General features: G+C 68.8%; 55 protein-coding genes and 1 riboswitch (2 of these 56 cut by a window edge). Of the genes, 32 read left to right on the forward strand and 23 right to left on the reverse strand.

Translation table 11 applies throughout. The annotated features are described in order from the left end of the window. A protein-coding gene (locus tag ACT9AS_RS03820) for an SCO family protein (protein WP_445098779.1) crosses the window boundary here: on the forward strand, positions 1-439 show its 3' portion. It extends 128 nt beyond the left edge of the window; the window shows 439 of its 567 coding nt (coding positions 129-567); its start codon lies beyond the left edge, outside the window; its stop codon occupies positions 437-439. A 3-nt stretch (positions 440-442) separates the two neighbouring features. Here the strand turns inward: ACT9AS_RS03820 and ACT9AS_RS03825 are convergent, their stop codons facing one another. Beyond that, positions 443-1,870 (reverse strand): aminotransferase class I/II-fold pyridoxal phosphate-dependent enzyme, encoded by a 1,428-nt coding sequence (locus ACT9AS_RS03825; RefSeq protein ID WP_445098780.1) that lies wholly within the window; start codon positions 1,868-1,870, stop codon positions 443-445. Between the two features lie 118 nt (positions 1,871-1,988). Here ACT9AS_RS03825 and ACT9AS_RS03830 point away from each other — a divergent pair, with 118 nt between their 5' ends. The 14 genes from ACT9AS_RS03830 to ACT9AS_RS03895 all read left to right on the forward strand — a co-directional run bounded on the left by ACT9AS_RS03830 (position 1,989) and on the right by ACT9AS_RS03895 (position 13,004). Further along, on the forward strand, positions 1,989-2,348 hold the full coding sequence (locus ACT9AS_RS03830; protein ID WP_445098781.1) for a hypothetical protein: 360 nt from the start codon (positions 1,989-1,991) through the stop codon (positions 2,346-2,348). Beyond that, the gene (locus ACT9AS_RS03835) at positions 2,345-2,551 is read left to right on the forward strand and encodes a twin transmembrane helix small protein (RefSeq protein ID WP_445098782.1); all 207 of its coding nucleotides are present in this window, start codon (positions 2,345-2,347) and stop codon (positions 2,549-2,551) included. The genes ACT9AS_RS03830 and ACT9AS_RS03835 overlap by 4 nt, the downstream gene beginning before the upstream one ends. Positions 2,552-2,661: 110 nt before the next feature. Next, the gene (gene ccoN, locus ACT9AS_RS03840) at positions 2,662-4,167 is read left to right on the forward strand and encodes a cytochrome-c oxidase, cbb3-type subunit I (protein WP_445098783.1); all 1,506 of its coding nucleotides are present in this window, start codon (positions 2,662-2,664) and stop codon (positions 4,165-4,167) included. Positions 4,168-4,177: 10 nt separating this feature from the next. Then, a complete protein-coding gene (ccoO, locus tag ACT9AS_RS03845; protein WP_445098784.1) occupies positions 4,178-4,852 on the forward strand; it encodes a cytochrome-c oxidase, cbb3-type subunit II in 675 nt (224 codons plus the stop codon). A gap of 3 nt (positions 4,853-4,855) precedes the next feature. Continuing rightward, positions 4,856-5,014, forward strand: a complete 159-nt coding sequence (locus tag ACT9AS_RS03850) for a CcoQ/FixQ family Cbb3-type cytochrome c oxidase assembly chaperone (RefSeq protein ID WP_445098785.1) — start codon at positions 4,856-4,858, stop codon at positions 5,012-5,014. Next, on the forward strand, positions 5,011-5,961 hold the full coding sequence (gene ccoP, locus ACT9AS_RS03855; RefSeq protein ID WP_445098786.1) for a cytochrome-c oxidase, cbb3-type subunit III: 951 nt from the start codon (positions 5,011-5,013) through the stop codon (positions 5,959-5,961). The genes ACT9AS_RS03850 and ccoP overlap by 4 nt, the downstream gene beginning before the upstream one ends. Positions 5,962-6,002: 41 nt before the next feature. Further along, positions 6,003-6,254, forward strand: a complete 252-nt coding sequence (locus ACT9AS_RS03860; protein WP_445099028.1) for a hypothetical protein — start codon at positions 6,003-6,005, stop codon at positions 6,252-6,254. A 9-nt stretch (positions 6,255-6,263) separates the two neighbouring features. Next, positions 6,264-7,808, forward strand: a complete 1,545-nt coding sequence (locus tag ACT9AS_RS03865; protein WP_445098787.1) for a 4Fe-4S dicluster domain-containing protein — start codon at positions 6,264-6,266, stop codon at positions 7,806-7,808. After that, on the forward strand, positions 7,808-8,332 hold the full coding sequence (locus ACT9AS_RS03870) for a FixH family protein (RefSeq protein WP_445098788.1): 525 nt from the start codon (positions 7,808-7,810) through the stop codon (positions 8,330-8,332). The genes ACT9AS_RS03865 and ACT9AS_RS03870 overlap by 1 nt, the downstream gene beginning before the upstream one ends. 8 nt (positions 8,333-8,340) lie before the next feature. Further along, the gene (locus ACT9AS_RS03875) at positions 8,341-10,788 is read left to right on the forward strand and encodes a heavy metal translocating P-type ATPase metal-binding domain-containing protein (RefSeq protein ID WP_445098789.1); all 2,448 of its coding nucleotides are present in this window, start codon (positions 8,341-8,343) and stop codon (positions 10,786-10,788) included. Then, positions 10,785-11,129, forward strand: coding sequence for a cbb3-type cytochrome oxidase assembly protein CcoS (ccoS, locus tag ACT9AS_RS03880; protein ID WP_445098790.1), 345 nt, complete (start codon positions 10,785-10,787; stop codon positions 11,127-11,129). The genes ACT9AS_RS03875 and ccoS overlap by 4 nt, the downstream gene beginning before the upstream one ends. 1 nt (position 11,130) lies before the next feature. Next, on the forward strand, positions 11,131-11,859 hold the full coding sequence (locus ACT9AS_RS03885; RefSeq protein ID WP_445098791.1) for an urease accessory protein UreH domain-containing protein: 729 nt from the start codon (positions 11,131-11,133) through the stop codon (positions 11,857-11,859). A 33-nt stretch (positions 11,860-11,892) separates the two neighbouring features. Continuing rightward, the gene (queD, locus tag ACT9AS_RS03890) at positions 11,893-12,255 is read left to right on the forward strand and encodes a 6-carboxytetrahydropterin synthase QueD (protein ID WP_445098792.1); all 363 of its coding nucleotides are present in this window, start codon (positions 11,893-11,895) and stop codon (positions 12,253-12,255) included. A gap of 311 nt (positions 12,256-12,566) precedes the next feature. Continuing rightward, positions 12,567-13,004: a phasin family protein gene (locus tag ACT9AS_RS03895; RefSeq protein ID WP_445098793.1), complete on the forward strand. Its 438-nt coding sequence runs from the start codon at positions 12,567-12,569 to the stop codon at positions 13,002-13,004. 117 nt (positions 13,005-13,121) lie between these two features. Here ACT9AS_RS03895 and ACT9AS_RS03900 read toward each other — a convergent pair whose 3' ends face one another. The 3 genes from ACT9AS_RS03900 to bioD form a co-directional block, all read right to left on the reverse strand. Next, entirely contained in the window at positions 13,122-16,193 is a 3,072-nt protein-coding gene (locus tag ACT9AS_RS03900) for an efflux RND transporter permease subunit (RefSeq protein WP_445098794.1), read from the reverse strand. A gap of 45 nt (positions 16,194-16,238) precedes the next feature. After that, complete coding sequence (locus ACT9AS_RS03905; protein ID WP_445098795.1) at positions 16,239-17,438, reverse strand: efflux RND transporter periplasmic adaptor subunit; 1,200 nt, start codon at positions 17,436-17,438, stop codon at positions 16,239-16,241. 335 nt (positions 17,439-17,773) lie between these two features. Beyond that, complete coding sequence (gene bioD / locus ACT9AS_RS03910; RefSeq protein WP_445098796.1) at positions 17,774-18,448, reverse strand: dethiobiotin synthase; 675 nt, start codon at positions 18,446-18,448, stop codon at positions 17,774-17,776. Positions 18,449-18,509: 61 nt separating this feature from the next. Between bioD and ACT9AS_RS03915 the strand changes: the two genes are divergently transcribed. The 3 genes from ACT9AS_RS03915 (at position 18,510) to btuB (ending at position 21,690) form a co-directional block, all read left to right on the forward strand. Then, positions 18,510-18,992, forward strand: a complete 483-nt coding sequence (locus ACT9AS_RS03915; protein ID WP_445098797.1) for a GAF domain-containing protein — start codon at positions 18,510-18,512, stop codon at positions 18,990-18,992. Then, on the forward strand, positions 18,989-19,357 hold the full coding sequence (locus ACT9AS_RS03920; RefSeq protein WP_445098798.1) for a TfoX/Sxy family DNA transformation protein: 369 nt from the start codon (positions 18,989-18,991) through the stop codon (positions 19,355-19,357). Before ACT9AS_RS03915 ends, ACT9AS_RS03920 begins: the two co-directional genes overlap by 4 nt. A gap of 69 nt (positions 19,358-19,426) precedes the next feature. Further along, positions 19,427-19,646, forward strand: a riboswitch (cobalamin riboswitch). A gap of 166 nt (positions 19,647-19,812) precedes the next feature. Beyond that, positions 19,813-21,690 carry a TonB-dependent vitamin B12 receptor gene (btuB, locus tag ACT9AS_RS03925; protein ID WP_445098799.1) on the forward strand — a complete coding sequence of 626 codons (1,878 nt, stop codon included), beginning with the start codon at positions 19,813-19,815 and terminating at the stop codon, positions 21,688-21,690. A 1-nt stretch (position 21,691) separates the two neighbouring features. Here btuB and ACT9AS_RS03930 read toward each other — a convergent pair whose 3' ends face one another. After that, positions 21,692-22,414, reverse strand: coding sequence for an NAD(P)H-dependent oxidoreductase (locus ACT9AS_RS03930; protein WP_445098800.1), 723 nt, complete (start codon positions 22,412-22,414; stop codon positions 21,692-21,694). A gap of 98 nt (positions 22,415-22,512) precedes the next feature. On the opposite strand from ACT9AS_RS03930, the gene ACT9AS_RS03935 reads away from it, so the two are divergent. From ACT9AS_RS03935 to ACT9AS_RS03950, 4 genes are all read left to right on the forward strand, one after another. Beyond that, a complete protein-coding gene (locus ACT9AS_RS03935) occupies positions 22,513-23,436 on the forward strand; it encodes a LysR substrate-binding domain-containing protein (RefSeq protein WP_445098801.1) in 924 nt (307 codons plus the stop codon). A 68-nt stretch (positions 23,437-23,504) separates the two neighbouring features. Next, positions 23,505-25,601: a TonB-dependent siderophore receptor gene (locus tag ACT9AS_RS03940; RefSeq protein ID WP_445098802.1), complete on the forward strand. Its 2,097-nt coding sequence runs from the start codon at positions 23,505-23,507 to the stop codon at positions 25,599-25,601. A gap of 31 nt (positions 25,602-25,632) precedes the next feature. Then, positions 25,633-26,793 carry a PepSY domain-containing protein gene (locus ACT9AS_RS03945; protein WP_445098803.1) on the forward strand — a complete coding sequence of 387 codons (1,161 nt, stop codon included), beginning with the start codon at positions 25,633-25,635 and terminating at the stop codon, positions 26,791-26,793. Then, on the forward strand, positions 26,790-26,972 hold the full coding sequence (locus tag ACT9AS_RS03950; RefSeq protein WP_445098804.1) for a hypothetical protein: 183 nt from the start codon (positions 26,790-26,792) through the stop codon (positions 26,970-26,972). The genes ACT9AS_RS03945 and ACT9AS_RS03950 overlap by 4 nt, the downstream gene beginning before the upstream one ends. A gap of 50 nt (positions 26,973-27,022) precedes the next feature. Here ACT9AS_RS03950 and glmS read toward each other — a convergent pair whose 3' ends face one another. Continuing rightward, on the reverse strand, positions 27,023-28,852 hold the full coding sequence (gene glmS, locus ACT9AS_RS03955) for a glutamine--fructose-6-phosphate transaminase (isomerizing) (protein ID WP_445098805.1): 1,830 nt from the start codon (positions 28,850-28,852) through the stop codon (positions 27,023-27,025). Positions 28,853-29,035: 183 nt separating this feature from the next. Between glmS and ACT9AS_RS03960 the strand changes: the two genes are divergently transcribed. The 9 genes from ACT9AS_RS03960 to ACT9AS_RS04000 all read left to right on the forward strand — a co-directional run bounded on the left by ACT9AS_RS03960 (position 29,036) and on the right by ACT9AS_RS04000 (position 39,197). Then, positions 29,036-30,316, forward strand: coding sequence for an efflux RND transporter periplasmic adaptor subunit (locus ACT9AS_RS03960; protein WP_445098806.1), 1,281 nt, complete (start codon positions 29,036-29,038; stop codon positions 30,314-30,316). A gap of 2 nt (positions 30,317-30,318) precedes the next feature. Beyond that, entirely contained in the window at positions 30,319-30,540 is a 222-nt protein-coding gene (locus ACT9AS_RS03965; RefSeq protein WP_445098807.1) for a hypothetical protein, read from the forward strand. Between the two features lie 65 nt (positions 30,541-30,605). Next, on the forward strand, positions 30,606-31,331 hold the full coding sequence (locus ACT9AS_RS03970) for an ATP-binding cassette domain-containing protein (RefSeq protein WP_445098808.1): 726 nt from the start codon (positions 30,606-30,608) through the stop codon (positions 31,329-31,331). Positions 31,332-31,338: 7 nt separating this feature from the next. Beyond that, entirely contained in the window at positions 31,339-32,664 is a 1,326-nt protein-coding gene (locus tag ACT9AS_RS03975; protein ID WP_445098809.1) for an ABC transporter permease, read from the forward strand. A gap of 10 nt (positions 32,665-32,674) precedes the next feature. Then, positions 32,675-33,889 (forward strand): FtsX-like permease family protein, encoded by a 1,215-nt coding sequence (locus tag ACT9AS_RS03980; protein ID WP_445098810.1) that lies wholly within the window; start codon positions 32,675-32,677, stop codon positions 33,887-33,889. A 54-nt stretch (positions 33,890-33,943) separates the two neighbouring features. Continuing rightward, positions 33,944-35,260 carry an ABC transporter permease gene (locus ACT9AS_RS03985; RefSeq protein WP_445099029.1) on the forward strand — a complete coding sequence of 439 codons (1,317 nt, stop codon included), beginning with the start codon at positions 33,944-33,946 and terminating at the stop codon, positions 35,258-35,260. 8 nt (positions 35,261-35,268) lie between these two features. Continuing rightward, positions 35,269-36,498, forward strand: a complete 1,230-nt coding sequence (locus ACT9AS_RS03990) for an FtsX-like permease family protein (protein WP_445098811.1) — start codon at positions 35,269-35,271, stop codon at positions 36,496-36,498. Positions 36,499-36,523: 25 nt separating this feature from the next. Further along, positions 36,524-37,867: a sigma 54-interacting transcriptional regulator gene (locus ACT9AS_RS03995; RefSeq protein ID WP_445098812.1), complete on the forward strand. Its 1,344-nt coding sequence runs from the start codon at positions 36,524-36,526 to the stop codon at positions 37,865-37,867. A 10-nt stretch (positions 37,868-37,877) separates the two neighbouring features. Then, positions 37,878-39,197, forward strand: a complete 1,320-nt coding sequence (locus ACT9AS_RS04000) for an ATP-binding protein (RefSeq protein ID WP_445098813.1) — start codon at positions 37,878-37,880, stop codon at positions 39,195-39,197. 201 nt (positions 39,198-39,398) lie between these two features. Here ACT9AS_RS04000 and glmU read toward each other — a convergent pair whose 3' ends face one another. After that, positions 39,399-40,763, reverse strand: a complete 1,365-nt coding sequence (gene glmU / locus ACT9AS_RS04005; protein WP_445098814.1) for a bifunctional UDP-N-acetylglucosamine diphosphorylase/glucosamine-1-phosphate N-acetyltransferase GlmU — start codon at positions 40,761-40,763, stop codon at positions 39,399-39,401. A gap of 114 nt (positions 40,764-40,877) precedes the next feature. Between glmU and ACT9AS_RS04010 the strand changes: the two genes are divergently transcribed. After that, positions 40,878-41,261, forward strand: coding sequence for a GtrA family protein (locus tag ACT9AS_RS04010; protein ID WP_445098815.1), 384 nt, complete (start codon positions 40,878-40,880; stop codon positions 41,259-41,261). A 50-nt stretch (positions 41,262-41,311) separates the two neighbouring features. On the opposite strand, the gene ACT9AS_RS04015 is transcribed toward ACT9AS_RS04010, so the two are convergent. From ACT9AS_RS04015 to ACT9AS_RS04090, 16 genes are all read right to left on the reverse strand, one after another. Next, positions 41,312-41,737 (reverse strand): F0F1 ATP synthase subunit epsilon, encoded by a 426-nt coding sequence (locus tag ACT9AS_RS04015; protein WP_445098816.1) that lies wholly within the window; start codon positions 41,735-41,737, stop codon positions 41,312-41,314. Between the two features lie 70 nt (positions 41,738-41,807). Continuing rightward, positions 41,808-43,217 (reverse strand): F0F1 ATP synthase subunit beta, encoded by a 1,410-nt coding sequence (gene atpD, locus ACT9AS_RS04020; RefSeq protein ID WP_445098817.1) that lies wholly within the window; start codon positions 43,215-43,217, stop codon positions 41,808-41,810. A gap of 66 nt (positions 43,218-43,283) precedes the next feature. Continuing rightward, positions 43,284-44,147: a F0F1 ATP synthase subunit gamma gene (atpG, locus tag ACT9AS_RS04025; protein WP_445098818.1), complete on the reverse strand. Its 864-nt coding sequence runs from the start codon at positions 44,145-44,147 to the stop codon at positions 43,284-43,286. A gap of 13 nt (positions 44,148-44,160) precedes the next feature. Then, a complete protein-coding gene (gene atpA / locus ACT9AS_RS04030) occupies positions 44,161-45,711 on the reverse strand; it encodes a F0F1 ATP synthase subunit alpha (RefSeq protein WP_445098819.1) in 1,551 nt (516 codons plus the stop codon). Positions 45,712-45,785: 74 nt separating this feature from the next. Next, the gene (locus ACT9AS_RS04035; RefSeq protein WP_445098820.1) at positions 45,786-46,313 is read right to left on the reverse strand and encodes a F0F1 ATP synthase subunit delta; all 528 of its coding nucleotides are present in this window, start codon (positions 46,311-46,313) and stop codon (positions 45,786-45,788) included. A 41-nt stretch (positions 46,314-46,354) separates the two neighbouring features. Next, the gene (locus ACT9AS_RS04040; protein WP_445098821.1) at positions 46,355-46,825 is read right to left on the reverse strand and encodes a F0F1 ATP synthase subunit B; all 471 of its coding nucleotides are present in this window, start codon (positions 46,823-46,825) and stop codon (positions 46,355-46,357) included. A gap of 94 nt (positions 46,826-46,919) precedes the next feature. Continuing rightward, positions 46,920-47,207 carry a F0F1 ATP synthase subunit C gene (atpE, locus tag ACT9AS_RS04045; protein ID WP_445098822.1) on the reverse strand — a complete coding sequence of 96 codons (288 nt, stop codon included), beginning with the start codon at positions 47,205-47,207 and terminating at the stop codon, positions 46,920-46,922. A gap of 80 nt (positions 47,208-47,287) precedes the next feature. Next, a complete protein-coding gene (atpB, locus tag ACT9AS_RS04050) occupies positions 47,288-48,112 on the reverse strand; it encodes a F0F1 ATP synthase subunit A (protein ID WP_445098823.1) in 825 nt (274 codons plus the stop codon). Between the two features lie 10 nt (positions 48,113-48,122). Then, positions 48,123-48,491 carry a hypothetical protein gene (locus ACT9AS_RS04055; protein ID WP_445098824.1) on the reverse strand — a complete coding sequence of 123 codons (369 nt, stop codon included), beginning with the start codon at positions 48,489-48,491 and terminating at the stop codon, positions 48,123-48,125. 302 nt (positions 48,492-48,793) lie between these two features. Beyond that, positions 48,794-50,014 (reverse strand): ABC transporter permease, encoded by a 1,221-nt coding sequence (locus ACT9AS_RS04060; RefSeq protein WP_445098825.1) that lies wholly within the window; start codon positions 50,012-50,014, stop codon positions 48,794-48,796. Continuing rightward, on the reverse strand, positions 50,015-50,725 hold the full coding sequence (locus ACT9AS_RS04065) for an ATP-binding cassette domain-containing protein (protein WP_445098826.1): 711 nt from the start codon (positions 50,723-50,725) through the stop codon (positions 50,015-50,017). Continuing rightward, positions 50,722-51,951 carry an efflux RND transporter periplasmic adaptor subunit gene (locus ACT9AS_RS04070; protein ID WP_445098827.1) on the reverse strand — a complete coding sequence of 410 codons (1,230 nt, stop codon included), beginning with the start codon at positions 51,949-51,951 and terminating at the stop codon, positions 50,722-50,724. The genes ACT9AS_RS04065 and ACT9AS_RS04070 overlap by 4 nt, the downstream gene beginning before the upstream one ends. Before the next feature lie 11 nt (positions 51,952-51,962). Then, positions 51,963-52,643: a YIP1 family protein gene (locus tag ACT9AS_RS04075; protein WP_445098828.1), complete on the reverse strand. Its 681-nt coding sequence runs from the start codon at positions 52,641-52,643 to the stop codon at positions 51,963-51,965. Positions 52,644-52,887: 244 nt separating this feature from the next. Beyond that, a complete protein-coding gene (gene lpdA / locus ACT9AS_RS04080; RefSeq protein WP_445098829.1) occupies positions 52,888-54,786 on the reverse strand; it encodes a dihydrolipoyl dehydrogenase in 1,899 nt (632 codons plus the stop codon). An 18-nt stretch (positions 54,787-54,804) separates the two neighbouring features. Beyond that, positions 54,805-55,284, reverse strand: a complete 480-nt coding sequence (locus tag ACT9AS_RS04085) for a nuclear transport factor 2 family protein (RefSeq protein ID WP_445098830.1) — start codon at positions 55,282-55,284, stop codon at positions 54,805-54,807. Then, on the reverse strand, positions 55,281-55,299 hold the end of the coding sequence (locus ACT9AS_RS04090) for a mechanosensitive ion channel domain-containing protein (RefSeq protein ID WP_445098831.1). 1,145 nt of this gene lie beyond the right edge of the window; only the last 19 of its 1,164 coding nucleotides appear in the window; the start codon falls outside the window, past its right edge; it ends in the stop codon at positions 55,281-55,283. Before ACT9AS_RS04090 ends, ACT9AS_RS04085 begins: the two co-directional genes overlap by 4 nt.

Here is a 55,299-nt window from a genome sequence, read left to right on the forward strand (position 1 = left end):
GACCCGGCCGTGGAGCGCGCTGCGCGGCCAGCCGCGACTGGTCGGGATGTTCTACACCTCGTGCCAGTACATCTGCCCGCTGATCGTCGACAGCGGCAAGGCGATCGAGCGCCAGTTGTCGGCCGGCCAGGCCCGGCTCGGCATCGTCCTGATCAGCATGGACCCGGCCCGCGACGACCCGGCCGCGCTGAAGAAGGTGGTCGACCAGCGCAAGCTCGACACGGCGCGCTGGACCCTCGCCAGCCCGCCGGCCGACGAAGTACGAAGCGTCGCCGGCGTGCTCGGCATCCGCTACCGCGCACTCGCCGACGGCGAGTTCAACCACACCAGCGCGCTGGTCCTGCTCGATGCCGACGGTCGTATCCTGGCGCGCACCGAGCAGATGGGCAGCAAGCCGGACCCGGAGTTCGTCGCCGCGGTGAAGCAGGCGCTGCGCTAGCCGCTATGCGCCTCGTCCGGGCTGTTGCCGGGCCAGGCGACCCAACGTCACAAGTGCACCTTGCGCGCGTGCATCCAGCGGATGCCCGCAGTTGAGCCGGAGGCAGTTGCCGAAGCCGCGACTGGCGGAAAACATCGGCCCCGGCGCGATGCTGATGCCGTTCGCGATCGCCTTGCGCTGGATCGCCAGAGCATCGACACCTTCAGGCAACTCCAGCCACAGGAAGTAGCCGCCGCCCGGCCGGGTGACGCGGGTGCCGCGGGGGAAGTGCCGGCCGACCGCCGCCAGGCAGTCCGACTGCTGCGCGGCCAGGGCCTTGCGCAGCCGCCGCAGGTGGCGGTCGAAGCCGCCGCGCTGCAGGTAATGGGCGATCGCCAGTTGCGACGGCACGTTGGTGTTGAGCGTGGTGGTCAGCTTGTGCCGGGCGATCCGCCCGGCGAACCGCCCACCCGCGACCCAGCCGATCCGGTGCCCCGGCGCCAGGCACTTGGAGAACGACGAGCAGTGCATCACCAGCCCGTCGCGATCGAACGCCTTGGCCGGCACCGGCCGCTCGCTGCCGAAGTACAGCTCGGCGTAGACGTCGTCCTCGATCAGCGGAATGCCGTGCCGCGCCAGCAGCTCGACCAGTGCGCGCTTGCGCTCGACCGGCATGCTGGCGCCGAGCGGGTTCTGGAAGTTGCTCATCACCCAGCACGCCTTCGGTGCGTGGCGGGCGATCGCCGCCTCCACCGCATCCAGATCGATGCCCTCGCGCGGATGGGTCGGCACCTCGATCGCGCGCAACTTGCGGCGCTCCAGGATCTGCAGGGTGGCGTAGAAGCACGGCGATTCGACCAGCACCGCGTCGCCCGGCCCGGTCACCGCGCCGATGCACAGGTTCAGCGCTTCCAGCGCACCGTTCGTGACGACGATGCCGTCGGCGTCGACCGGCACGCCGCCGAGCAGGTAGCGCAGCGCGATCTGCCGGCGCAGTTCGGCATTGCCCGGGGTCAGGTCGTCGACCGTGCTCCACGGGTCGATATGCGGCGCGGTGGTGGCCAGCGCCCGGCCGAGGCGGTCCAGCGGGAACAGCAGCGGACTCGGGAACGCCGAGCCGAACGGCACCACGTCGCGGGCCATCGACGCCTGCATGACCTCGAACACCAGCTCGCTGACATCGACGCTGCGCGACTCGCCGTCCGGGCGCGATGCCAGTTCCGGCTCCGGCGGCTGGGCCGCGGCGGCGCGGGTCACGTAATAGCCCGAGCGTGGCCGCGATTCGGCCAGCCCGCGCGCCTCCAGCAGGTAGTAGGCCTGGAACACGGTCGACGGACTGACCCGGCGCGCGGCGCTGGCCTGACGCACCGAGGGCAGCCGGTCGCCCGGCTTGAGCACGCCGCGCCGGATGGAGTCGGCGACGTCTTCGGCGAGGGCTTCGTAGCGCTTCATGGGCGGCGGACCTGAACAGACCCAACTGATATGGTTTTTTTCGCGGTTTCCTGAGTCTACGCCGGCTGATCCGGTTCACCTATCCTGCCAGCCGTCCCAATGGATCGCGCGTGCGCCAATGAACCCGCTTGTCGAACTCAATCTCGCCCTGATCCTGTTCCTGCCCTGGTACGCGATCCTGGCCGTGCTGTTCTGGCTGTTCCCGCGCCAGCCGCGCACCTTCGCGCGCAAGGCGTTCGACAGCGCCAGCCTGGTGCTGGCGACCGCGCTGTCGGCCTGGAGCATGTACTGGAGCATCGGCAGCGCGGACCCGCAGTACGGCCACATGTGGGGACAGATACTGGCGACCTCGTTGTCCTACGGCGTGTTCCTGGCCGCCATGGCCGTGGCGATGCTGCTGCGCTGGCGCTGGCTGCGCGGGCGTGCGGCGGTGGACTTCGGTTCCGCGCCGGCTGCGACCGGAGGCTCCGTGCCATGAAGACGCTTTTCATCCTGGCCTTCCTCGGCCTGATCATCTACAACCTCGGCGCCGGCCTGTATTACATGCTGGTCGACACCGGCAAGAGCAAGCGCACGGTCAACGCGCTGACCCGGCGCATCGTGCTCTCGATCGCGCTGATCGGAATGGTCGCGATCGGGATCTACACCGGCGTGATCGACCCGCACGGCGTCGTCGCCTGAGCCTCGCCTCACACCCCGGGTGTAACCTGCCGGGGTGGAATTGATCTGGATCAAGCGGCTCGCCCACCGCGGCCGCGAAAATAACCGCGACAGCAAAACCAAGGCCTGCCATGACTGCGATCGACCCCGCCCCGGCGGCCGGTGCCCCTGCATCGGCCACTGCGCATGACCACGTGCCGGATTCCACGCGCGGCTTCTACAACGACAAGGTGGTGCACCAGTTCGTGGTCGCGACCATGTTCTGGGGCATCGTTGGCATGGCGGTCGGCGTGTTCATCGCCGCCCAGCTGTACTGGCCGGCGCTCGGCGAAGGCATCGCCTGGCTCGGCTACGGTCGCCTGCGGCCGCTGCACACCAACGGCGTGATCTTCGCGTTCGGTGGCTCGGTGCTGTTCGCCACCTCGCTGTACGTGGTCCAGCGCACCTGCCATGTGCGATTGATCTCCGACAAGCTCGCCAGCTTCGTGTTCTGGGGCTGGCAGGCGGCGATGGTCGGCGCGCTCATCACGCTGCCGCTGGGCATCACCCAGGGCAAGGAATACGCCGAGCTGGAATGGCCGCTCGACATCCTCATCGCGATCGTCTGGGTCGCCTACGGCTGGCTGTTCTTCGGCACGATCGCCAAGCGCCGGGTCAAGCACATCTACGTCGCCAACTGGTTCTACGGCGCCTACGTGATTGCGGTCGGCCTGCTGCACATCGTCAACAACCTGGCGATCCCGGCCGGGCTGTGGAAGTCGTACCCGGTCTACAGCGGCGCAGTCGATGCGATGGCGCAGTGGTGGTACGGCCACAACGCGGTCGCGTTCCTGCTGACCGTCGGCTACCTGGCAATGATGTATTACTTCGTGCCCAAGCAGGCGCAGCGGCCGATCTACTCGTACCGGCTGTCGATCGTGCACTTCTGGGCGCTGATCTCGATCTACATGTGGGCCGGCCCGCACCACCTGCACTACACCGCGCTGCCGGACTGGGCGCAGTCGGTCGGCATGGTGTTCTCGGTGATCCTGCTGGTGCCGTCGTGGGGCGGTGCGATGAACGGCATCCTCACGTTGTCGGGGGTCTGGCACAAGCTGCGCACCGACCCGATCCTGAAGTTCCTGATCGTGGCGATCAGCTTCTACATGATCGCGACCTTCGAAGGCCCGCTGCTGTCGATCAAGACGGTCAACTCGCTAAGCCACTACACCGACTGGACCATCGGCCACGTCCACGCCGGCACCCTGGGCTGGGTGGCGATGATCTCGGTCGGCTCGGTGTACTCGCTGTACCCGCGGCTGGTCGGGGTCGAGAAGATGTACTCGACCAAGTGGATCGACGCGCACTTCTGGATGCACACGCTCGGCGTGGTGTTCTACATCGTCTCGATGTGGATCGCCGGCATCACCCAGGGCCTGATGTGGCGCGCGACCAATGCCGACGGCACGCTGACCTACAGCTTCGTGGAGTCGCTGGTGGCGACCTACCCCTATTACCTGGGGCGCCTGCTGGGCGGGCTGCTGATCGTCGGCGGCATGTGCCTGATGGCGTGGAACCTGTGGCGCACGCGGCAGTTGGCGACCGTGCCGGCGGTGCATCCGGTGCTGCCGCCACACGCGGCAGAGGCGAAGGGCTGAGGGCGCGGACATGGGACTTGGACACGAGAAGATCGAGAAGAACGTCGGCCTGCTGGCAGTGCTGACGGCGGTGGCGGTATCGCTGGGCGGACTGGCGGAGATCGTGCCGCTGATGTACCAGGCCGAGGCGATCGAGCCGCTGCCGGGGGTCGAGCCCTACCCCGCGCTGGAGCTGGCCGGGCGCGACATCTACATCCGCGAGGGCTGCTACAACTGCCACTCGCAGATGGTCCGCACGCTGCGCTTCGAGACCGAGCGCTACGGCCACTATTCGCTGGCCGGCGAGTCGGTCTACGACCGGCCGTTCCAGTGGGGCTCCAAGCGCACCGGGCCGGACCTGGCACGCGTCGGCGGCCGCTATTCCGACGACTGGCACCGGGTGCACCTGGTCGACCCGCGCGCAGTGGTGCCCGAATCGAACATGCCGGCGTTCCCGTGGCTGCAGACGACGCCGGTCGACGGCGCCCAGGTCACGGTGAGCATGCAGGCGCTGCAGCATCTCGGTGATCCGTATACCGACGAGCAGATCGAGCAGGCCGCGAGCGACGTGCGCGGCAAGACCGAGCTCGACGCAGTCGTAGCCTACCTGCAGGGCCTGGGCCGGCACGCGCCGCGCGGCGCGGCGGCGGCCAGCGAGGCGGCGGCCGCGGCCGAACCGGCCGGCAACCCATCCGGGGAGGGCTGAGCGATGTTGTCGGGACTGATCACACTCGGCCTGTTGCTGGTGTTCGTGGCGATCTGGGCCTGGGCCTGGCAGCCGCGGCACAAGGCGTCGTTCGACGCCACCGCGCGGCTGGCGCTGGAGGATGACGAAAGCGAACCCGCGACCCGGGAGGACCGGCCATGAGTCCGTTCTGGTCGTGGTTCGTGATCGCGCTGACGGTGCTCAACATCGTCGGCGTGGCGTGGCTGCTGTGGTGGACCTCCAAGCGTCGCCCGGGCGATCCCAAGCCCGAGGAGACCAGCCACTACTGGGACGAGGACATCACCGAATACAACAAGCCGATGCCGCGCTGGTGGATCAACGGCTTCTACATCGCGATCGTGTTCGGCATCGGCTACCTGTTCTGGTTCGGCGGCTGGGGCAGCTTCGCCGGCATGAGCGACTGGAGCTCGGCGCGCGAGCACTCGCTGGACAAGGCCGCGTGGGACGCGACCCTGGCCGAGACCTTCCGGCCCTACGATGGCCAGCCGATCGACCGGCTGGCGACCGACCCGACCGCGGTCGAACTGGGCCGCTCGATCTTCGCCAACACCTGCGCCACCTGCCACGGCTCCTCGGCGCAGGGCGCGCTCGGCTACCCCGACCTGACCGACGACATCTGGCACTGGGGCGGCGAGCCCGAGCGCATCCTGCAGACCGTGATCGACGGCCGCGAGGGCGTCATGCCCGAGTGGGGCAAGGTGCTCACCGGCATGGGCGGCGACAACGCGGTCGACCACGTGATCGCCTACGTGCAGGTGCTCGGCACGCCGGACCAGTCGATGTACAACAACTACCGCGCGGTGCGCGGCAAGAAGCTCTACGACGGCGTCTGCGTGGCCTGCCACGGGGTCGAGGGCAAGGGCAACATCGAGCTGGGCGCACCGGACCTGACCGACGACTACTGGATGTACGGCAACAGCACCGCGTCGCTGCGCGAGACGATCGCCAACGGCCGCCACGGAAGCATGCCGGCGCATGGCGCGCTGCTCGGCGAGACCCGCTCGCGGCTGGTCGCAGCCTATGTCTGGTCGCTGTCGCATCGCGCCGAAGCCGATGCCGCCGCCGGCACCGCGGGCGGAGCGCAGTGAGCGTGCACGCGCCGCCGCCGTTCGACCACGCGCCGCGGCCGATGGCGCAGCGGGTCGGCGCGATCCTGTGGCCGAGCTTCTTCGCCGCCGGGGTCGCGACGATGGTGTTCTTCGCCTTCGTCGATCCGCTGGAGCTGCGCGACATGACCTTCCCGCACGTCGCGATCACCCGCGGCGTCGGCTACACGATCGGTTTCTTCACCTTCTGGCTTGCGACCGCGTCGTCGAGCCTGTTCACCTGGCTGTTGCTGCGCCCGGCGAGCCGTTTCAATAAGTCATTGCCACTGGAGTAATCCCCCGCGGTGAGCAAGAAGATCGACATCGACCTGCTGGACTCCGGCGGCGACTCGCTGTACGTCAGCGAGCGCAAGGTCTACCCGCGCGACGTGTCCGGCCGCTTCGACCGGCTGCGCAAGGTCGCGGTGGCCTGGCTGCTGGGCATGTACTACGTGTTCCCGTGGCTGCAGTGGGACGGGCGCCAGGCGGTGCTGTTCGACCTGCCGGCGCGCAAGTTCCACGTGTTCGGGCTGACCTTCTGGCCGCAGGACTTCACCTTCCTGGCGATGCTGCTGGTGATCCTGGCGCTGCTGCTGTTCTTCGTCACCGCGCTGGCCGGCCGGCTGTGGTGCGGCTATGCCTGTCCGCAGACCGTGTGGACCGAAGTGTTCCTGTGGATGGAACGCTGGACCGAGGGCGACCGGCCGGCGCGGATGAAGCTCGACGCCGGCCCGTGGACGCGCGAGAAGGTGCTGCGCAAGGGTGCCAAGCACTTCCTGTGGCTGGTGTTCGCGTTGTGGACCGGCTTCACCTTCGTCGGCTTCTTCACCCCGATCACCGGGCTGGGTGCGCGGGTCTGGCCATTCGACTGGAACGGCTGGGAAGTGTTCTGGGTGCTGTTCTACGCGCTGGCGACCTGGGGCAACGCCGGCTTCCTGCGCGAGCAGGTATGCAAGTACATGTGCCCGTACGCGCGCTTCCAGAGCGCGATGTTCGACCGCAACACCCTGCTGATCGCCTACGACCCGATGCGCGGCGAGCCACGTGGCCCGCGCAAGCGCGGCCTGCAGAGCGTGCTGGAGCGCGCGCGCGGGCTGCTCGATCCGGTCGCTGCCTACGACTACGTGTTCCGCGCCAGCGAGCACCCCAGCGCGGCCAGCAACCGCCTGCAGGCCGCGAGCACGGTCACCTTCGACGTCGGGCTGGAGGCCGCGCCGCTGCCGAAGTTCGCGCCCGATGAACTCGGCGACTGCATCGACTGCACCATGTGCGTGCAGGTCTGCCCGGTCGGCATCGACATCCGCAACGGCCTGCAGTACGAGTGCATCGCCTGCGGCGCCTGCATCGACGCCTGCGACGAGGTCATGGACAAGATGGGTTACCCGCACGGGCTGATCCGCTACTCGACCCAGAACGCGATCGACGGCAAGTCGACCCGGGTGCTGCGGCCGCGCATCGCGATCTATGGCGCCCTGCTGTTGGTGCTGGTAGCCGCGTGGAGCTGGGGCGTGGGCACGCGCAGCCCGCTGATCGCCGACGTGCTGCGCGACCGCAATGCGCTGTACCGCATGGCCGCCGACGGCGTCGAGAACGGCTACACGCTCAAGCTGGTCAACAAGACCGACGCTACGCAGAACTACCGCGTGACGCTGGAATCGGCGAACGCCGCGATCATGCTCGACGGCGGCCCGCAGACCGTCCAGGCCGCCGGCGCGCAGGTGCTGTCGCTGCCGCTGGTGGCGACCGCGCCGGCCACGCTGAAGGGCCGCCACGAGGTCGTCTTCGTGATCGAGTCAACCGACGGCACCACCCGCGAAACCGTCGACAGCAGCTTCTTCGGACCGATGTGATGGACAACCACGACACGCCTCCGCAACAACCTTCCTCGCCCTGGCGGCAACCGGTCATCTGGCTGGTGATCGCACTGGTCGCGGCCTCGGTCATCGGCGGCATCACGATGATCGTGATCGCCAGCAACGCCGGCAACGACGACGCCGTCGCCGACCCGGTGCAGCGCACCGCGCAGGTACAGACCGCCGACCTCGGTCCCGATGCCGCCGCCCGCGAGCGCAAGCTCAGCGCGATCGTGCGGGTCGATGCCGAGCTGCAGCTGGTCGAGGTGTTGCCGGTCGACGGCGACTTCGACCCGTCCGCGCCGCTGCAACTGCACCTGCGCCACCCGGTCGAGGCCGCCGCGGACGTGACGTTGCAGTTGCAGCCGACCGAACTGGGCTGGCGTACCGACACCGAAGTCGCAGGCGACCACGACTGGAACGTAGAGCTCGGCCCGGCCGATGGCAGCTGGCGCCTGCAGGGCCGGTTGCCCGCGGGCCAGCAGGCCGCGCACCTGCAACCCGCGCTGCCGGCGCAATAGGTGCTGCGATGTCGGCGACGCTGGCCCCGGGCGTGAGCCGCGACGACCTGCTGGCCGTCGCCGCCGACGGTTGCTACCACTGCGGCGAGCCGCTGCCGGCCCGGCCGGCGCAATTGAAGGTCGATGGCCAGGCGCAGGCGTTCTGCTGCGACGGCTGCGCCGCGGCCGCGCAATGGATCCGCGACGCCGACCTCGGCGACTACTACCGCCTGCGCAGCGAGCACGCCGCACGGGTCGGCAGCGACGCGATCGACCTCGCCGTCTGGGACCGTGAGGAGCTGCTGGCCGAGCACGTGCACGACGTCCCCGGCGGCCGCGAGATCACCCTGCTCACCGACGGCATGCGTTGCGCCGCCTGCGCCTGGCTGATCGACCGCGCGCTGGCGCGCGAGGACGGCGTGCTCGAAGCCGGCGCCAACGCCATCACCGGCCGCATCCGGCTGGCCTGGGACCCGCAGCGCACCCGCCTGTCGAAACCGCTGCGGCAACTGGTCGCGCTCGGCTACCGGCCGTACCTGGCCAGTGGCGAAGCCCGCGAGGCCGCGCGCCGGCGCGAGCGCAACCGCGACCTGGTGCGGATCGGCATCGCCGGGCTCGGCTCGATGCAGGCGATGATGCTGGCCGGCTCGCTGTACCTCGACACCACCCACAGCATGCCGCTGCCGACCCGCGACTTCTTCCGCTGGCTGACCCTGCTGGTCGCGACCCCGGTGGTGTTCTACGCCGGCTGGCCGTTCATCGCCGGCGCCTGGCGCGAGTGGCGCCATCGCCAGCTCGGCATGGACACGCTGATCGCCGGTTCGACCCTGCTGGCGTACTTCGCCAGCGCGGTCGAGACCGTGCGCGGCGGCGAGCACGTCTGGTTCGACGCGGCGGTGATGTTCGTGTTCCTGCTGCTCGTCGCGCGGCAACTGGAGCAGCGCGCGCGCAACATCGCCAGCGCCCAGGTCGACGCGCTGGCGAGGGCACGGCCGGCGTTCGCGACCCGCGAACGCAGCGACGGCAGCCGCGAGTCGGTGCCGCTGGCGGCGCTGGCGGTCGACGACATCGCCTGCATCGCGGCCGGCGAGGCGGTGCCGGCCGACGGCGTGCTGCTGGACGACTCGGCGCGGTTCGAGGAAGCGCTGCTGACCGGCGAAGCCAACCCGGTCGACAAGCATGCCGGCGACCGCGTGTTCGCCGGCACCGTCTGCCGCGAGCGGCCGGCGCGGATGCGGATCACCACCACCGGCAGCGCGACCCGGCTGTCGCAGCTGTCGCGGCTGGTCGAGCGCGCGCAGGCGCAGCGGCCGGCGCTGGCGCTGATGGCCGAGCGGATCGCGCACTGGTTCGTCGCCGGGCTGCTGCTGGCGACGGTGCTGGTCTACTTCGCGTGGCGTGCGCACGACCCGGCGCGCGCGTTCGAGGTCACCCTCGCGCTGTTGGTGATCAGCTGCCCCTGCGCACTGTCGCTGGCGGTGCCGGCGGCATTGGCCTCGACCCACGGCGCGCTGGCCCGGCTCGGCGTGCTGGCGGTGCGCGAGAACACGCTGGAGCGCCTCGCCGACGCCACTGACATCGTGTTCGACAAGACCGGCACCCTCGGCGACGGCCGCCCGGTGCTGGTCGAACGCAAGGCATTCGACGGCATCGAACTGGCCGACGCGTTGCGCATCGCCGCCGCATTGGAACGCGACAGCGGCCACCCGATCGCGCTGGCGTTCGCGTCGGTTGGCGGCGCCGACCTGCCGGCCGCGCGCGAGCTGCGCACGGTGCCGGGCCACGGCATCGAGGGCGTGGTCGAGGGTCGGCGCTGGCGGCTCGGCCGCGCCGGTTTTGCCGCGGCTGCGGTCGCCGCAACCAACGCCAACGACGACGCAGGCCTCTGGCTCGGCGACGGCGAACACGCGCTGGCCCGCTTCGAGCTGGCCGAGAACGAGCGTCCCGATGCCCGCGCCGCCATCGACCTGCTGCGCGCGCAGGGCCTGACCGTGCACCTGTCGAGTGGCGACGCGGCGGTGCCGGTGCGCCGCTTCGGCCGCCAGCTCGGCATCGACGTGGTGCATTTCCGCCAGACCCCGGAAGACAAGCTGGCGTTCGTGCGCGCGCTGCAGGACGACGGGCGGCGGGTGGCGATGGTCGGCGACGGCCTCAACGATGCGCCGGTGCTGGCCGGCGCCGACGTCTCGCTGGCGATCGGCAACGGCGCCGCGCTGGCCCAGCGCGCGGCCGACCTGGTTCTGACCGGTCGCTCGCTGAAGCGGATACCGCAGGCGATCGAGCTGGCCCGCCGCACCCGCCGGGTGATCCGCCAGAACATCGCCTGGGCGCTGGGCTACAACCTGCTGGCGCTGCCGCTGGCGGCCGCCGGGCTGGTCACGCCGTGGGTCGCCGCGCTCGGCATGGCGCTGTCGTCGCTGATCGTCACCGCCAACGCGCTGCGCCTGACCCGCGCCGTACCGGGACACGACCGATGAACATCCTGCTGTTCCTGATCCCGGTCAGCATCGTGCTGATGGGCCTGGCGATCTGGGCCTTCGTCTGGGCGGTGCGACGCGGCCAGTTCGACGACCTCGACACCCCGGCGATCGATATCCTGCGCGAGGATGTCCACGACCGTCGCGCGCCGACGGCGCCATCTTCGAACGACGGTGACTCCGACGTCGACAGCGACAGCGACAGCGACGCTGCGGGCGCGAGTGCTGGTGCTGGTGCTGGTGCTGGGACTGGTGCGGATACGGATGCGGGTGGCGGGGCCGGAGCCGATGCCGCCCCGCCGCGCAACGACGCGCCGCCCCCCGACCCGCGCCGCGACTGACATGCCGATCGACTGGCTCACCCTCGGCGCCGCCCTGCTCACCGGCCTCATGGGCGGCGTGCACTGCGCGGCGATGTGCGGCGGCATCGCCACCGGTTTCTCGGCGATGGGCCCGCATGCGCGCTGGAAGTACGCGATCGAACCCAACCTCGGCCGCGTCCTCGGCTACGTCGTGGCCGGCGCGATCGCCGGAGGCATCGGCCACGGCATCGTCGACCTCGCCCGGCTCGACTGGCTGGCCTGGACGCTGCGCGCCGCGGTCGGGCTGGTACTGGTGGTGGTCGCGTTGCGCCTGCTCGACCGCAATGGCCGCCTCGCGTTCCTCGCCATGCCCGGCGCCAGCGGCGTCTGGAGCCGGTTGCGCCCGTTGCAACGACGGCTGCTGCCGGCCAACAGCAGCGCCAAGCGGATCGGCCTCGGCCTGCTGTGGGGCTGGATGCCCTGCGGCCTCAGCACCACCATGCTGGCCGCGGCGTGGCTGCAGGCCGACGCCCGCAACGGCGCGCTGACGATGGCCGCGTTCGGCCTCGGCACGCTGCCGTTGATGGTGTCGCTGACCTGGTCCGGCGCGCGCCTGGGCCAGCGCCTGCAGCGCGGTGGCTGGCGCATCGCGATCGCGCTGCTGGTGTTGGCGGCGGGCCTGCTGACGATCGCCTCGCCGTGGCTGATGCAGGTCCCGGCGCTGCACGGCTTGCTCGCCGCCCTGGGCTGCCTGCCGCGCAGCGCCTGAACCGCGGCGGGCATGATGGCCGGCGGCGATACAATGCCGCCCATGGATATCTTCAAGAGCTTCACCCTCGAAGCCGCGCACCGGCTGCCGAACGTGCCCGAGGGCCACAAGTGCTCGCGCCTGCACGGCCACTCGTTCCGGGTCGAGCTGCACCTGTCGGGCGAACTCGGCGCCGACACCGGCTGGGTGATGGACTTCGCCGACGTCAAGAAGGCGTTCCAGCCGCTGTACGACCAGCTCGACCACCATTACCTCAACGACATCGAGGGGCTCGACAACCCGACCAGCGAACGGCTGGCGGTGTGGATCTGGGAGCGGTTGAAGCCGGAGTTGCCGCTGCTGAGCGAAGTGGTGGTGCATGAGACCTGCACGTCGGGCTGCCGCTACCGCGGGTGACCCCGCGCACCAGGCAGCTTTTGCCTTTGCATTTGTAGGAGCGACGTAAGTCGCGAATTCACTGATGTACCGATCGTCGTGCTGCGCGCGACACCCCGACGCACGTCCGGATTTCCGAGCCAGCCCAGCCAATCTGGGTAGCCGGGTACCGTGGCGTTCGCGACTTACGTCGCTCCTACAGGTCATGAGTTCCGGAAGTACCTGAACGTTGTTCAGCTCCCACGGACATCGATGTTGCATTGCAACAAACCCTGTCCTATGCTGCACCGCACAAACCCGGCAATCCTTGTCGGCGCAGCAGGAGCCAAGCCATGAACCAGCAGTTCAACGAGCAGTTCGTCGCCGCCACGCGCCAGTTCGCGGACACGGCAGCCCAAGTCAACCGTATCGCCCTCGAGAACGCCCAGGCCGTGTTCGGTCTGCAGCTGGCGACCCTCGAGGACCGCGCCAACGCCGCGTTCGCCTTCTGGGGCGAGGCCGCCGAGGTCCGTGACGCCGATGGCCTCAAGAACCTGCTGCCGAAGGGGGCGCAGGTTGCCCGCGAGACCGTCGAGCGCAACGTCGCCACCGGCCAGGAAGTGATCGGCCGCACCGTCAAGGCCAACGAGCAGATCGGCGAGATCGCCAAGTCGCAGTTCGAGGCCGCCGCCAAGAGCACCCAGGCCAACGTCGAGCAGGCCACCAGGGCCGCGACCGAGAAGGCCGAGTCGTTCGCCCGCGGCACGACCAAGGCGTCGAAGGCCAAGTAAGTCCACCGGCGCCCTCGGGCGTCGGAGCAACAAGCTCTCTCTCCAGCCTCCACTGGAACACGAAACCCGGCAGCGCAGGCTGCCGGGTTTTTTGTTGGCCGCGTGTTGCCGGGCTGGTCAGTGCGCCGGGTCGGCCTCCGCTTCCAATCGCGCCTGTTCGGCCGCGACCTTCTGGTGGTCGCGACCGATCAGCAGGTACATCACCGGCACCACGAACAGGGTGAAGAAGGTGCCGATCGACATGCCGCCGACGATCACCCAGCCGATCTGGTTACGCGCCTCGGCGCCCGCGCCGGCCGCAATCGCCAGCGGCAGCGAACCCAGCACCATCGCGCCGGTGGTCATCAGGATCGGGCGCAGGCGCAGCGCGGCCGATTCGATCACCGCGTCGAGCTTGGGCTTGCCCTGCTCCTGCAACTGGTTGGCGAACTCGACGATCAGGATGCCGTGCTTGGCGATCAACCCGACCAGCGTGACCATGCCGATCTGCGAATAGATGTTCCAGCTGCCGCCGCTGAGCTTGAGCGCGAGGAACGCGCCGAACGCCGCCAGCGGCACCGCCAGCAGGATCACCAGCGGGTCGACCCAGCTCTCGAACTGCGCCGCCAGCACCAGGAAGATGAAGATCACCGCGAGCAGGAAGATCTGCCCGAACTCACTGGCCGACTCGCGGAACTCGCGCGACTGCCCGGACAGGTCGTAGCTGGCGTCGGGGGCGACCTCCTCCAGCGTCGCCTCCAGCCAGTCCAGCGCCTCGCCCATCGGGTAACCCGGCGCCAGGCCGGCGCTGATGGTCACCGCGCGCAGCTTGTTGAAGTGGTTCAACGACTTGGCCGCGACCGTCTCCTGCACGTCGACCAGGTTCGACAGCTGCACCATCTGGTCGTTGTTGCCGCGCACGTAGATGTTGGACAGGTCGCCCGGGGTGCGGCGGTCGGCATCCTCGACCTGCACGATCACGTCGTACTGCTCGCTGCCGCGCTTGAAGCGGGTCACGTTGCGGCCGCCGAGCATGGTTTCCAGCGTGTGGCCGACGGTCGCCACCCCGCTACCGACCGCGGCGACCTTCTCGCGGTTGAGCGAGACCTTCAGCTGCGGCTTGTTGAGCTTGAGGTCGCTGTCGGGATTGGTGAAGTTGCCGCTCTCGGCCATTTTGCCGAGCACCTGCTGCGCGACCGCATCGAGGTCCTCCCAGCTGCCGCTGCTCTGGATCACGAAGTTGACCGGCTGGCCGAAGCCCTGCTGGCCCAGCGGCGGCGGCAACGTCGGATACGCCATCACCCCGGGGATGCCCATGAACTGCGGGAACAGCTGGCCCTGCACCTCGGCGGCGGAAATGTCGCGATCGTCCCAGTCGCTGAGCATCACGAAACCGATCACGTTGGTGACGGTCGGGAAGCCCGACAGCACGAAGTAGCGCTCGACGCTCGGCACCTGGCTGAGGATGCCCTCGATCATCCGCCCGTACTTGTCGGTGTATTCGATCGTGGCGCCCTCCGGGCCCTGCCCGAACGCGACGATCACGCCCTGGTCCTCCTGCGGCGCCAGCTCCTTGGGCATCAGCACGAACAGCCCGATCGCCAGCGCGGCGACCACCGCGGCCACGCCGACCACGATCCAGCGCAGCGCCAGCAGCCGGGTCAGCACGCGGCGATAGGTCCGGTCGATCCAGCCCAGCACGCGCTCGCCGGCCTCGTAGAAACGGCCGTGCTTCTTCTCGTGGCGCAGCAGCTTGGACGACATCATCGGCGACAGCGTCAGCGCGGTGAAACCCGACACCAGCACCGCGCCGGCCAGGGTCAGCGCGAACTCGACGAACAGCTTGCCGGTGCGCCCGGTCGAGAACGCCAGCGGCACGTACACCGCAGCCAGGGTCAGGGTCATCGCGACGATCGCGAAGCCAATCTCCTTGCTGCCCTGCAGCGCCGCCTGGAACGGCGGCATGCCTTCCTCGATGTGGCGGTAGATGTTCTCCAGCATCACGATCGCGTCGTCGACCACCAGCCCGATCGCCAGCACCATCGCCAGCAGGGTCAGGGTGTTGATGGTGAAGCCGAACGCGTACATCAGGCCGAACGCGCCGATCAGCGACACCGGGATCGTCACCAGCGGGATCAGCGTCGCGCGCCAGCTGCGCAGGAACAGGAAGATCACGATGACGACCAGCAGCACCGCCTCGAACACGGTCTTGAACACTTCGTCGATCGACTTCTCGATGAAGATCGTGCTATCGAACGCGATCTCCAGCTTCATGCCCTCCGGCAGGGTCTTCTCGATCTCCGGCAGCAGCGCGTGCAGGTCGGCGGAGATGTCCAGCGGGTTGGCGACGGCCTGCTTGACGATCGCCAGCGGCACCGCGGTGATGCCGTTGGCGCGCGCACGGAAACGTTCTTCCTGCGCGCCCAGTTCGACCCGGGCGACGTCCTTGAGACGAACCAGATAGCCGTTGACGTCGCCCAGGATGATGTCGCCGAACTGCTCGGCGGTGCGCAGGTCGGTCTCGGCCAGCACGGTGAACTCACGCGCGTTGCCCTCGACCCGGCCGGCCGGGATCTCGACGTTCTGCGCACGCAGCGCGGCCTCGACATCGGCCGGGGTCAGGCCGAAGCCGGCCAGCCGCTGCGGCTGCAGCCAGATCCGCATCGCGAAGGTGCTGGCGTAGACCTGCGCCTGGGCGACGCCGCCGATCTGCTGGATGCGGTCCTTGACCAGGCGCTCGGCGTAGTCGGCGATCTCGACCTGCGAATGGTTCTCCGAGGTCATCGCCAGGAAGATGATCGGCTGCGCGTCGGCCTCCTGCTTCTGCACGATCGGTTCCTCGACCTCGTCGGGCAGGAAGTTGCGCGCCTGCGCGACGCGGTCGCGCACGTCGGAGGCGGCCGAGTCGGGGTCGCGGTTGAGGTTGAAGTGGACGCTGACCTGGCTCGACTGCTCGCGGCTCACCGACTGCATGAACTCGATGCCTTCGATGCCCGACAGCGCCTCCTCGATCGGCTGGGTCACCTGCGACTCGATCACCTGCGCGCTGGCGCCGGGATAGCTGGTGTTGACCGTCACAACCGGGGTGTCGACGTTGGGGATCTGCCGGACCGCGAGGCGGTCGTAGGCGATGATGCCGACCAGCAGCACCACCAGGTTGATCACGGTGGCGAATACGGGGCGGCGGATGGAGATGTCGGACAGGACCATGGACGTCTCTCTGCGTGGGGGCGGGGGACGGGCGCGGCGCGCGGCTTACTGCGCGTCTTCGGCGGCCGTCTCGTGCGGGGCGTCGTCGGTGGCGGGGGCTTCGCTGGCAGCCGGTGCTTCGTCGGCGGGTCCGGTTGCACCCTCGGCGGCGGGCGCGCCAGCCGCCGCGTCCGGGTTGGCACCACCTTCCGGCAGCACCATCACGCCCATCCCTTCATGCATCATCGGCTTGGCTTGGCCGGCGGTGATCACCACGTCGCCTGCCTTCAGCCCCTCGACCACCTGCACCTTGCCCGGCACGCGGCGGCCGGTCGTCACCACCGCCTTGTGCGCCTTGCCGTCGACCACGGTGTAGACGAAGCGGGTCTCGCCTTCCTGCATCAGTGCCTGCTCGGGCACCAGCAGGCCGTTGTCGACCGCATCGCTGGTGTCGAGCACGAGCTTGGCGAACTGGCCCGGGCGCAGTTGCCCGTCGGGGTTGGGGATCTCGGCGCGCAACTGCACGCTGCGGCTGTCGGGGTCGATCACCGGGGCGATCGCGACCACCGTGCCGGCGAAGGTCTCGCCCGGGAACGCATCGACCCTGATGTCGATCGACTGGCCGGTGGCGACCTGCGACAGCGCGCCCTCGGGCACGCTGAAATCGACCTTGATCGGATCCATCCGCACCAGCGGCACCAGGTCCTGGCCGACGCTGACGAAGTCGCCGACGCTGACCTCGCGCAGGCCGATGCGGCCGGAGAACGGTGCCCGCAGGGTCATCTTCGACAACGCCGCGCGGGCCGAGGCGACGCGCGCCTGGTCGACCGCGAACGCGGCGCGGGTCTGGTCGTAGTCCGAACGGGCGATCAACTGCGTTGCCGCCAGTTCCTTCGCACGCGAATTCGCACGGCGGCTGTTCTCGAGGTTGGCTTCCGCCTCGTTGAGCGCAGCCCGCGCGACGCTGGCGTCGAGGGTGAACAATGGCTGCCCGGCCTCGACCCGGCCGCCTTCCTCGAAGTGGATGCGCTCGATCCGGCCACCGACCTCGGGCCGCACCACGATCGACTCGTCGGCCCGCAGGCTGCCGACCGTCTGCAGGCCGCCGCCGAGCGGCTGCGGTTCGAGCGTGACCGCCTCGACCGGCAGCTGCATTTCACCGCCGGGCGGACCGCCCGCGCCCTCGGCGGCGGGGTCGTCGCCACAGCCGGCCAGGGCCAGCGTTCCGGCAAGCACGAATCCAGTAAGCAACAGGGTGCGGCGCATGGGGGAGCCTCGTCCATTTCTTGTACTGGACAGTTTAGTCGTGCCCCCGGGGGCTGTCTCCGTGCCGGAAGTCAGCCCGTAAATCGGGGCAATCCGGGATGGCGTGGCCGGACAGGCAACGCTATCGCGCGTGGGTTATGTCCGTGCGAAGGCCGGCGGACGCGCGATGCACCGGACTGCGCCCCGGTCACCCATGTAGGAGCGACGTAAGTCGCGATTTCCACCATCCCGCGTGGGTGCGACTTGCGCGCGTGGTTGCCCGGAGAAAAACCCTGACGATTCGTGCTGGCGTTCACCGGAAACGGGTTGCGGTGAAATCGCGACTTACGTCGCTCCTACAACGGCGGTTCCAGGTGCTTGGCCAGGTTTGCCGGGTCGGGGTGCGGCGCATGCGGCAATCGGCCCCAGCACGGCACCGGAAGGCGCTGGCGCAGGATTTCGAAATTGTCATCGATCCGCGCCATCGCCGGGTCGACCTCGTTGGCGATCCATCCGATCAGTTCGACCCCGTCATCCCGGATCGCGCGCACGCTGAGCCGTGCGTGGTTGATGCAGCCCAGCCGCAGGCCGACCACCAGCACCACCGGCAACCGCAGCGCGCGGACCAGGTCGAGCTGGTCGAGGTCGGCCGACAACGGTGCGGCCCAGCCGCCGACGCCTTCGACCACCACCGTGTCGGCGTTCGAAGACAGCCGCGCATGGGCGGAGAGGAGCGGCTCCAGTCGCAGCTCGACGCCGTCGTCGCGCAACGCCAGTTCGGGTGCGACCGGCGCGCGCAACGCGAACGGGTTGATGTCGGCGTAGTCCGGACGCGGATCGCTGGCCGCCTGCAGCAACAGCGCGTCCTCGTTGCGCCAGGCGCCGTCGACCGGCTCGCAACCGCTGGCGACCGGTTTCATCCCGACCGCACGCCGCCCGCGGGCGCGCAGGGCATGTAACAGGGCCGCGCTGGCGACCGACTTGCCGACGCCGGTGTCGGTGCCGGTGACATAGAAGCTTGGGAAAGACATCCGCCTATCGTAGGCGTTCGCCCGCCGCTGGTCGCGCCGCGGCCGCTGCTACACTTCGCGGATGTTCACCGCCACCGTCCTGTCCGGCACCAAGCCGGAGCAATACACCGAGCTGCTGGCGCAGGTCCGCGCGCTGCTGCACGGCGAACGCGACCGCATCGCCAACGCCGCCAACCTGTCGGCGCTGGTCTACCACGCGCTGCCGTCGCTGAACTGGGTCGGCTTCTATTTCTTCGACGGTCGCGAGCTGGTGGTCGGGCCGTTCCAGGGCCAGCCGGCGTGCGTGCGGATCCCGCTCGACAAGGGCGTGTGCGGCGCCGCCGCGAGTACCCGCGAGACCCAGCGCGTCGCGGACGTGAATGCGTTCGACGGCCACATCGCCTGCGACTCGGCCTCGCGCTCGGAAGTGGTGGTTCCGCTGTATTCCGGCGACACGCTGGTCGGCGTGTTCGACATCGACAGCCCCGAACCCGACCGCTTCGATGCCGACGACCAGCGCGGCATGGAAGCGATCGCCCGGGCCTACCTGGAGTCGCTGGCATGAGCGAGACGCAGAAGCTGCGCAACATCGGCCCGAAGTCCGCCGCGTGGCTGCGCCAGGTCGGCCTGCACACGCGCGAGGAGATCGAGCAGGCCGGTGCGGTCGAGGCGTTCATGCGGGTCAAGCGCGCCGGCTTCAAGCCGACCCTCAACCTGCTCTACGCGATCGAAGGCGCACTGTGCGACTGCCACTGGCAGGAGGTGCCCGACGCACGCCGGCAGGAACTGGTCAGCGCCGCCGAGGCCGCGATCGAACAGTTGCCGCCGCCGCGGCACAAGCCGCCGGCCGGGCCGGTCACGACCACGGTGCTGGCCGCCGACACCGTGCCGACCAAGCCCGACCCCGACGCGCCCTGGCGCCGCGACTGAGCGCGACACCGGCGCCGTGCCGTCTTTGTACCGGCCGGTTCTTTTTGCGCCGGCCGATGCCGATCGCTTAGACTGCGCGCGCTTCGAGGTGACCCGGCGGCGTCCTGCCGACGGGTTGAAACGGGAAGCCGGTGACGCCGTCCAGGCCAGTCCGGCACTGCCCCCGCAACGGTAAGCGAGCCCAGCCGCGGCTCACCGCCACTGTGCATTGCATGGGAAGGCGCCGCGGCCGGTGTCGACAACGACGCCACTCGCGAGTCCGGAGACCGGCCTTGATGCGGGGTTTGGACCCAGGGGTTTTGAACCCGCGGGTTCCGACCCATGACGGTTGCGATGCGGCGGGCATTGCGGCGACGACGCCGGTGCTCGTCCGAACGTTTTCGCAGCAGGTCCCTCCTCCACGCAGCTTCCCGAATTCCGGCACGGCGATTTCCGTGTGCGTTGGAGAACCATCGATGCAATCCCGTTCGCTGTCCCTGGCCGTCGCGGCCGCCCTCGCCCTTCCCGTCCTGGCATCCGGCGGCATCGCGCATGCCGCGGCTGCGGCCCAGTCGGCCACCGACCTCGATGGCGTGGTGGTCACCGCCACCCGTACCGCGATCGATGTCGATGCCGCGCTGGCGCCGGTCGAAGTCATCGACCGCGCCGATATCGAGCGCAGCCAGGCGCGTTCGCTGCCGGACCTGCTGGGCGGACGCGCGGGCGTGTCGATGTCGAGCCAGGGCGGCGACGGCAAGCTGACCACGTTGTTCCTGCGCGGCAGCGAGTCCGATCACGTGGTGGTGCTGGTCGACGGCATCCGGATCGGTTCGGCGACCTCCGGGCTGGTCTCGCTGCAGAACCTGCCGCTGGCGCTGGTCGAACGCGTCGAGATCGTCCGCGGCCCGCGCTCGAGCCTGTACGGCAGCGAGGCGATCGGCGGGGTGATCCAGATCTTCACCCGTCGCGATGGCGACGCCGGTTACGGGCCACGCGCGCATGTCGGTGGCGGCAGCCACGGCGCGCACGAGTTCGGCGTCGGTTTCGGCGGGCGCGGTGAGCGCAGCTGGTTCGGTGCCGACTACGAGTTCCGGCGTACCGAGGGCTTCAATTCCTGCGACGTCGCCACCCCGGACCCGTTCGCCGGCGGCTGCTTCATCAGCGCGCCCGAGCCTGACCTCGACGGCTACATCCAGAACGCGCTGGCCCTGCGCGCGGGCATCGATCTCGACGACGCCTGGCAACTCAGCGCGGTGGCCCTGCGCAGCGAGGGCGAGAACGACTTCGACGGCGATTTCACCAACCGTTCCGAGACCGTGCAGCAGGTGGTCGGCGGCAGCGTGCGCTGGCGGCCGTCCGACGCGGTGCAGCTGAAGCTGACCGCGGGCCGCAACGTCGACGCCTCCGAGCAGTTCAAGGGCGGCGCCAACCTAGGCTATTTCGACACCGACCGCGACAGCGCCACGCTGCAGGGCGACTTCGGTTTCGGCGGGCAGCAGCTGCTCAGCGCCGGTATCGACTGGCTGCGCGACCGCGTCGCCGGCAGCACCACCTACGACGAGAGCAAGCGCGGCAACCGCGCGGCGTTCGCGCAGTACCAGGGACGTTTTGGCGCGCAGTCGCTGCAGGCCAGCGTGCGCCGCGACGACAACGAGCAGTTCGGCGGCCACACCACCGGCAGCGCGGCCTGGGGCGTGGAGTTCGCCGATCGCTGGCGGCTCGGCGCCGGCTACGGCACCGCCTTCAAGGCGCCGACCTTCAACGAGCTGTACTACCCGTTCTTCGGCAACCCGAACCTGCGGCCGGAGCAGTCCGAGAGCGCCGAACTCGGCCTGGCCTGGCGCGGCAGGCACCTCGATGTCCGCCTGGACGCGTTCCAGACCGAGGTCGAAGACCTGATCACCTTCGACGCGGCGATCAACCTGCCCAACAACATCGACCGCGCCCGCATGCGCGGCGCCGAGCTCGGCCTCGATACCGACGTCGCGCAGTGGCAGGTGGCCGCCAGCATCAGCTACCTCGATACCGAGAGCCTGACCGGCTTCAACGCCGGCAAGGAGCTGCCGCGCCGCGCCGGCCATAGCGCGCGACTGGAACTCGACCGTAGCTTCGGCGACTTCCGCTTCGGCATCACCGGCATCGCCGAAGGCAGCCGCTTCGACGACGTCGCCAACACCCGCCGCCTGCCGGGCTACGCCACCGTCGACCTGCGCGCCGAGTACGCACTGACCGACGCGTTTACCCTGCAGGGCCGGCTGGCCAACGTGCTGGACCGCGACTACGAAACCACCTCGTTCTACAACGAGCCCGGGCGCGAGTGGTTCGTGACGCTGCGCTGGGTGCCCGCGCAGTAGCTCATTGCGCGTCGGGGCACGGCGCCGGGTGGACATCTGGCGCCTTCGCGGGTGCCGTGGCCGCCAGGCGCTCCACCAGTGCATCCACCTGCGCCTCGGCGGCGGCGATCGACGCATGCAGACGTTCGTCGCCAAACTCGTCGTATTCGATCGCGATGCTTTCGAATGCGTCGATGCCGATGTAGCGCAACGGGTCGGCGACGCCCGCCTCCACGTGGTTGATCGACGCCAAGCGTTCGCCAGGGTCGTAGCCATGATCGCCGCGCGACCCCAGCAGCACCACCCGCTTGCCCTGGTCGGCCAGCAACGGCCAGTAGGGCTCGCCGGCGCGGCCACGGTCGAAGCCGAACGTGCGGCCGACCCGGACGATGTTGTCTATCCAGGCCTTCAGCGTGGACGGCATGCCGAAGTTGTACATCGGCGCCCCGATCACGATGAGGTCGGCGGCGAGCAGTTCGTCGACCAGCGCATCGCTCTCGGCCAGGACATCGCGCATCCAGGGTTCGCGCTGCGCCGGCCGGGTGAATGCCGCATGCACCCAGCGGCCGTCCACCGGCGCCGGCGGCTGCAGCGCGACATCGCGGTACACGACCGGATCCCGGGGCCGCCCGGACTGCCAGCGCTGGATGAAGCGCGCCGACAGCCGGCGGGTGTGCGAGCCATGCGCCTGCATGCCGGAGAGGCCGTGGCGGGCGCTGGAGTCGATATGGAGTAGCCTGAACATGATTCACCTGTGCGTGGAGGGTCCATGCGCAGGCTCCGCGTTTCGCGACGTAGCGTAAAACGATCATTTCACACCCGACAGATGCAACCGATTCACCCATGGACGCTCGCCGCCTGCCGCCCCTGACTTCATTGCGTGCCTTCGAGGCCGCGGCACGGCACCTGAGTTTCAAGCACGCCGCGGCCGAGCTGTCGCTGACCCCGACCGCCATCAGCCACCAGGTCCGCCAGCTGGAGGCGTACCTGGGCGTGCAGCTGTTCGTGCGCGGGACGCGGCGCGTGGACCTCACGCCGGCCGGCCAAGGCTTGTTCCCTGCGCTGCGCGAGGGGCTCGACGCGATGGCACGCGGTGTCCAGGCCGTGCGACCACGGCAGGGACCGCGCGGGTTGGTACTGAGCACGACGATGGCGCTCGCTTCGCGCTGGCTGTTGCCGCGCCTGGCCCGGTTCGCGGAAACCCACCCCGATGTCGCGTTGCACCTGCACACCTGCGACGAGACGGTCGACCTCGCCGGCGGCGAAGCGCACCTGGCGATCCGCTACGGCCCCGGGCGCTATCCCGGACTGGGCTCGACGCTGTTGCTGCCATCGCGGTTCGCGCCGGTATGCGCGCCCGCGCTGGCGGTCGACACCCTGGACGATCTGTCGCGCGTGCCGCTGATCGGATTCGATTGGCTGCGCCGCGATGCGGCGACGCCGGACTGGCCGCTCTGGTTCGAGCATGCGGAGTGCCGCCCGCTCCCGCGCCAGTTGCACTTTTCCGACGAGGTCCACGCCATCCAGGCGGCGATCGCCGGCCAGGGCGTCGCGCTGGTCAACCTGTCGCTGGTGGCCGACGAACTGCACGCGGGCCTGCTGTGCCAGCCACTCGGGCCGACGCTGGAGGGCCACGGCTTCCACCTGGTGTGGCCGGAGCAGCGCGCGACCGATCCCGATGTCACCACGGTCCGCGAATGGTTGCTGCAGCAGGCGACCGGAACTGCTGTCGCGCCACAGACCGTTGGACGCTTGGACAGTTATTGAGAATCGTTTGCATCCACGCGCCAGCATTCCCATAATGCGCCCCCTCACTTCCGCAGGGGCGATGTCCGATGTCCGGTTCCACCTACCGCCGCCATTCCGGCGCCATGCTCGTGCTGTTCGCACCCACGCTGCTGGCCTCGGCCATCGCCCACGCACAGAGCGAGCCGGACGCGCTCACGCTGGACCGCGTCAGCGTCGTGGCCGAGCGCGCCACCACCGCGACCAAGACCGACACGCCACTGACCGAGACCCCGCAGGCGGTCAGCGTGGTCACCTCGGAACTGTTCACCGACCGCGGCGCGCGCAACCTGCAGGAGACGCTGCGCTACAGCGCCGGCGTCACCGCCGAGGCCTGGGGGCTGGACACCCGCGGCGACGGCAGCACCATCCGCGGCCTCGATCCGGTGCAGTACCTGGACGGCATGCGCCGGCTGTACGGCTTCAGCCCGGTGGCGCGGCCGGAGGTCTACGGCCTGGAGCGGGTCGAGGTGCTGCGTGGCCCGTCGTCGGTGCTGTACGGCGCCGGCGCCACCGGCGGCATCATCAACGCGATGAGCAAGCGGCCCGGCTTCCGGCCGTCCGGCGAGATCGGCCTGCAGGTCGGCAACTTCGAACGCAGGCAGTTGCAGGGCGATGTCACCGGCGCGCTGGGCGACTCCGGCAGCCTGGCCGGCCGGCTGGTCGGCGTGGTCCGTGATTCGGGCATGCAGACCGATGAGCTGGAAGACGACCGCATCTACGTCGCGCCGTCGCTGACCTGGCTGGGCGAGCGCAGCCAGCTGACCGTGCTGGCGAGCTACCAACGCGACCAGAGCGCCTCCAGCCAGCAGTTCCTGCCGGTGGCGGCGACGCTGCACGCGCCGCCCGGCGGCCGACTGCACCCGTCGACCTTCCTCGGCGACAAGGACTTCGACAAGCTCGACACCCGCATGTCCAGCGTCTCGGTGCTGTTCGACCACCGTTTCAGCGACACCGTCAGCTGGCGCTCCAACCTGCGCTACACCGACTCGGAGACCGAGTTCCGCGAGCTGTTCCCGGACACCTACAGCAACCCCGAAGATCCCTTCATCGACGAGGACAACCGCGTCCTCAACCGGCTCTCGTACGGCGTGCGGCCGGACATCCGGATACTGACCAGCGACAACGCGCTGCAGTTCGACTTCGACACCGGCGCGTTCGAACACCTGCTGCTGGCCGGCGTCGACCACACCGACTACCGCGAGGAGTCGTGGACGTTCTCCGGCATGGCCACCCCGATCGACATCTACGACCCGGTGTCGACCGGCGTCACCGTCCCGGAGTGGCAACGCCTGCCGGACCAGCGCACCACCCAGACCGGCCTCTACCTGCAGGACCAGATCCGCTACGCCGACCGGGTTTCGCTCGTGCTCGGCGCGCGCCGCGACCATGCACGCTCGCAAACGCAGGGCCTGGCCGACCAGACCGACAACGCCACCACGTACCGCATCGGCGTGATCGGCGAACTCGGCGCCAACGTCTCGCCGTACGCCAGCTACACCGAGTCGTTCCTGCCGGTGATGGGGCAGGACCTCTATGGCCGGGCGTTCGAGCCGATGCGCGGGCATCAATACGAGACCGGCGTGAAGTGGCAGCCGACCCGCAACGCACTGTTCACCGCGGCGGCCTACCGCATCACCGAGACCAACCGCCAGACCAACGATCCCGACAACGTGCTCAACGTCGTGCAGACCGGCGAGATCGAGTCCCGCGGCATCGAGCTGGAAGGCGCGTACGCGTTCGACAACGACTTCACCGTGACCGCCAGCTACAGCCACAGCGAGGCCGAGGTGACCCGCAGCAACTACGCTCCGGAGGTCGGCCAGCGCCTCAACGACACCCCGCAGGACCTGGCGTCGGTGTGGCTGTCGAAGGGCTTCGAGATCGGCGAAGGCAGGCAGCTGCGCGCCGGCCTGGGCGGCCGCCATGTCGGTTCGACCGTGTCGGCCAGCGCTGCCGGCAGCATCCGCACGCCCGGCTACACCCTGGCCGATGCGCTGCTGGAGCTGCGGATGCCGGACTGGACGGTCTCGCTCAACGTGACCAACCTGTTCGACAAGGAGTACTACGCGCCGTGCCGCATCTTCGGTGACTGTTTCACCGGCAATACGCGCACGGTGGTCGGTACCATCACCCGCCACTTCTGATCCATCGACGACTCGCCGCTTCGAGGCCGCCATGCAGCGCGACACGCTCAAGACCTGGTTCCTTGTCCACAAGTGGACCAGCCTGGTGTGCACGCTGTTCCTGCTGATGCTCTGCGTGACCGGCCTGCCGCTGGTGTTCTGGGAGGAGATCAGCCATCTCACCGGCGCCGAGCCCGAGGTCGCGCCGGTCGCGGCCGATGCGCAGCCGGCCGACATCGACGAACTGGTGCGTACCGCCCTCGCCGAGTACCCCGGCGACGTGCCGCTGTTCTTCGGCTGGGACGACCACTCGCCGAGCGTCTACGTCAACACCGGCGCGCGGCCGGACACGCCCCCGCCGGAGATGCACACCGCGATCATGCACGGCTACACCGGCGAGGTGCTGCCGGCGCCGCAGTTCAATGAAGGGGTGATGTACTTCCTGTACCGGCTGCACACCGACGTCTTCGTCGGCCTGCCGGGGATGCTGTTCCTCGGCGCGATGGCCCTGCTGTTCGCGGTGGCGATCGTGTCCGGACTGGTGCTGTACGGGCCGTTCATGCGCAAGCTGCCGTTCGGCACGCTGCGCACCGGCCGCAGCCGGCGGCTGGCGTGGCTGGACCTGCACAACGTGCTCGGCATCGTGACGCTCGGCTGGGCGTTCGTGGTCGGCATCACCGGTGCGATCAACACCCTGGCCGGTCCACTGGAGCAGGCCTGGCAGGCCGAGCAGCTCGGCGAGTTCGCCGCGCGCTACGAAGGCAGACCACGACCGTCGCAGCTGCAGCTCGCCTCGCTCGACGACGCCGTCGCCACCGCGCGTGCCGCCGAACCCGGCATGACGCCGGCATTCGTCAGCTTCCCCGGCACCGGCTACAGCGGCGACCACCACTACGGCGTGTTCATGCACGGCAATACGCCGCTGACCGAGCGCCTGTATCGCCCGGTGCTGATCGATGCCGAAACCGGCGAACTCACCGCCCGGCCGCAGCTGCCGACCTACATGACCGTGCTGCTGCTGTCGCAGCCGCTGCACTTCGGCAACTACGGCGGAATGCCGCTCAAGGTCCTGTGGGCGCTGCTGGACCTGCTCACCATCCTGGTGCTGGCGAGCGGGCTGTACCTGTGGTTCAAGCGCGGCAACACCGAGGCGCGGGTGCGCGAGATCGAACGCATGGGCGAAGCCGGCATCGACGAGGGTGCCCGCGCGTGAGCGATCCCCGTCCGTCCCGCGGCTCGCCGTTTGCCGCTCCTGCGTGGATCGCCGCCGCCAGCCTCGTCGGCCTGGTCAGCGCGCTGGTCGGCGACGGTGTGTTCGATGCGGTTTCGTGGCTGGTGTTCGCCGGGCTGGTCGCGCTGGCGCTGCGGGCGTGGCTGAAGCGCGATCGCTGAGCTGCCCGGCGGCATTCACCCGGCGATCGCCTTGAACCCGCGCCCGGCGGTTACTCCACCGTCACCGACTTGGCCAGGTTGCGCGGCTTGTCGACATCGGTGCCGCGCGACAGCGCGACGTGGTACGCCAGCAACTGCACCGGGATGGTGTGCATGATCGGGCTCAGCACGCCGACATGGCGCGGCGCGCGGATCACGTGGACGCCCTCGGAGGCGCCGAACTCGCTGTCCTCGTCGGTGAACACGAACAGCTCGCCGCCGCGCGCGCGGACCTCCTGCATGTTCGACTTGACCTTCTCCAGCAGGCGGTCGTTGGGTGCGATCACCACCACCGGCATGGCGGCGTCGACCAGTGCCAGCGGGCCGTGCTTGAGCTCGCCGGCCGGGTAGGCCTCGGCGTGGATGTAGGAGATTTCCTTGAGCTTGAGCGCGCCTTCCAGCGCGATCGGATAGTGCACGCCGCGGCCTAGGAACAATGCATGGTCGCGCGGCGCGAACTTCTCTGCCCAGGCGCTGATCTGCGGCTCCAGGTTGAGCGCGTGCTGCACGCTGCCGGGCAGGTGGCGCAGGGCGTCGAGGTGCTCGGCTTCCTGGGCGGCGTCGAGTCGGCCGTGCAGCTTGGCGAGCGTCGCGGTGAGGGTGAACAGCGCGACCAGCTGGGTGGTGAAGGCCTTGGTCGAGGCGACGCCGATTTCGGCGCCGGCGCGGGTGTAGTAGACCAGCCGGCTGGCGCGCGGGATCGCGCTCTCGGGCACGTTGCAGATCGACAGCGTGCGGTCGTGGCCGAGCGACTTGGCGTACTTCAGCGCCTCCATCGTGTCGAGGGTTTCGCCCGACTGCGAGATGGTGACGACCAGGTGCTTCGGGTTGGCGACCGCGGTGCGGTAGCGGTACTCGCTGGCGATCTCGACCGAGCACGGCAGCCCGGCAATCGCCTCGATCCAGTAGCGCGCGGTCAGGCCGGCGTAATAGCTGGTGCCGCAGGCGAGGATCTGCACGCCCTCGATGTCGCGCAGGACCTGCGCCGCGTCGGCGCCGAACAGTTCCGGCGCGAAGCCGGCGTTGTCGATCACCGCCTCGATGGTGTCGGCGATCGCACGCGGCTGCTCGTGGATCTCCTTCTGCATGAAGTGGCTGTACGGGCCGAGTTCCAGCGATGCCAGTGACACGTCCGACAGGTGCACTTCGCGCTCGACCGGCGCGCCGGCCTCGTCGAACACGCGCACCGACTCGCGGGTGACCTCGGCGGTGTCGCCCTCTTCGAGGAAGATCACCTTGCGGGTCGCCTGGATGATCGCCGAGACGTCGCTGGCGACGAAGTTCTCGCCGTCGCCGAGGCCGACCAGCAGCGGGCAGCCCATGCGCGCGGCGATCATCCGGCCCGGCTCCTTGCGGCTGACCACGGCCAGGGCGAATGCGCCGTGCAGCTCGCCAACCGCGTGTTGCACCGCTGCCAGCAGGTCCAAGCCCTGGGCGAGGAAGGAATGGATCAGGTGGGCGATGACCTCAGTGTCGGTTTCCGACTCGAACTCGTAGCCCATCGCGCGCAACCTGTCGCGCTGCGCATCGTGGTTCTCGATGATGCCGTTGTGCACCAGCGCCACGCCGTGGCTGACGTGCGGATGGGCGTTGGCTTCGGTCACCCCACCATGCGTCGCCCAACGCGTGTGGCCGATGCCGACCTGTGCCTGGAAGCCCTCGGCCTGCGCCGCACCCTCCATCTCCGAGACGCGGCCGGTGCGACGCACGCGGCGCACGTCGGCGCCATCGAGCACGGCGATGCCGGCGGAGTCATAGCCGCGGTATTCGAGCCGCTTCAGGCCTTCGATCAGGACGGGTACCACATCGCGATCAGCGATCGCGCCGACGATTCCACACATAGGGGAGCAGCTCCTGCAGTTATCGGCACAGTTTAACGGGCGACGCACCCGTCCGCCGGACACCGGGGCGTCCGTACGGACTCCGGCGGACGCGGCCATGGCGGAAGATTTCCATTCCAATCAACAACTTGAGAGTTGGCACGGGATATGCGTCTACCAAGGCAAGATCCACGGGAACCCCACATGAGCATCCGCGACACCTCCGGCCAGGACCAGACCATCACCCCGGCCTCCCCGTTCGCCCGCAAGCGCAGGCAATGGCTGATCGGCGGCGCAGCCGGACTGGCGCTGTTGCTGCTGGTCGGCTGGCTGGTCACCGCCTGGAGCGGTGGCAGCCGTTCGTACGACGCCTCGCGGCTGCGCATCGCCGAGGTCACCCGCGGCGACCTGGTCCGTGACATCTCCGCCGATGGCCGGATCATCGCCGCCAACAGCCCGACCCTGTACGCGATCGCCGGTGGCACCGTCACCCTCGACGTGGTCGCCGGTGACGTGGTCGAGAAGGGCCAGGCGCTGGCGGTGATCGACAGCCCGGAGCTGCGCAGCGAACTCGCGCAGGAAGAAGCGACGCTGGCCAGCCTGGAGGCCGAGGCCGGTCGCGCCTCGCTGGACGCGCAGATCGCGCGTTCGGCGGCGCGACAGAACCTCGACAAGGCCGAAATCGACCGCCAGGCCGCCGAGCGCGACCTGGAGCGCAACAAGACCGCCTACGAGGGCGGCGCGGTGGCGAAGATCGACGTCGCCCGCGCGCAGGACGAGTTGAAGAAGGCCGAACTCGGCCTCGCCCACGCGCGGCGCGAGTACAGCCTGCAGGGCAAGGGCGCCGGGCTCGACAGCCGCAACAAGCAACTGCTTGCCGATCGCCAGCGCGCGGTCGTCAACGAGTTGCAGCGGCAGGTCGATGCATTGACCCTGCGCGCGCCGTTCGACGGCCAGGTCGGCCAGGTGCTGGTCGACCAGCGCGCCAACGTCGCCGCCAATACGCCGGTGCTCGGGGTGGTCGACCTGACCCGCTTCGAAGTCGAGATCAAGGTACCCGAGAGCTTCGCCCGCGACCTGGCGATCGGCATGCCGGCGCAGCTGTCGGGCGGCCGCGGCGAGTTCGCGGCGAAGGTGTCCGCGGTGTCGCCTGAAGTGGTCAACGGCGAAGTCACCGGCCGCCTGCGCTTCACCGACAAACAGCCGCCCGGCCTGCGCCAGAACCAGCGCATGCGCGCGCGGATCCTGCTCGACACCCGCGAGGACGTGCTGCAGGTCGAACGCGGCCCGTTCCTGGAACAGGGCGGCGGCACCCGCGCCTACGTGGTCGACGACGGCAGCGCCGTGCTGACCCCCATCCGCACCGGCGTCAGCAGCCTCGGCGCGGTCGAAATCCTCGAAGGCCTGCAGGTCGGCGACCGGGTGGTCGTCTCCGGCAGCGACCAGTTCGGCGATGCCCCCGAAGTCCGGATATCAGGAGACTGACCATGAACACCCGCTCGCCCTTCCCGTTCCCCGACCAGCTCAACTGGACCTCGCAGGACCTGGCCGATGCCGTGCCGCTGCGCCTGTCCGAGCTGTTCGCATTCGACGCGTCGCTGGCCGGCATCGTCGCCGGCGACAGCGCCAACCCCACCGCCGCGACGCGTGCGCAGCAGGGCAGCTACCTGCCCGCGCCGCCATCGTCGACCGGCTTCCGCATCCGCTGACACGCGGACCAGCCAGCCACGTCCACCCACCTTTTCCTGATCGAGCCACACCGCCGGAGCCCAACATGCTGCACATGCAAGCCGTCACCAAGGTCTACCGCACCGAACTGGTCGAAACGCACGCGCTGCGCTCGCTCGACCTGCACGTGCGCGAAGGCGAGTTCGTCGCCGTCACCGGGCCGTCGGGCTCGGGCAAGACCACCTTCCTCAACATCGCCGGGTTGCTGGAGTCGTTCACCGGCGGCACCTACAAGCTCGATGGCGAGGATGTGTCCAGCCTGTCCGACGACGCCCGGTCGCGTCTGCGCAACCGCAAGATCGGCTTCATCTTCCAGAGCTTCAACCTGATCCCCGACCTCAACCTGTTCGACAACGTCGACGTGCCGCTGCGCTACCGCGGGATGTCGGCGTCCGACCGCAGGCAACGCATCGAGGAGTCGCTGGCGCGCGTCGGTCTGGGTTCGCGCATGAAGCATTACCCGGCCGAACTGTCCGGCGGACAGCAACAGCGTGCCGCGATCGCGCGTGCGCTGGCCGGCAGCCCCCGCCTGCTGCTGGCCGACGAACCGACCGGCAACCTCGACTCGCAGATGGCCCGCGGCGTGCTGGAGATGCTCGAACAGATCAACGCCGAGGGCACCACCATCGTGATGGTCACCCACGACCCGGAGCTGGCCGCGCGCGCGCAGCGCAACGTGCACATCGTCGACGGCATGGCGACCGACATCTCGGCCGACCGCGGGCTGGCCAGGGCGACGGAACCGGCCGCCGCGACCACCGCAGACGACTGAGGCCGCCGTGCTCGCCTACTACCTCGACCTGGCCCTGCGCAGCCTGCGCCGCAACCCGGTGCTGACCGCGCTGATGGTGCTCGCGATCGCGATCGGCATCGGTGCCAGCATGACCACGCTGACGGTGTTCCACGTGCTGTCCGGGGACCCGGTACCGGGTCGCAGCGGCAGCCTGTTCTATGCGCAGGTCGATGCCTGGCCCGACGCGAGCACACCAGAAGGAGAACCTGTCGACGTCATCGACCACCGTTCCGCGATGGACCTGTGGACCGCGGCTCGCGCGGATCGCCAGACGCTGGTCAACGACAGCCCGGTCAAGGTCTACCCGCCGGACGCCGCCCAGCCACCGTTGATGACCACGATGCTGTCGACCACCGCGGATTTCTTCCCGATGTTCGACGTGCCGTTCCGCCATGGCGGCGGCTGGCAGGCATCCGACGACGAACAGCGCGCGCGGGTCGCGGTGATTTCTTCCGACCTCAACGACCGGTTGTTCGATGGCGCCAACAGCATCGGCCGCAGCCTGCGCGCGCGCGACACCACCCTGCGCATCATCGGCGTGCTGGACGACTGGCGGCCGTCGCCGCAGTTCTACACCGTCGCCGGCGGCAGTTTCAGTGATGGCGACACGAGCTACTTCTACCGGGAGCCGCAGGATGTGTTCACGCCGTTCTCGACCGGCGTCGAGGTCAACGACGGCCACTTCCAGCAATTCACCTGCTGGGGCGTACCCGAGACCCCCGGGCGCCTGGTGGACTCGCCCTGCGTCTGGATCGGACTGTGGGTGCAGCTCGACAGCCCGGCCAAAGTCGCCGACTACCGGCGCTTCCTGGCCGGCTACGCCGCCGAACAGAAGGCGCTGGGACGCATCGGAAGCGCCGGCAACACCCGCCTGCGCACCCTGATGGAATGGCTCGACTACAACCGCGCGGTGCCCGGCGACGTGCGCCTGCAGGCCTGGCTGGCGCTGTCGTTCCTGGTCATCTGCCTGTTCAACACGGTCGGCCTGCTGCTGGCCAAGTTCCTGCGCCGCAGCGGCGAGATCGGCGTGCGCCGCGCACTGGGCGCCAGCCGTGGCGCGGTGTTCGCGCAGTGCCTGGTCGAGGCCGGGGTGATCGGCCTGCTCGGCGGGGTCGGCGGCTGGCTGCTGACGATGCTCGGGCTGTGGCTGGTGCGGCGGCAGTCGACCGACTACGCCGACCTCGCGCAGCTGGACCCGCTGATGTTCCTGTCCACGTTCGCCCTCGCCATCGTCGCCAGCCTGCTGGCCGGCGTGCTGCCCGCCTGGCGCGCCAGCCGGATCGCGCCGGGGCTGCAACTCAAGACCCTGTAACGGAGCCCCCATGCAGATCGGACTCATCCTTGCGGCACTGCAGCGGCACCGGCTCGCGGCGCTGATGATCGCGCTGGAGATCGCCCTGGCGTGCGCGGTGCTGTGCAACGCCTGCTTCCTGATCGCCGAACGCATGCAGGCGATGCGCATCGACACCGGCGTCGACGAAGCGGCACTGGCAGTGGTGCGGCTGGACGGCTACGACGAATCCCGCGCGACCGACCTCAACGCCCGAATGCTGGCCGGACTGGCGGCGCTCCCCGGCGTGCAGTCGGCCAGCGCGATCAACGCCGTGCCGTTCGGCCCGCGCGCCGGCACCGCCGGCATCAAACTCGATCCGGAAGGCAAGCATTTCGGCGGCGTGGTCGACTTCTACGTCGGCGGACCCGGCAGCCTGGAGGCGCTGGACGTACGGATCGTCGCCGGGCGGGCGCCGGAAGCCGGCGACTACCAGCCGATGGCCGGCTTCCTGCCGAGTGATGCGTCGGTGCTGGTCACCCGCGCGCTCGCCGAGCACCTGTGGCCGGGCGCCGACCCGCTGGGTCGCGAGTTCTGGATGAGCGACTGGCATTACCGCGTCGTCGGCGTGATCGACCACCTCGCCATCCCCGCCCCCGGCAGCCGTGGCCCCGCCAGCACCGAATGGTCGGTGTTCGTTCCCGCCCGGCCCGGTCCAGGCCTGACCGGCAACTACCTGCTGCGCGGCGAGCCCGGCCGCATGGCGGCGATCATCGACGACGCGCGGACGCTTGCGACCCGGATCGCGCCCGACGCGGTGCTGGTGGACGAGGAAAGCCGCACGCTCGGCGAACTGCGCGCGCGCTACTTCGAACAGGACCGCGACATGACCGGCCTGCTGGTCGGCGTGGTCGTCGCACTGCTGCTGGTGACCGCGCTGGGCATCGTCGGGCTGGCCAGCTTCTGGGTCGCGCAACGGCGCAAGCAGATCGGCATCCGGCGTGCGCTGGGCGCCACCCGCGGCGACATCCTGCGCTACTTCCAGACCGAGAACTTCCTGATCGTCACGTTCGGCGTGGTGCTCGGGATGGTGCTCGCCTATGCCATCAACCTGGGGCTGATGCAGCGCTACGAGTTGCCGCGTCTGCCGGCGATGTACCTGCCGGTCGGCGCGGTCACGCTGTGGCTGCTCGGCCAGCTCGCCGTGCTCGGACCGGCCCGGCGCGCGGCGTCGGTGCCGCCGGCGGTGGCGACGCGTTCGGTCTGACCCCACTCCCTTTCAACGCTCTTGCCCGAGGCCACCACGATGTTCCGCAACAGCATGTTCGGCTACTACTTCGACCTCGCCCTGCGCAGCTTCCGGCGCAACAAGGTGCTGACCGCATTGATGGTGCTGGCGATCGCGCTCGGCATCGGCGCCAGCATGACCACGCTGACGGTGTTCCACGTGCTGTCCGGCGATCCGCTGCCGGGCAAGAGCCACACGGTGTTCTACCCGCAGATCGAGCCGCGTTCGATGGGTGGGTTCGTGCCAGGCGAGGAACCGTCGGAACAATGGACCCGCTTCGATGCGGAAGCATTGCTGCGCGATGCCAAGGGCGACCGCCAGGCGATGATGTCCGGCGGCGCGGTCGCGGTCGAACCGCAGATCGAGGGACTGGCGCCGTTCTACGCCGACGCGCGCTACACGTCCGCCGATTTCTTCCCGATGTTCGAGTTGCCGTTCGCCCACGGCAAGGGCTGGGGGGCCGCCGAGGACAGCGCCAGTGCGCGCGTCGCGGTGATCTCCGCCGCACTCAACGAGAAGCTGTTCGGCGGTGGCGACAGCGTCGGCAGGACCATCCAGCTCGACCAGCAGACGTTCCAGGTGATCGGCGTGCTGGACGAATGGCGGCCGACGCCGCGCTTCTACGACCTGACCAACACCCGCTACGGTGAGGTCGAACAGGTGTTCCTGCCGTTCTCGACCTCGCGCGCGCTGGAATTGGGTACCAGCGGCAACATGAACTGCTGGGAGCCCGTGGGCGATGCCGGCGACGACGGCGGCAACTACTCGATCAATGCGCCATGCGCCTGGATCCAGTACTGGGTCGAGCTGGACAGCCCGGAGAAGGTCGATGCGTACGAGCGCTACCTGGTGAACTACTCGGACCAGCAGCGCGCCGCGGGCCGGTTCGAGCGTCCCACCAATGTGCGCCTGCGCGACGTGATGGGCTGGCTCGACTACAACGGCGCCGTCCCCGGCGACGTGCGCCTGCAGGTGTGGCTGGCGATGGGCTTCCTGCTGGTCTGCCTGGTCAATACCGTCGGCCTGCTGCTGGCCAAGTTCCTGCGCCGCTCCACCGAGATCGGCGTGCGCCGCGCGCTGGGTGCATCGCGCCGCGCGATCTTCGCGCAGTGCCTGGTCGAGGCCGGGACGATTGGCCTGGCCGGCGGCGTGCTCGGCCTCGGGCTCGCGCTGCTGGGCCTGTGGGGCGTGCGCCAGCAACCGACGGGTTACGCCGAGCTCGCCCAGCTGGACGCCGGCATGTTGCTGCTCACGTTCGTCATCGCGGTCGTCGCAAGCCTGCTGGCCGGCATGTTGCCGGCGTGGCGCGCCTGCCAGATCACCCCCGCCATCCAGCTCAAGAGCCAGTGAGGCACGTCATGGCCGATATCCGTCCCATCCTGTCCACCCTGCGTCGCCACAAGACCGCCGCCGCGCTGATCGTGCTGGAGGTCGCGCTGAGCTGCGCGATCATCTGCAACGCGGTATTCCTGATCAACGATCGCCTGCAGCGCATGGACCGGCCGAGCGGACTGGCCGAGTCGGAGATCGTCCGGGTGCAACTGGCCGGCATCGGCCGCGACGACAACGCCGAGGCGCTCAGCCGCGAGGACGTCGCGGCGTTGAGCGCGATGCCCGGGGTCAAGTCCGTGGCATTGACCAACCAGCTGCCGTTCGCCAACTCCTCGTGGAACAGCTCGGTCAACCTGGCCGAGGAACAGCAGATCCCCAACCTCAACGCGGCGACCTACCTGGGCGACGAGTTGTTGCTGGAGACACTGGGCCTGCGCCTGGTGGCCGGGCGCGACTTCACCCCGGACGAGTACGTCGACTGGAGCGTGTTCAGCGAACCGGGCTCGACGGTCCAGCCGCACTCGATAATCATCACCCGCGCGATGGCCGAACGGCTGTACCCCGGCGAGGACGCGATCGGCAAGCAGCTCTACACCTGGGGCGAGGAGCCCTACCGGGTGGTCGGCGTGGTCGAGCACCTGATCCGGCCCAATGAGAACGGTGGTCCGTCGGAGGTCCAGCTGTCGATGATCCTGCCCATCCGTGTGCCGTTCACCATCGGCAGCAACTACGTGTTGCGCACCGACCCGGACCGGCGCGAGGAAGTGCTCAAGGCCGCGGTGGCCACGCTCGACAAGGTCAACCCGAACCGGATCCTGATGGAACACGAGACCATGCAGCAGACCCGCGCCGACTACTACGCGCAGGACCGCTCGATGGCCTGGCTGCTGATCGCGGTGATCGTCGGCCTGCTGGTGGTGACCGCGCTGGGCATCATCGGCCTGGCCAGCTTCTGGGTGCAGCAGCGGACCAAGCAGATCGGCGTGCGGCGCGCGCTCGGCGCGACCCGCGGGCAGATCCTGCGCTACTTCCAGACCGAGAACTTCCTGCTGGCGACGGTCGGCATCGTGATCGGGATGGCGCTGGCCTACGGCATCAACCTGATGCTGATGGAACGCTACGAACTGGCGCGGCTGCCGGCGATCTACCTGCCTGTCGGCGCGGTCGCGCTGTGGCTGCTGGGGCAGGTCGCGGTGTTCGGCCCGGCCCGGCGCGCGGCGGCGGTGCCGCCGGCGGTGGCGACGCGCAGCGTCTGACCGTCGCCTCCAGTACGCTTGCCCGATGCCGACCGTCCTGATCATCGACGACAACCCCTCCGTTGCCATGGCGCTGGAGGTGCTGTTCTCGCTGCACGACATCGATACCTGCGCGGCGGGCAGCCCGGAGGAAGGCCTGGCCGTGCTGGAGCGCGCGTCGGTCGACCTGGTGGTACAGGACATGAACTTCCGCGCCGACACCACGTCCGGCGAGGAAGGCCTGGCGCTGTTCGGCGAGATCCGCGCACGCCACCCGGACCTGCCCGTGATCCTTCTGACCGCGTGGACGCACCTGGAGTCGGCGGTCGACCTGGTCAAGGCCGGCGCCGCCGATTACCTGGCCAAGCCCTGGGACGACCGCAAGCTGCTGGCGACGGTCAACAACCTGCTGGAACTGTCCGAGGCGCGACGCGAACTGCAACGCCACCGCCAGGGCGAGCGCCGCCGCCGCGATGCGCTGGAACGCGATTACGACCTGCGCGGACTGGTCTACGCCGACGCCGCCAGCGAGCGCCTGCTGTCGCTGGCCTGCCAGGTCGCGCGCTCGGATCTGCCGGTGCTGGTCACCGGGCCCAATGGCGCTGGCAAGGAGAAGTTCGCGGAGATCGTGCACGCCAATTCGGCGGTCCGCGATGGTCCGCTCGTCGCGCTCAACTGCGGCGCGCTTCCGGGCGACCTGATCGAGGCCGAGCTGTTCGGCGCCGAGGCCGGGGCCTACACCGGCGCCAACCGCGCGCGCGAGGGCAAGTTCGAGGCGGCCGATGGCGGCACCCTGTTCCTCGACGAAATCGGCACCCTGCCGCCGGCCGGCCAGGTCAAGCTGTTGCGGGTGCTGGAGACCGGGCGCTTCGAGCGCCTTGGCGGCAACCGCGAACGCACGGTCAAGGTCCGCATCGTCAGCGCGACCAACGCCGACCTGCCCGCGCTGATTGCCGACGGCCGCTTCCGCGAGGACCTGTACTACCGGCTCAATGCGATCGAGTTGAAGCTGCCGCCGCTGGCCGAGCGGCCCGACGACATCCTGCCGCTGGCGCGCCACTTCCTGCCGCCCGGCAAGCTGCTCGACGCGGGCACCGAGCGTGCGTTGCTCGGCCACGCCTGGCCCGGCAACGTGCGCGAGTTGCGCAACGTGCTGCAGCGCGCCGCGTTGCTGGCCCGCGGCGACCGCATCCTCGCGGCCGACCTCGGCTTGCCGCCGCCGCGTGCCGGGACCGCCCCGACCGCGGGTACCGACGAACCCGACCGCGCCGACATCGAGGCCGCACTCCAGCGCAACGGCGGCGTGCTGGCCCAGGCCGCCGCCGAGCTGGGGCTGTCGCGACAGGCGCTCTATCGTCGCCTCGACCGGCTCGGCATCAAGCGCGACTGATGGCCTGACGATGCGCTGGACACGCCGCCTGCCGCTGAGCCTGATCTTCACCGCGTTGGCGCTGCTGCACGCCGCGGGCGTGGCCGCGCTGGCCCTGTGGATCGCGCCATGGCTGGCGCGGCCGTGGATGGCGTGGGCGATCGCCGTCGCGATCGACATTCCATTGCTCGCCTATCACGTGCGCCGCGCATTCGCGCCGATGAACTCGCTGTTCCGCACCCTCGCCGGCACCGTCGCCAGCTACCGCGACGGCGACTACGGATTCAGCCTGTCCCCGACCGGCCACGGCGAGCTGGGCGAACTGGTCGGTGCGCACAACCGTCTCGGCGACACGTTGAGGGAACAACGCCAGGCCCTGGTCCAGCGCGAACTGCTGCTCGACACCATGGTGCAGAACACGCCGGTGGCGATGCTGCTGGTGGATCCCTCGCGGCGCGTCGTGCATGCCAACCTGGCCGCGCGCAAGCTGCTGGGCGAGGGCCGCAAGCTCGAAGGGCAATCGTTCGACGCGCTGGTGGCGCGCGCGCCCGAGGCCCTGCGTGACGCCATGGAGCGCGGCGGCGACGGCATGTTCACCGTCGGCGACGAAGACAACGAAGACATCTACCACCTCGCCCGACGCCAGTTCCGGCTCAACGGCCGCCACCACGAACTGGTGCTGCTGCGGGTGCTGACCGCCGAGTTGCGCCGGCAGGAAGTGCAGACCTGGAAGAAGGTGATCCGGGTGATCAGCCACGAACTCAACAATTCGCTGGCGCCGATCGCGTCGCTCGCGCACTCCGGCGCCGAGCTGCTGCGCCGAGGCCAGTACGAACGCCTGCCGGTCGCGTTGACCACGATCGAGGAGCGCGCGCGTCACCTGGAGGGTTTCATCCGCGACTACGCCCGGTTCGCCAAGCTGCCGGCGCCACGGCGCGAGTCGGTCGCGTGGGGACGGTTCATCGCGCAGCTGCGGACCCAGGTCGAGTTCGCCTGCGACGACAAGGATGCCATCGAGAATGGCGTGGCCCGCTTCGATGCCGCGCAGATGGAACAGGGGCTGCTGAACCTGCTCAAGAACGCCCATGAATCCGGCTCCAGGCCCGGCGACGTGCGGCTGTCGCTGCGCCGCGCCCACGACGCCTGGCGGATCGACGTGCTCGACCGCGGCAGCGGCATGAACGAGGCGGTGCTGGCCAACGCGCTGCTGCCGTTCTACTCGACCAAGCGCCACGGCACCGGCCTGGGCCTGGCCCTGGCGCGCGAGATCGCCGAAGCGCATGGCGGCCGCATCGCCCTGCTCAATCGCGAAGGCGGCGGCCTGTGCGTGTCGCTGGTATTGCCGGACTAGCAACCCCTCGACCGCTGGCTTTCTTTCTGTAGGAGCGACGTAAGTCGCGAAAGCCTCAGCACCCGCCGGCGATGGACGACCATTGGCCCGGAAGCGGCGCCCGCGTATCGGGTTTTCGCGCGTACCACCATGGCCGGAACATCAGGGCATTCGCGACTTACGTCGCTCCTACAGTGGTAGCCGCAGCCTCCAGAGTGCCCGCTACTTCTTCTCCGGCCGCTGCCAGCCTTCGATCACCGTCTGCCGCGACCGCGCGACGCTGAGCTTCCCGGCCGGCGCCGGATGGGTGATCACCGAGCCCGCGGCCACCGTCGCCCCCTCGCCCACCGTCACCGGCGCCACCAGCGAACTGTTGGAGCCAATGAAGGCGCCATCCCCGATCGTGGTGCGCGACTTGTTCACGCCGTCGTAGTTGCAGGTGATCGTGCCCGCGCCGATGTTGACGCCGCTGCCGATCACCGCATCGCCGAGGTAGGTCAGGTGGTTGGCCTTGCTGGACACGCCCATCCGGGTGTTCTTGGTCTCGACGAAGTTGCCGACATGCGCGCCGTCGGCCAGCACCGTGCCCGGCCGCAGCCGCGCGAACGGGCCGATGGTGCCGGCGCCCTCGACCACCGCGCCGTCGAGGTCGCAATGCGCCCGCACTTCGGTGCCGGGCCCGAGCCGGACGTTGCGCAAGCGGCAGAACGGGCCGATGCGTACGCCGTCGGCAAGCTCGACCGTGCCCTCCAGCACGACGTCGACATCGATCTCGACATCGTGCCCGACCGTCACCTCGCCGCGCACGTCGATCCGTGCCGGGTCGGCCAGGCGCGCGCCGGCCACGCAGAGCGCCCGCGCGGCACGCCGCTGGTAGGCCCGTTCGAGCTGGGCCAGCTGCCAGGGGTCGTTGGCGCCCTCGACCTCGACCGGATCGTGCACGTGGACCATCTCGGCGGCGCTGAACTCGCCGGACGCGGCGGCGAACACGTCGGTCAGGTAGTACTCGGCCTGCGCGTTGTCGTTGCCCAGGCGCTCCAGCCAGCGGCGCAGCGGCTCGCCGTCGGCGACCAGGATGCCGGTGTTGACGGTGTTGATCTCGCGCTCCTCGTCGCTGGCGTCCTTCTGCTCGACGATGCGCGCGACGTTGCCCTCGGCGTCACGCAGCACCCGGCCATAGCCGGTCGGATCCTTCAGGTCGGCGACCAGCACCGCGATCCGGCCCGGTGCCTGCAACAGGCTTTGCAGGGTCCCGGCGGTGATCAACGGCACGTCGCCGTACAGCACCAGCACCCGCGCGCCCGACGGCACGCCCGGCATCGCCTGCAGCAGCGCATGGCCGGTACCGAGCCGCTCGACCTGCTCCGCCCAGTGCAGGTCGGGCTGGTCGGCGAACGCGTCGCGCACCTGCTCGCCGCCGTGGCCGTAGACGACGTGGATGCCCGCCGGCCGCAGATCGCGCGCGGTGGCGATCGCATGGCCCAGCATCGGCCGCCCGGCGATCTTCTGCAGCACCTTCGGCAGCGCCGACTTCATGCGCTTGCCTTCTCCGGCGGCGAGGATGACGACGTGCAGTGGTGCGGTCATGCGGACTCCGTGGCTGGAACTGTCGGCCCCAATTCTAGCCGGCGCCGCCTGCTAGGATGCGCCGGTGCCGAATCCACGATCGAACCCCCATATCCCGCGCGCGGATCGAACCGCATGAGCCTGTCGCGCCAGGGGCGCCACTACCTGCTGATCGGAGGCATCCAGTGGTTGCTGGACTGGGCGGTGATGGTCGTGCTCAGCCACTGGGGCATGCCGGTCGAGCCGGCCAACATCGCCGGCCGGGTCTGCGGGGCGATGCTGGGGTTCTGGCTCAACGGCCGGATCACCTTCGCCGGCGACGACACCCGGGTCGGTCGGCGGCAGTTCCTGCGCTTCGTGCTGATGTGGCTGCTGACCACCGCGATCAGCACCTGGTCGATCGGCGCGATCGACGATGCGGTCGGCCTGAAGTGGACCTGGCTGGCCAAGCCCGGCGTCGAGGTCGTGCTTGGCGGACTCGGCTTCCTGCTGTCGCGGCACTGGGTCTACCGCCGCTGAAAAAAAACGCCGGCGCGAAGCCGGCGTTCTCGTAACGGGATCGATCCCGCTCAGTGCTTCATGTTCTTGCGCAGGCGCTCCAGCGCCGACAGCTGGGCCATGACTTCGGCCAGCTTCTGCTGCGCCTCGGCGATCTCCATCGGCTCGGCACGGCGCGCAAGCACGCGCTCGGCCTCTTCCTTGGCGGCGCGGACGGCGGCCTCGTCGATGTCCTGGGCGCGGATCGCGGTGTCGGCCAGCACGGTCACGACCTGCGGCTGCACCTCGAGGATGCCGCCGGACACGGCGAAGTCCATGTGCTCGCCGTTGGGCAGGGTCACCACGACCTTGCCCGGCTTGAGGCGGGTGATCAGCGGCGCGTGTTTGGGCGCGATGCCGAGTTCGCCGAGCTCGCCGGTGGCGACCAGCAGTACGGCCTCGCCGTGGAAGATCTCTTCCTCGGCACTGACGATGTCGCAACGGAAGGTGGATGCCATCTGGTGTCTCGCTTTGCTCGGAGGGAAGAACCGCTGCCGGCGTCACGCGATGCGCGGCGCCGGCCGGTGATCAGGCGGCTTCGCCGGTGATCTTCTTGCCCTTCTCGACGGCTTCCTCGATCGAGCCGACCATGTAGAACGCCTGCTCCGGCAGGTGGTCGTACTCGCCGTCGACAATGCCCTTGAAGCCGCGGATGGTGTCCTTCAGCGGCACGTACTTGCCCGGCGAGCCGGTGAACACCTCGGCGACGTGGAACGGCTGGCTGAAGAAGCGCTCGATCTTGCGCGCGCGCGACACGGCCTGCTTGTCCTCTTCCGACAGCTCGTCCATGCCGAGGATCGCGATGATGTCCTTCAGCTCCTTGTACTTCTGCAGGGTCATCTGCACGCGGCGCGCGGTGTCGTAGTGCTCGTTGCCGATCACGTTCGGGTCCATCATGCGCGAGGTCGAGTCGAGCGGATCGACCGCCGGGTAGATACCCAGCGAGGCGATGCTGCGCGAGAGCGCGACGGTGGAGTCGAGGTGGGCGAAGGTGGTCGCCGGCGACGGGTCGGTGTAGTCATCCGCGGGCACGTACACGGCCTGGATCGAGGTGATCGAGCCGGTCTTGGTCGAGGTGATGCGCTCCTGCAGCACGCCCATTTCCTCGGCCAGGGTCGGCTGGTAGCCCACCGCCGACGGCATGCGGCCCAGCAGCGCCGAGACCTCGGTGCCGGCCAGGGTGTAGCGGTAGATGTTGTCGACGAAGAACAGCACGTCGCGGCCCTTGCCCGACGCGTCCTTCTCGTCGCGGAAGTACTCGGCCATGGTCAGGCCGGTCAGGGCGACGCGCAGGCGGTTGCCCGGCGGCTCGTTCATCTGGCCGTAGACCATCGCCACCTTGTCGAGGACGTTGGAGTCCTTCATCTCGTGGTAGAAGTCGTTGCCCTCGCGGGTACGCTCACCGACGCCGGCGAACACCGACAGGCCTTCGTGCGCCTTGGCGATGTTGTTGATCAGCTCCATCATGTTGACGGTCTTGCCGACGCCGGCGCCGCCGAACAGGCCGACCTTGCCGCCCTTGGCGAACGGACACATCAGGTCGATGACCTTGATGCCGGTTTCCAGCAGTTCGTTGGCCGCGGCCTGCTCTTCATAGGTCGGCGCGTCGCGGTGGATTTCCCACTGGTCGGTCGACTCGACCGGGCCGGCCTCGTCGATCGGGGTGCCGAGCACGTCCATGATGCGGCCCAGGGTGCCCTTGCCGACCGGCACGGCGATGCCGCGGCCGGTGTTGGTCGCCACCAGGTTGCGCTTGAGGCCGTCGGTGGAGCCCAGCGCGATCGCGCGGACCACGCCATCGCCCAGCTGCTGCTGCACTTCCAGCGTGATGTCGGTGTTCTCGACCTTCAACGCGTTGTACACGCGCGGCACGGACTCGCGCGGGAACTCGACGTCGACGACGGCACCGATGATCTGAACGATCTTGCCCTGGCTCATGATGTTTCCTCGTAGCTCTCAATTGCTGCTTTGCCGGCCGCACGTCGCGACCCGCAGGATGGGTTGTCAGACCGCCGCGGCGCCGCCGACGATTTCCGAGATTTCCTGGGTGATCGCCGCCTGCCGGGCCTTGTTGTAGACCAGTTGCAGGGTGTCGATCAGCTTGTTGGCGTTGTCGCTCGCCGCCTTCATCGCGACCATGCGCGCGGCATGCTCGGAGGCGACGTTCTCCAGCACCGCCTGGTACACCAGCGACTCGACATAGCGGGTCATCACGTGGTCCAGCACCGCTTGGGCGCTCGGCTCGTAGATGTAGTCCCAGTCGTGCCGGGCGATCTGCGTTTCCGGCTCCGGCAGCGGCAACAGCTGGTCGAAGCTGGCCTTCTGGGTCATCGTGTTGACGAAGCCGTTGTAGGCCAGGAACACGCGGTCGATGTTGCCGTCGCTGTAGCCGTCGAGCATCACCTTGACCACGCCGACCAGCTGCTCGAGCTTCGGTGCATCACCCAGGTGGCTGACCGACGCCAGCATGTTGACCTTGAGCCGGCGGAAGAACACCGAGGCCTTCTGGCCGATGGTCACCACGTCGACCTCGACGCCCTGGTCGTGCCACTGGCGGATCTCGACCAGCAGCTTGCGGAACAGGTTGTTGTTGAGGCCGCCGGCGAGGCCGCGGTCGGACGACACGATCAGGTAGCCGACCCGCTTCGGATCCTTGCGCTCGATCATGTACGGGTGGCGGTAATCGGAATTGGCCTGGGCCAGGTGGCCGATCACCTGCTTCATCACCCGCGCATACGGACGCGAGGTCTTCATCCGATCCTGCGCCTTGCGGATCTTCGAGGCCGAGACCATCTCGAGCGCGCGCGTCACCTTGCGGGTGTTCTGCACGCTCTTGATCTTGGTTTTGATTTCGCGTCCGCCTGCCATCGTCGTGCCCGCCTTACCAGGTGCCGGTCTGCTTGAACTCTTCGATGCCCTTCTTGAACTGGGCCTCGATCTCGTCGTTCCAGTTGCCGCTGGCGTTGACCTTCTCGACCAGCTCGCCCTGGGTGTTGGCGAAATGGGCGTGCAGGCCTTCCTCGAACGCCATGATCTTGTTGACCGCGACGTCGTCGAGGTAGCCCTCGTTGACGGCGTAGATCGACAGCGCCTGCATCGCGATCGACATCGGCGCGTACTGCTTCTGCTTCATCAGCTCGGTGACGCGCTGGCCGCGCTCGAGCTGCTTGCGGGTGGCTTCGTCCAGGTCCGAGGCGAACTGCGCGAACGCGGCCAGCTCACGGTACTGGGCAAGCGCGATGCGGATGCCGCCCGACAGCTTCTTGATGATCTTGGTCTGGGCCGAGCCACCGACGCGCGACACGGAGATGCCGGCGTTCACGGCCGGGCGGATGCCCGCGTTGAACAGGTCGGTCTCGAGGAAGATCTGGCCATCGGTGATCGAGATCACGTTGGTCGGCACGAACGCGGAGACGTCGCCGGCCTGGGTCTCGATGATCGGCAGCGCGGTCAGCGAACCGGTCTGGCCCTTGACCTCGCCGTTGGTGAACTTCTCGACGTAGTCCTCGGACACGCGCGCGGCGCGCTCGAGCAGGCGGCTGTGCAGGTAGAACACGTCGCCCGGATAGGCTTCACGGCCCGGCGGGCGCTTCAGCAGCAGCGAGATCTGGCGGTACGCCACGGCCTGCTTGGACAGGTCGTCGTACACGATCAGCGCGTCCTGGCCGCGGTCCATGAAGTACTCGCCCATGGTGCAGCCGGCGTAGGCGCTGATGTACTGCATCGCCGGCGACTCGGACGCGGTCGCGGCGACCACGATGGTGTGGTCCATCGCGCCGTTTTCTTCCAGCTTGCGCACGATGTTGGCGACGGTCGAGGCCTTCTGGCCGATCGCCACGTACACGCACTTGATGCCGGTGCCCTTCTGGTTGATCACCGCATCGATCGCCATCGCGGTCTTGCCGGTCTGGCGGTCGCCGATGACCAGCTCGCGTTGGCCGCGGCCGATCGGGATCATCGCGTCGACCGACTTGTAGCCGGTCTGCACCGGCTGGTCGACCGACTTGCGCCAGATCACGCCCGGGGCGACGCGCTCGACCGGCGCCGACAGCTTGGCGTCGATCGGACCCTTGCCGTCGATCGGCTCGCCCAGCGCGTTGACCACGCGACCGAGCAGTTCCGGGCCGACCGGCACTTCGAGGATGCGGCCGGTGGTCTTGGCGACGTCGCCCTCGACCAGATGCTCGTAGTCACCCAGGACCACGGCGCCGACCGAGTCGCGCTCCAGGTTGAGCGCGAGCGCGAACGTATTGTTCGGCAGCTCGATCATTTCGCCCTGCATGACGTCGGCGAGGCCGTGGATGCGCACGATGCCGTCGGACACCGAGGTGACCGAGCCTTCGTTGCGCGACTCCGCGGACAGCTTGACCTTCTCGATGCGGGTCTTGATCAGTTCGCTGATTTCGGACGGGTTGAGCTGGGTGGTTGCCATCTTCTTTTCCTGGTTGGGCGGGTCGGACCCGCCTTCGCGTTCGGCGGACACCGGTCCGCCCACGTGTTGCCTTGTCAGTGGGCCAGTGCGCCCTGCAGCCGTTCGAGCTTGCCCTTGAGCGAGCCGTCGATCACCACGTCGCCGGCGTCGATCACCGCGCCGCCGATCAGCGACGGGTCAACCGCCGTCTCGATCTCGACCTCGCGGTTGAAACGACGCTTCAGTCCCGCGCGGATCGCCTCGAGCTCGGCCGCGGGCAGCTCGCTGGCCGCGGTCACCCGCGCCTTGACGATCCGCTCGGCCTCGGCGCGCAGTTGCTCGAACAGCCCGGCGATCTCCGGCAGCAGCGCCAGCCGGTGGTTCTCGGCGAGCAGGCCGATGAAGCGCCGCAACTCCTCGTCGGCGCCGTCGGTGGCGAGCAGGGCGACCGCGTCGCCGTTCGACAGTTGCGGGTGCGACAGCAGCGACTGCACGCGCGGGTCGGCCGCGACCTGCGCGGCGAACGCGAGTGCCTGCGACCACGACGCGGCACGGCCGTCGTTGCGCGAGGCGGCGAACGCGGCGCGTGCATACGGGCGGGCGAGGGTCAGGGACTGGCTCATTGCTTGGGGCTCATCGCTTGGGGCATCGGGTCAGTGCGCGGTCACAGCTGCGCGGCGAGGTCGTCGAGCAGCGCCTTGTGGGCGTTGGCATCGATCTCGCGCCGGAGCAGCTTCTCGGCACCGCTGACGGCCAGCACCGAGACCTGCTTGCGCAGGTCCTCGCGCGCACGGTTCTGTGCGGCGACGATCTCGGCGTCGGCCATCGCCTTCTGGCGGGTGGCTTCCACCGCGGCGTCGGTCTTGGCCTGCTCGACGATCTGGTTTCCGCGCTGGTGCGCCTGCTCGATGATCTCGTTGGCCTTGACCCGTGCCTCGCGCAGCGCGGCATCGGCGCTCTGCTGCGCCTGGGCGAGGTCCTGCTGGCTGCGCTCGGCAGCCGCCAGGCCCTCGGCGATCTTCTTCTGGCGCTCTTCGATGGCCGCGTTCAGCGGCGGCCAGATGAACTTCATCGTGAACCAGACAAGGATCGCGAAGGAGAGCATCTGACCGAAGAAAGTCATGTTGGGATTCATGACGGGTCCTCGACGTTACTGGCATGGACCGGCCGCGATGGCCGGTCCGGGGGCGCGACGACCCGCGCCGAAGCACGGGCCATCGTGCGGCTCATCAACCCTGGGTGGTCGCCTGGGCGGCCTTGACTTCGCCGACCAGCGGGTTGGCGAAGCCGAAGAACAGGGCGACGGCCAGGCCGATGATGAACGCGGCGTCGATCAGGCCGGCGAGCAGGAACATGCGGCCCTGCAGCATCGGCACCAGCTCCGGCTGGCGAGCGGCCGACTCGAGGAACTTGGCACCCATGATCGCGATGCCGAGGCAGGCGCCGAGCGCGCCGAGGCCGATGATGATGCCGATCGCGATGGCGGTCAGACCCTGAACGTTGGCGATGAACTCCATGGTGTTTCTCCTGGGTAAAGGCTGTTGCTTGAAGTGGATGGAACGAAGGTTGGAACTGGAAACCGGTGTTGCGGCAGGACTCAGTGGCTCTCGCGGGCGCCGGCGATGTAGACGACCGTGAGGATCATGAAGATGAAGGCCTGCAGCAGGATGATCAGGATGTGGAAGACCGCCCAGGCCGCGTTGGCGATGATGCCCGGCACGAAGGTGATCCAGCTGGCGAACAGGCCGGCGATCAGCATGAACACCAGTTCGCCGCCGTACATGTTGCCGAACAGTCGCATCGCCAGTGACACCGGCTTGACCAGCCACTCGATGACGTTCATCAGCAGGTTGAACGGGGCGAGCACGACGGCCATGAAGCCGTGCGCGTGGAACGGCGAGGTCAGCAGCTCCTTGCCGAAGCCGAAGCCGCCCTTGGCCGACCAGGCGTGGCCGATCAGGATCAGGAACACCGAGGCGGAGATGCCGAAGGTGGTGTTGAGGTCGGCGGTCGGGACCAGGCGCCAGTAGGTGTGGTGCGCGGCCTCTTCACCGGCGACGGTGTGCACGCCCCAGCCGACCATGTCGAGCGGGATCAGGTCCATCGTGTTCATGAACACGATCCAGACGAAGATCGTCAGCGCCAGCGGCGTGACCGAGCGGCGGTCGCCGTGGAAGGTGTCCTTGACCTGGCCGTCGACGAACTCGACGATGATCTCGACGAAGGCCTGGCCCTTGCTCGGCACGCCCGGCGTCGCGCGACGCGCGGCGAGGCCGAACCACAGGATGAACACGAGCCCCAGCACCAGGCCGACCAACCACGAGTCGAGGTTGAACTGCCCGCCGAACACCTCGACAGTGTTATGCGTCAGGTGGTGCTGGATGTATTCGTTCAGGCCGCCCGGACCGGTCTGCTCACTCACGAAAGACACCTTATCGTTTCAGAATCTGGGCCAGCACGAAGGCCAGCGTCGCAGCCAGCAAGCCGGCCAGCATCGGCAGTGGCGGCAACCCGAACCCGGCCATCCCGAGTACGAACACCACAAGCACCACCACCCACTTCACCACCACTCCGGCCAGCAGGCGCGCGATTGCCGCGCCCGCGGGCTGGACTCCACCGCCGAGGGCCATGAAGGCCGCCGCGGCGCCTCCGGTGACCAGCGCACCGCCCCCCACCAGAGCCCCAAGCGCCGAAGGCATGCCGTGGGGAAGGAGGGCCAGTGCGACCAGCGCCGTCGCACCCGCCTGGAAGACAGTCGCGCGCAACGCCAGCCGGCGGCCTGCGGACATGGGATCGTGCACGCGGGGTTCGTCGGTCCGGAGGGTTGGGCGACAAGCGCCCGATGGAGCCGCGGAATTATAGAGTCGAAGGCCGCCGCCGGCAACCGCCAGAGGCCATTACCGGTAGATGCCGTGTCCGCTTCAGATGAACAGGGCCGCACGCCCGGGAACCTTCGGCCTGGGGCGCCGGTCTGAGCATTCGGCACGCCCGCCGCCTCTCTCTCCTCGTCAAGGCAAACAGGCAGCGGCGGGCACGCGGAGCCCCGGCCTGATCAGCCGGGGCTTCTCTTTGCCGCCGACCGCCCGGAGCAGACGCGGAGCCGTCACTCGTAGCGCAGCGCCTCGATCGGGTCCAGCCCGGCCGCCTTCGACGCCGGCATGATGCCGAAGACCACGCCGACCAGCGCCGAGAAGCCGGCCGCGGCGACCACCACCCATGCCGGCACCTGCGCCGGCGGGAATCCGGGGATCAATGCGGCGATGCCTGTGCCCGCGGCGAATCCGAGCACGATGCCGATCAGCCCGCCGAGCAACGCCAGCAGCCCGGCCTCCAGCAGGAACTGCACCAGGATGTCGCGCCGGGTCGCGCCCAGCGCCTTCAGGATGCCGATCTCGCGGGTGCGCTCGGTCACCGACACCAGCATGATGTTCATGATGCCGATGCCGCCGACCAGCAGCGAAATGCCGACGATGCCGCCGAGCACCGCCGTCGCCATCCCAGCGATCTTGTCGAACTGCTCGACGAACGCATCGGCGGCCTGGACGCTGAAGTCGTCGTCCTCGCCGGGCTTGATATCCCGTGAAACCCGGATCGCACGCTTGACCCGCTCGCGCACCGCTTCCACCTCGGCAAGGTTGGTGGCGGTGAACGATGCCACCAGGATCGGATCCTTGCTGTTGCCCATCAGCGCGCGGCCGACGCCGAACGGGATCAGCGCGTAGTTGTCCTGGCTGAAGCCGAGGATCTCGCCCTGCTTTTCCATCATGCCGACGACCTTGAACCATTCGGTGCCGATCTGGAAATACTCGCCGACCGGGTTGTCCGGCATCCGCAGGTCGTCGCGCAGCTCGGTGCCGATCACCGCCACCCTGCGGCGCCCCCGGTCGTCGCTGGCGACGATGAAGCGCCCGTACTGCGGGTAGCTGGCGCGCACCAGCTGGTAGTCGGCGGTCGTGGCCTGGATCTGCGGTGTCGCGGTGCGCCCCTTGTAGCTGGCTCCGGCGGCCTGGACCGCCATGATCGGCGCGACCTGGTCGATGCCCGCCACGCGGTAGCGCAGCACGTCGAGGTCCTCGAAGGTGATCTTGTTGAGCTTGCCGGTCTGGAAGTTCTCGGTGGTGTTCTCGGCCTGCAACGTCATCGTGCTGCCGCCGAGGTCGGCGAACTGGTCCTTGATCGAGGCGGAGAAGCCCTGCACCAGCGACACCACCGCAATCACCGACGCGGTGCCGATCAGTATCCCCAGCGTGGTCAGGAAGCTGCGCATCCGATGCGACAGCAGGCTGGTCAACGCGGCGCGGAAGGCTTCGACGAGTGCGTACATCTAGTGCGCCTGGCGTTGGACGGAGGCTGCGATCTCCGGATGCTTCGAGTCTTCGACGATGCGTCCGTCGCTGACCCGGATCGTGCGCTCGCAGTGCGCGGCGATGTCGGCCTCGTGGGTGACCAGGACCACGGTCTGGCCCTGGCGGTGCAGTTCATCGAACAGCGCCATGATCTCGGCGGAGGTCTTTGAATCCAGATTGCCGGTGGGTTCGTCGGCGAGCAGGATCGATGGCGTGCCGACCAGCGCCCGTGCCACCGCCACGCGCTGGCGCTGCCCGCCCGACAGCTGGTTCGGGCGATGGCCGAGCCGATGCGCCAGGCCGACCTTTTCCAGCGCCTCGGCGGCAAGCCGGTGGCGCTCGGCGGTCGGCAGGCCGCGATACACCAGCGGCTGCATCACGTTTTGCAGCACCGTCATGCGCGGCAGCAGGTGGAAGCTCTGGAAGATGAAGCCGATTTCCTGGTTGCGCACGCGCGCGAGCTCGTTGTCATCCATCTGCGAGGTGTCGCGGCCGTTGAGGACGTAGCGGCCCTCGCTGGGCGTGTCCAGGCAACCCAGCAGGTTCATCAGCGTCGACTTGCCAGAACCCGACGGCCCGATGAGGGCGACGTACTCGTTGCGCGCGATGTGCAGGTCGACGTTCTGCAGCGCCATGAACGCGTCCTCGCCCATCACGTAACGCTTGCCGATGTTGGACAGTTCGATCATTGCGACGCGCTCTCGCCGTCGCCGTCCTCGTCGTCGTTATCGCTCGCGGTGTCTTCCCGGTCGCTGTCCTCGGCTCGCGTCACGGCATCGCCGTCCTGCAGGGTGCGCAATGTCCTGGCCGGCCCGACGATCACCTGGTCACCCGCTTCCAGGCCCTTGGTCACTTCCTCCCAGCGGTCATCGGACGCGCCGGTTTCGACTTCCACCTTCTTCGCCTTGCCGTCGCGCTGCAGCCAGACGTGGCGCGTGACCTTCTTGTCCTCGCCGGTATCGCTGACGATCGCCTCGACCGGCACCGCGAGCTTCTTCGTCCCATCGCTGAGGAAGATGTCGGCACGCGCGCTCATGCCCGAGCGCAGTTCGATCCCGTCCGGCACCTCGATGTCGACCGTGACCTTGTAGGCCCGTCCCTGGCCCTCGATGGTCGGCGCCAGCGCGATCATCTCGACCACGCCTTCCAGCGCGGTCTCCGGATAGGCCGCGGCATAGATGTCGACCTGCTGGCCAGCGGCGACCTTGGCGATGTCGGCCTCGTCGACCTGCAGTTCGGCCTGGATTGCGGTGGTATCGGCAATGGTCATCAACTGGGCGCCCGCCAGCGACGAGGTGGACGGGATCGCCGTCTCGCCGACCTTGATCGGCAGCGACACCACCTGGCCCGCGATCGGTGAGCGCACCTCGGTCTTCTCCAGCTGCTCGCGCGCCTCGCTGAGCACCGCATCGGCGCGAAGCAGCTCTTCCTCGCTGCTCTTGAGTTCCACCTGCGCGATCCGGAGCTGGTTGCGGACCTGGTCGAACGAATCCTGGTCGATCAGTTCCAGTTTCACCAGCTGTTCGCTGCGTTCGAACTGCTTCTTCCGCAACGCCAGCGCGACCCGCTGCCGCTCGATGCTGATCACGCTTTGCCGGCGCGTGGCCTGCTCGCGCTCGATCGCATTCAGATACGTTTCCGGATCGAGCTTCAGCAGCAACTCGCCGGCTTCGACCATGCTGCCCTCCTCGACCGCGATCATGCTGACCTGGGCCACCAGCTCCGCGGTCAGCTTGACCTCGTCGCGGTAGGCCAGCACGCCCGAGGCGAGGATCGTGGGGCGGATGTCGCGGGCGACGGCCTCGGCGATGTCGACCTCGACACCGGCATCGCCCTTGGCCTGCTTGACCACGAACGGCACCACCAGCACGGCGAGTATCAGGCCGCCGGCCAGCCACTTCCTGTTGAACTTCATGCGGCCGACTCCTAGAGCAGCGCGAACATCGCCATGACGCCGTAGATCACCGCGCTCGGCAGCACCGCGACGATCACCGCCTGCAGCCAGCCGCTACGGGTCCAGGTGCGCCAGCCCAGCGCAAGCAGGAACCAGCTCCAGATATTCAGCAGGCTGAAACCCTTGGCCAGGCTGCTCCACGGATGGTCGGCCGGCAGTTGCACCAGCAGCGGGTCGACGTTGGTCAGCATCAGCGATTCGAGCCCCGTCTGCGGCTCCATCATCGCGATGCCGATAATCGCGACAACCACGCCGAGCAACACCGGCATGCTGGACCAGGAAACCAGGCTCAGACCGTGGCGGAAGGACGTTGCAGCTCCGGCGATCTTGCCGGCGAGCATGAAGTACAGCGCATACAGCAGTGACACCACCACCGTGACGATTACCGCGGACGGCGCACCGATATACCCCATTGCGCGTGCACCCGGCATCGACGCGCGCACCTGCTCCATTTCGGCGGCGGTCAGGTCCTTGCCGCTGGCCAGCAGCATGTGGTTGGCGAACCATTCCGGATCGACCGTGCTGTAGTACAGCAGCACCATTACGCCCGATGCCAGCGATACCAGCAGCAACGGCAGCCAGAACGTCGGCTTCTCTTTCAGGTCGACAAAGACCTTGCCCGGCTGCAGGAAAATATCGACCAGATGGCTCATTGGTAACTCCATGTCGGTGGCGTTGGCGGTCCCCGGGGTTCCAACCGCTTCCAGCCACCTCCAGCCGCGCGATCGCACCGTCTGGTGCGCGCGGCACTGGCGATGTGCGTTGGAACCCCGGACCCAGTCTATACGCCGACCCGGCACCGTACCCCTGTCGATAGGCATGCACGCCCGATACGGAGCAACCGGAGTTTCAGGATTTCGAAACGGCGGGTTTCATGCCGCCCGCCGGTCCCGCTCCCTATTTCTTCTTCGGGATATACAGATCGGTGATCGTGCCGTCGTAGACCTCGGCCGCCATCGCCACCGACTCGCTCAGGGTCGGATGCGGATGGATGGTGTGGCCGATGTCGCCGACCTCGCAGCCCATCTCGATCGCCAGCGCAACTTCCGAGATCAGGTCGCCGGCATGCACGCCGACGATGCCGCCGCCGATGATGCGGTGGGTGGCCTCGTCGAACAGCAACTTGGTGAAGCCTTCGGTGCGGCCGATGCCGATCGCGCGGCCGGAGGCGGCCCACGGGAACTTGCCGACGCCGACCTTGAGGCCCTTGTCCTTCGCCTCGGCCTCGGTGACGCCGACCCAGGCGATTTCGGGATCGGTGTAGGCCACCGACGGGATCACCCGCGCGACCCACTCCTTCTTCTCGCCGGCCGCGACTTCGGCCGCGAGCTTGCCTTCGTGGGTGGCCTTGTGGGCGAGCATCGGGTTACCGACCAGGTCGCCGATCGCGAAGATGTGCGGCACGGTCGTGCGCATCTGCCGGTCGACCGGGATGAAGCCGCGGTCGGTGACTTCGACGCCGGTCTTGTCCGCGCCGATCTTCGCGCCGTTGGGTGCGCGGCCAACCGCGACCAGGACGCGGTCGTATGTCTTCGCTTCCAGCTCGCTGGCGCCTTCGAACTTGCAGGCGATGCCGCCCTTCTGCGCCTTGGCCTCGACCACCTTGGTCTTGAGATGCACCGCGACGCCCTGCTTTTTCAGGCGGTCGGCCAGCGGCTTGACCAGGTCCTTGTCGGCGCCCGGCATCAGCTGGTCCATGAACTCGACCACGGTCACCTCGCTGCCCAGCGCGCGGAACACCGTCGCCATCTCCAGGCCGATGATGCCGCCGCCGACGACGAGCAGCTTCTTCGGCACCTCGGCCAGCTCGAGCGCGTCGGTGGAGTCCATCACCCGCTCGTCGTCCCACGGGAAGAACGGCAGTTTCACCGCCTGCGAGCCGGCGGCGATGATGCATTGTTCGAAGCGGATCAGTTGGCTCTTGCCGCCTTCGGTGGCGACCTCCAGCTCGTTGGCCGAGATGAACGTACCGGTGCCGTTGACCACCCTGACCTTGCGCTGCTTGGCCATGCCAGCCAGGCCCTTGGTCAGTTGGCCGACGACCTTGTCCTTGTAGCTGCGCAGCTTGTCCAGGTCGACTTCGGGTTTGCCGAAATCGATGCCGAAATCGCTGGCGTGGGCGGCTTCGCCGACCACCGCGGCGGCATGCAGCAGCGCCTTCGATGGAATGCAGCCGACGTTGAGGCAGACGCCGCCGAGGCGCTCGTAGCGCTCGACCAGCACGGTGTCGAGGCCGAGGTCGGCCGCGCGGAACGCGGCGGTGTAGCCGCCGGGACCGGCGCCGAGTACCAGCATCGCGCATTCGACATCGGCCTTGCGGCCGGAGGCGGCGGCGGGCTTGGGCGCGTTGGGGCTGCTGCTCCCTCTCCCGCTTGCGGGAGAGGGCTGGGGTGAGGGAGCCGGCGGCGCCTTCGGCGCGCCCTCACCCGCCGCGCTGCGCGCGTCGACCTCTCCCGCAGGCGGGAGAGGTGACTTCGACTCGGTGGCATTCTTGGTCGCAGCCGGTTTCTCGTCCTTCGACGATGCGCCCGATCCGTCGGTGCCGCCGGCATCGCCCTCGGCTTCCAGCACCGCGATCACCGCGCCTTCGGCCACCTCGTCGCCAACCTTGACCCGCAACTCCTTGATCACGCCGGCGGCGCTCGACGGCACTTCCATCGTCGCCTTGTCCGACTCCAGCGTCAGCAGGCCCTGGTCCAGCTTGACGGTGTCGCCGACCGCGACAAGCAGTTCGATCACCGGCACGGCGTCGAAATCGCCGATGTCCGGAACCTTGATCTCGATGGATTTGGCCATGATGTCCTCTCTACAAAGTCAGTGGGTCGCCGCGGGAACCACGGTGTTCTGGTCGTAGACCAGGCGCCACCGCGAATCTTCCTTCGCAAAGACCAGTGTGAGCAGCGCGATCCGGTTGCTGTGGTAGTCGCCGGCGGCGTCCTTTTTCTGCGAGTCGTACCTGACCCGCGCAATGCCCATGTCGCCGAAGTCGGCGACATCCTGCACCTCGAAAACCATGCGCCAGTCGGTTCCGGCGAACCATTCCACGTGCAACTGCCGGTACTGCTCGCGCGTTTCCAGCACGGCGCCATTTGGCAGGATCGTGGTGAGCTCCGGGTGCGCGGTCACGGTCGCCATCAGCGCATCGAGGTCGCGCGCGTTTATCGCCGCCAGGTGCCGGTCCAGTGTCTGCCTCAGGGTTGGCCGGGGCTGGCCCGGTGAGCCGGGCCCGGCGACGGCGGCCGCGGACATTGCGCAGGACAGCAGCAGGAGCATCGCGATGATCATGCGCTTCATGGCTGTTTCCCGGAG

Source organism: Lysobacter sp. F60174L2 (assembly GCF_052547135.1).

What these genes read in the sequence shown, in the direction of transcription:
- ACT9AS_RS03850 (WP_445098785.1), top strand. Translation starts at nt 4,856, where the DNA reads ATGTTGTCGGGACTGATCACACTCGGCCTGTTGCTGGTGTTCGTGGCG.
- ACT9AS_RS04000 (WP_445098813.1), top strand. Translation starts at nt 37,878, where the DNA reads ATGCGCTGGACACGCCGCCTGCCGCTGAGCCTGATCTTCACCGCGTTG.
- ACT9AS_RS04015 (WP_445098816.1), bottom strand. Translation starts at nt 41,737, where the DNA reads ATGGCATCCACCTTCCGTTGCGACATCGTCAGTGCCGAGGAAGAGATC.
- ACT9AS_RS03940 (WP_445098802.1), top strand. Translation starts at nt 23,505, where the DNA reads ATGTCCGGTTCCACCTACCGCCGCCATTCCGGCGCCATGCTCGTGCTG.
- ACT9AS_RS04040 (WP_445098821.1), bottom strand. Translation starts at nt 46,825, where the DNA reads ATGAATCCCAACATGACTTTCTTCGGTCAGATGCTCTCCTTCGCGATC.
- ACT9AS_RS03920 (WP_445098798.1), top strand. Translation starts at nt 18,989, where the DNA reads ATGAGCGAGACGCAGAAGCTGCGCAACATCGGCCCGAAGTCCGCCGCG.
- ccoS (WP_445098790.1), top strand. Translation starts at nt 10,785, where the DNA reads ATGAACATCCTGCTGTTCCTGATCCCGGTCAGCATCGTGCTGATGGGC.
- ccoO (WP_445098784.1), top strand. Translation starts at nt 4,178, where the DNA reads ATGGGACTTGGACACGAGAAGATCGAGAAGAACGTCGGCCTGCTGGCA.
- atpD (WP_445098817.1), bottom strand. Translation starts at nt 43,217, where the DNA reads ATGAGCCAGGGCAAGATCGTTCAGATCATCGGTGCCGTCGTCGACGTC.
- atpE (WP_445098822.1), bottom strand. Translation starts at nt 47,207, where the DNA reads ATGGAGTTCATCGCCAACGTTCAGGGTCTGACCGCCATCGCGATCGGC.
- ACT9AS_RS03945 (WP_445098803.1), top strand. Translation starts at nt 25,633, where the DNA reads ATGCAGCGCGACACGCTCAAGACCTGGTTCCTTGTCCACAAGTGGACC.
- ACT9AS_RS03985 (WP_445099029.1), top strand. Translation starts at nt 33,944, where the DNA reads ATGTTCGGCTACTACTTCGACCTCGCCCTGCGCAGCTTCCGGCGCAAC.
- ACT9AS_RS03915 (WP_445098797.1), top strand. Translation starts at nt 18,510, where the DNA reads ATGTTCACCGCCACCGTCCTGTCCGGCACCAAGCCGGAGCAATACACC.
- ACT9AS_RS03895 (WP_445098793.1), top strand. Translation starts at nt 12,567, where the DNA reads ATGAACCAGCAGTTCAACGAGCAGTTCGTCGCCGCCACGCGCCAGTTC.
- ACT9AS_RS03830 (WP_445098781.1), top strand. Translation starts at nt 1,989, where the DNA reads ATGAACCCGCTTGTCGAACTCAATCTCGCCCTGATCCTGTTCCTGCCC.
- lpdA (WP_445098829.1), bottom strand. Translation starts at nt 54,786, where the DNA reads ATGGCCAAATCCATCGAGATCAAGGTTCCGGACATCGGCGATTTCGAC.
- bioD (WP_445098796.1), bottom strand. Translation starts at nt 18,448, where the DNA reads ATGTCTTTCCCAAGCTTCTATGTCACCGGCACCGACACCGGCGTCGGC.
- ACT9AS_RS03995 (WP_445098812.1), top strand. Translation starts at nt 36,524, where the DNA reads ATGCCGACCGTCCTGATCATCGACGACAACCCCTCCGTTGCCATGGCG.
- btuB (WP_445098799.1), top strand. Translation starts at nt 19,813, where the DNA reads ATGCAATCCCGTTCGCTGTCCCTGGCCGTCGCGGCCGCCCTCGCCCTT.
- atpG (WP_445098818.1), bottom strand. Translation starts at nt 44,147, where the DNA reads ATGGCAGGCGGACGCGAAATCAAAACCAAGATCAAGAGCGTGCAGAAC.
- ACT9AS_RS04075 (WP_445098828.1), bottom strand. Translation starts at nt 52,643, where the DNA reads ATGAGCCATCTGGTCGATATTTTCCTGCAGCCGGGCAAGGTCTTTGTC.
- ACT9AS_RS04010 (WP_445098815.1), top strand. Translation starts at nt 40,878, where the DNA reads ATGAGCCTGTCGCGCCAGGGGCGCCACTACCTGCTGATCGGAGGCATC.
- queD (WP_445098792.1), top strand. Translation starts at nt 11,893, where the DNA reads ATGCCGCCCATGGATATCTTCAAGAGCTTCACCCTCGAAGCCGCGCAC.
- ACT9AS_RS03835 (WP_445098782.1), top strand. Translation starts at nt 2,345, where the DNA reads ATGAAGACGCTTTTCATCCTGGCCTTCCTCGGCCTGATCATCTACAAC.
- ccoP (WP_445098786.1), top strand. Translation starts at nt 5,011, where the DNA reads ATGAGTCCGTTCTGGTCGTGGTTCGTGATCGCGCTGACGGTGCTCAAC.
- ACT9AS_RS03905 (WP_445098795.1), bottom strand. Translation starts at nt 17,438, where the DNA reads ATGCGCCGCACCCTGTTGCTTACTGGATTCGTGCTTGCCGGAACGCTG.
- ACT9AS_RS03885 (WP_445098791.1), top strand. Translation starts at nt 11,131, where the DNA reads ATGCCGATCGACTGGCTCACCCTCGGCGCCGCCCTGCTCACCGGCCTC.
- ACT9AS_RS03935 (WP_445098801.1), top strand. Translation starts at nt 22,513, where the DNA reads ATGGACGCTCGCCGCCTGCCGCCCCTGACTTCATTGCGTGCCTTCGAG.
- ACT9AS_RS03875 (WP_445098789.1), top strand. Translation starts at nt 8,341, where the DNA reads ATGTCGGCGACGCTGGCCCCGGGCGTGAGCCGCGACGACCTGCTGGCC.
- ACT9AS_RS03870 (WP_445098788.1), top strand. Translation starts at nt 7,808, where the DNA reads ATGGACAACCACGACACGCCTCCGCAACAACCTTCCTCGCCCTGGCGG.
- ACT9AS_RS03980 (WP_445098810.1), top strand. Translation starts at nt 32,675, where the DNA reads ATGCAGATCGGACTCATCCTTGCGGCACTGCAGCGGCACCGGCTCGCG.
- ACT9AS_RS03960 (WP_445098806.1), top strand. Translation starts at nt 29,036, where the DNA reads ATGAGCATCCGCGACACCTCCGGCCAGGACCAGACCATCACCCCGGCC.
- ACT9AS_RS03900 (WP_445098794.1), bottom strand. Translation starts at nt 16,193, where the DNA reads ATGGTCCTGTCCGACATCTCCATCCGCCGCCCCGTATTCGCCACCGTG.
- ACT9AS_RS04070 (WP_445098827.1), bottom strand. Translation starts at nt 51,951, where the DNA reads ATGAAGTTCAACAGGAAGTGGCTGGCCGGCGGCCTGATACTCGCCGTG.
- ACT9AS_RS04085 (WP_445098830.1), bottom strand. Translation starts at nt 55,284, where the DNA reads ATGAAGCGCATGATCATCGCGATGCTCCTGCTGCTGTCCTGCGCAATG.
- ACT9AS_RS03965 (WP_445098807.1), top strand. Translation starts at nt 30,319, where the DNA reads ATGAACACCCGCTCGCCCTTCCCGTTCCCCGACCAGCTCAACTGGACC.
- ACT9AS_RS03970 (WP_445098808.1), top strand. Translation starts at nt 30,606, where the DNA reads ATGCTGCACATGCAAGCCGTCACCAAGGTCTACCGCACCGAACTGGTC.
- glmU (WP_445098814.1), bottom strand. Translation starts at nt 40,763, where the DNA reads ATGACCGCACCACTGCACGTCGTCATCCTCGCCGCCGGAGAAGGCAAG.
- ACT9AS_RS04060 (WP_445098825.1), bottom strand. Translation starts at nt 50,014, where the DNA reads ATGTACGCACTCGTCGAAGCCTTCCGCGCCGCGTTGACCAGCCTGCTG.
- ACT9AS_RS03825 (WP_445098780.1), bottom strand. Translation starts at nt 1,870, where the DNA reads ATGAAGCGCTACGAAGCCCTCGCCGAAGACGTCGCCGACTCCATCCGG.
- ACT9AS_RS03930 (WP_445098800.1), bottom strand. Translation starts at nt 22,414, where the DNA reads ATGTTCAGGCTACTCCATATCGACTCCAGCGCCCGCCACGGCCTCTCC.
- ACT9AS_RS03860 (WP_445099028.1), top strand. Translation starts at nt 6,003, where the DNA reads ATGGCGCAGCGGGTCGGCGCGATCCTGTGGCCGAGCTTCTTCGCCGCC.
- atpA (WP_445098819.1), bottom strand. Translation starts at nt 45,711, where the DNA reads ATGGCAACCACCCAGCTCAACCCGTCCGAAATCAGCGAACTGATCAAG.
- ccoN (WP_445098783.1), top strand. Translation starts at nt 2,662, where the DNA reads ATGACTGCGATCGACCCCGCCCCGGCGGCCGGTGCCCCTGCATCGGCC.
- ACT9AS_RS04065 (WP_445098826.1), bottom strand. Translation starts at nt 50,725, where the DNA reads ATGATCGAACTGTCCAACATCGGCAAGCGTTACGTGATGGGCGAGGAC.
- glmS (WP_445098805.1), bottom strand. Translation starts at nt 28,852, where the DNA reads ATGTGTGGAATCGTCGGCGCGATCGCTGATCGCGATGTGGTACCCGTC.
- ACT9AS_RS03990 (WP_445098811.1), top strand. Translation starts at nt 35,269, where the DNA reads ATGGCCGATATCCGTCCCATCCTGTCCACCCTGCGTCGCCACAAGACC.
- ACT9AS_RS04035 (WP_445098820.1), bottom strand. Translation starts at nt 46,313, where the DNA reads ATGAGCCAGTCCCTGACCCTCGCCCGCCCGTATGCACGCGCCGCGTTC.